Annotated in this window: 38 protein-coding genes and 3 pseudogenes (1 of these 41 running past the window's edge); 36 read left to right on the top strand and 5 right to left on the bottom strand. The window is 43.1% G+C overall.

Annotated elements, in window-relative coordinates; translation table 11 throughout:
* From EJP82_RS23585 to EJP82_RS23485, 18 genes and pseudogenes are all read left to right on the top strand, one after another.
* On the top strand, window positions 1–343 hold the final stretch of the coding sequence (locus EJP82_RS23585; RefSeq protein WP_370877712.1) for an ABC transporter permease. The gene continues 575 nt to the left of window position 1, outside the view; only the last 343 of its 918 coding nucleotides appear in the window; its start codon lies beyond the left edge, outside the window; the stop codon is at window positions 341–343.
* A 13-nt stretch (window positions 344–356) separates the two neighbouring features.
* Window positions 357–1,253 carry a carbohydrate ABC transporter permease gene (locus tag EJP82_RS23580; RefSeq protein ID WP_127194518.1) on the top strand — a complete coding sequence of 299 codons (897 nt, stop codon included), beginning with the start codon at window positions 357–359 and terminating at the stop codon, window positions 1,251–1,253.
* Window positions 1,254–1,360: 107 nt separating this feature from the next.
* Window positions 1,361–2,986: an ABC transporter substrate-binding protein gene (locus tag EJP82_RS23575; RefSeq protein ID WP_127194517.1), complete on the top strand. Its 1,626-nt coding sequence runs from the start codon at window positions 1,361–1,363 to the stop codon at window positions 2,984–2,986.
* A gap of 28 nt (window positions 2,987–3,014) precedes the next feature.
* Window positions 3,015–5,483, top strand: a complete 2,469-nt coding sequence (locus EJP82_RS23570; RefSeq protein ID WP_127194516.1) for a PfkB family carbohydrate kinase — start codon at window positions 3,015–3,017, stop codon at window positions 5,481–5,483.
* Window positions 5,480–7,759 carry a GH32 C-terminal domain-containing protein gene (locus EJP82_RS23565; RefSeq protein ID WP_127194515.1) on the top strand — a complete coding sequence of 760 codons (2,280 nt, stop codon included), beginning with the start codon at window positions 5,480–5,482 and terminating at the stop codon, window positions 7,757–7,759. The genes EJP82_RS23570 and EJP82_RS23565 overlap by 4 nt, the downstream gene beginning before the upstream one ends.
* A gap of 108 nt (window positions 7,760–7,867) precedes the next feature.
* Window positions 7,868–13,522, top strand: coding sequence for an S-layer homology domain-containing protein (locus tag EJP82_RS28530; protein WP_246054406.1), 5,655 nt, complete (start codon window positions 7,868–7,870; stop codon window positions 13,520–13,522).
* A 235-nt stretch (window positions 13,523–13,757) separates the two neighbouring features.
* A pseudogene (locus tag EJP82_RS23540) lies at window positions 13,758–13,988 on the top strand (sigma-70 family RNA polymerase sigma factor); the annotation flags it as partial.
* A gap of 286 nt (window positions 13,989–14,274) precedes the next feature.
* The gene (locus EJP82_RS23535) at window positions 14,275–15,465 is read left to right on the top strand and encodes an amino acid deaminase/aldolase (protein WP_127194514.1); all 1,191 of its coding nucleotides are present in this window, start codon (window positions 14,275–14,277) and stop codon (window positions 15,463–15,465) included.
* Complete coding sequence (locus tag EJP82_RS23530) at window positions 15,453–16,805, top strand: D-arabinono-1,4-lactone oxidase (protein WP_127194513.1); 1,353 nt, start codon at window positions 15,453–15,455, stop codon at window positions 16,803–16,805. The genes EJP82_RS23535 and EJP82_RS23530 overlap by 13 nt, the downstream gene beginning before the upstream one ends.
* Window positions 16,806–17,057: 252 nt before the next feature.
* Window positions 17,058–17,783, top strand: coding sequence for a response regulator transcription factor (locus tag EJP82_RS23525; RefSeq protein WP_127194512.1), 726 nt, complete (start codon window positions 17,058–17,060; stop codon window positions 17,781–17,783).
* Window positions 17,773–18,855, top strand: a complete 1,083-nt coding sequence (locus tag EJP82_RS23520; RefSeq protein ID WP_127194511.1) for a sensor histidine kinase — start codon at window positions 17,773–17,775, stop codon at window positions 18,853–18,855. Before EJP82_RS23525 ends, EJP82_RS23520 begins: the two co-directional genes overlap by 11 nt.
* A gap of 278 nt (window positions 18,856–19,133) precedes the next feature.
* Entirely contained in the window at window positions 19,134–20,009 is an 876-nt protein-coding gene (locus EJP82_RS23515) for an ABC transporter ATP-binding protein (protein WP_127194510.1), read from the top strand.
* A gap of 1 nt (window position 20,010) precedes the next feature.
* Window positions 20,011–21,624, top strand: coding sequence for a hypothetical protein (locus EJP82_RS23510; RefSeq protein WP_127194509.1), 1,614 nt, complete (start codon window positions 20,011–20,013; stop codon window positions 21,622–21,624).
* A 100-nt stretch (window positions 21,625–21,724) separates the two neighbouring features.
* Window positions 21,725–22,984, top strand: a complete 1,260-nt coding sequence (locus EJP82_RS23505) for an MFS transporter (RefSeq protein WP_127194508.1) — start codon at window positions 21,725–21,727, stop codon at window positions 22,982–22,984.
* Window positions 22,981–24,285 (top strand): annotated as a pseudogene (locus EJP82_RS23500) (alkaline phosphatase family protein). Before EJP82_RS23505 ends, EJP82_RS23500 begins: the two are co-directional and overlap by 4 nt.
* Before the next feature lie 235 nt (window positions 24,286–24,520).
* The gene (locus tag EJP82_RS23495; protein WP_246054405.1) at window positions 24,521–25,378 is read left to right on the top strand and encodes a metallophosphoesterase; all 858 of its coding nucleotides are present in this window, start codon (window positions 24,521–24,523) and stop codon (window positions 25,376–25,378) included.
* 99 nt (window positions 25,379–25,477) lie between these two features.
* On the top strand, window positions 25,478–28,114 hold the full coding sequence (locus tag EJP82_RS23490) for a winged helix-turn-helix domain-containing protein (RefSeq protein WP_127194507.1): 2,637 nt from the start codon (window positions 25,478–25,480) through the stop codon (window positions 28,112–28,114).
* 193 nt (window positions 28,115–28,307) lie between these two features.
* Entirely contained in the window at window positions 28,308–29,252 is a 945-nt protein-coding gene (locus EJP82_RS23485; protein WP_127194506.1) for a metallophosphoesterase family protein, read from the top strand.
* Window positions 29,253–29,410: 158 nt separating this feature from the next.
* On the opposite strand, the gene lacZ is transcribed toward EJP82_RS23485, so the two are convergent.
* A complete protein-coding gene (gene lacZ, locus EJP82_RS23480; protein WP_127194505.1) occupies window positions 29,411–32,530 on the bottom strand; it encodes a beta-galactosidase, LacZ type in 3,120 nt (1,039 codons plus the stop codon).
* A 116-nt stretch (window positions 32,531–32,646) separates the two neighbouring features.
* On the opposite strand from lacZ, the gene EJP82_RS23475 reads away from it, so the two are divergent.
* On the top strand, window positions 32,647–33,471 hold the full coding sequence (locus EJP82_RS23475) for a helix-turn-helix transcriptional regulator (RefSeq protein ID WP_127194504.1): 825 nt from the start codon (window positions 32,647–32,649) through the stop codon (window positions 33,469–33,471).
* A 506-nt stretch (window positions 33,472–33,977) separates the two neighbouring features.
* Here EJP82_RS23475 and EJP82_RS23470 read toward each other — a convergent pair.
* The 3 genes from EJP82_RS23470 to EJP82_RS23460 form a co-directional block, all read right to left on the bottom strand.
* On the bottom strand, window positions 33,978–34,610 hold the full coding sequence (locus EJP82_RS23470) for a GyrI-like domain-containing protein (RefSeq protein ID WP_211350263.1): 633 nt from the start codon (window positions 34,608–34,610) through the stop codon (window positions 33,978–33,980).
* Between the two features lie 27 nt (window positions 34,611–34,637).
* Window positions 34,638–35,096 carry a GyrI-like domain-containing protein gene (locus tag EJP82_RS23465; RefSeq protein ID WP_127194503.1) on the bottom strand — a complete coding sequence of 153 codons (459 nt, stop codon included), beginning with the start codon at window positions 35,094–35,096 and terminating at the stop codon, window positions 34,638–34,640.
* Between the two features lie 65 nt (window positions 35,097–35,161).
* Window positions 35,162–36,061 (bottom strand): helix-turn-helix transcriptional regulator, encoded by a 900-nt coding sequence (locus EJP82_RS23460; protein ID WP_211350256.1) that lies wholly within the window; start codon window positions 36,059–36,061, stop codon window positions 35,162–35,164.
* Window positions 36,062–36,238: 177 nt separating this feature from the next.
* On the opposite strand from EJP82_RS23460, the gene EJP82_RS23455 reads away from it, so the two are divergent.
* The 17 genes from EJP82_RS23455 (at window position 36,239) to EJP82_RS23375 (ending at window position 57,226) form a co-directional block, all read left to right on the top strand.
* Window positions 36,239–36,835, top strand: a complete 597-nt coding sequence (locus tag EJP82_RS23455) for a TetR/AcrR family transcriptional regulator (RefSeq protein ID WP_127194501.1) — start codon at window positions 36,239–36,241, stop codon at window positions 36,833–36,835.
* Window positions 36,836–36,847: 12 nt separating this feature from the next.
* On the top strand, window positions 36,848–37,546 hold the full coding sequence (locus EJP82_RS23450) for an ABC transporter ATP-binding protein (RefSeq protein WP_127194500.1): 699 nt from the start codon (window positions 36,848–36,850) through the stop codon (window positions 37,544–37,546).
* A gap of 29 nt (window positions 37,547–37,575) precedes the next feature.
* Window positions 37,576–39,819: an ABC transporter permease gene (locus tag EJP82_RS23445; protein ID WP_127194499.1), complete on the top strand. Its 2,244-nt coding sequence runs from the start codon at window positions 37,576–37,578 to the stop codon at window positions 39,817–39,819.
* Window positions 39,820–40,195: 376 nt separating this feature from the next.
* Window positions 40,196–41,077: an AraC family transcriptional regulator gene (locus tag EJP82_RS23440; RefSeq protein WP_127194498.1), complete on the top strand. Its 882-nt coding sequence runs from the start codon at window positions 40,196–40,198 to the stop codon at window positions 41,075–41,077.
* A 196-nt stretch (window positions 41,078–41,273) separates the two neighbouring features.
* Window positions 41,274–42,503 (top strand): glycoside hydrolase family 16 protein, encoded by a 1,230-nt coding sequence (locus EJP82_RS23435; protein ID WP_127194497.1) that lies wholly within the window; start codon window positions 41,274–41,276, stop codon window positions 42,501–42,503.
* A gap of 228 nt (window positions 42,504–42,731) precedes the next feature.
* Window positions 42,732–43,736 carry a Gfo/Idh/MocA family protein gene (locus EJP82_RS23430; protein ID WP_127194496.1) on the top strand — a complete coding sequence of 335 codons (1,005 nt, stop codon included), beginning with the start codon at window positions 42,732–42,734 and terminating at the stop codon, window positions 43,734–43,736.
* 84 nt (window positions 43,737–43,820) lie between these two features.
* Complete coding sequence (locus EJP82_RS23425; protein WP_246054404.1) at window positions 43,821–44,738, top strand: helix-turn-helix domain-containing protein; 918 nt, start codon at window positions 43,821–43,823, stop codon at window positions 44,736–44,738.
* Between the two features lie 20 nt (window positions 44,739–44,758).
* Window positions 44,759–45,841, top strand: a complete 1,083-nt coding sequence (locus EJP82_RS23420; RefSeq protein WP_127194495.1) for a Gfo/Idh/MocA family protein — start codon at window positions 44,759–44,761, stop codon at window positions 45,839–45,841.
* Between the two features lie 49 nt (window positions 45,842–45,890).
* Window positions 45,891–46,775, top strand: coding sequence for a sugar phosphate isomerase/epimerase family protein (locus EJP82_RS23415; protein WP_127194494.1), 885 nt, complete (start codon window positions 45,891–45,893; stop codon window positions 46,773–46,775).
* 182 nt (window positions 46,776–46,957) lie between these two features.
* Window positions 46,958–48,142 (top strand): acyltransferase family protein, encoded by a 1,185-nt coding sequence (locus EJP82_RS23410; RefSeq protein ID WP_127194493.1) that lies wholly within the window; start codon window positions 46,958–46,960, stop codon window positions 48,140–48,142.
* Between the two features lie 67 nt (window positions 48,143–48,209).
* Window positions 48,210–48,965, top strand: coding sequence for a response regulator transcription factor (locus tag EJP82_RS23405; RefSeq protein ID WP_246054403.1), 756 nt, complete (start codon window positions 48,210–48,212; stop codon window positions 48,963–48,965).
* The gene (locus EJP82_RS23400; protein WP_127194492.1) at window positions 48,934–50,586 is read left to right on the top strand and encodes a sensor histidine kinase; all 1,653 of its coding nucleotides are present in this window, start codon (window positions 48,934–48,936) and stop codon (window positions 50,584–50,586) included. Before EJP82_RS23405 ends, EJP82_RS23400 begins: the two co-directional genes overlap by 32 nt.
* 166 nt (window positions 50,587–50,752) lie before the next feature.
* On the top strand, window positions 50,753–52,387 hold the full coding sequence (locus EJP82_RS23395; RefSeq protein ID WP_127194491.1) for an extracellular solute-binding protein: 1,635 nt from the start codon (window positions 50,753–50,755) through the stop codon (window positions 52,385–52,387).
* Window positions 52,388–52,486: 99 nt separating this feature from the next.
* Complete coding sequence (locus tag EJP82_RS23390) at window positions 52,487–53,410, top strand: ABC transporter permease (protein ID WP_127194490.1); 924 nt, start codon at window positions 52,487–52,489, stop codon at window positions 53,408–53,410.
* Window positions 53,411–53,423: 13 nt separating this feature from the next.
* Window positions 53,424–54,311, top strand: coding sequence for a carbohydrate ABC transporter permease (locus EJP82_RS23385; protein ID WP_127194489.1), 888 nt, complete (start codon window positions 53,424–53,426; stop codon window positions 54,309–54,311).
* An 80-nt stretch (window positions 54,312–54,391) separates the two neighbouring features.
* Window positions 54,392–55,924 (top strand): alpha-amylase family protein, encoded by a 1,533-nt coding sequence (locus EJP82_RS23380; protein WP_170220284.1) that lies wholly within the window; start codon window positions 54,392–54,394, stop codon window positions 55,922–55,924.
* Between the two features lie 33 nt (window positions 55,925–55,957).
* Entirely contained in the window at window positions 55,958–57,226 is a 1,269-nt protein-coding gene (locus tag EJP82_RS23375) for a glycoside hydrolase family 125 protein (protein WP_342773693.1), read from the top strand.
* Window positions 57,227–57,274: 48 nt separating this feature from the next.
* On the opposite strand, the pseudogene EJP82_RS23370 reads toward EJP82_RS23375, so the two are convergent.
* Window positions 57,275–57,514: pseudogene (locus EJP82_RS23370) on the bottom strand (transposase); the annotation flags it as partial.
* Window positions 57,515–57,671 lie beyond the last annotated feature (157 nt).

The raw sequence follows: 57,671 nt of genomic DNA, 5'->3' as shown, positions 1-57,671 counted from the left end.
CAATCCTGAACTTCATGAAGCTGCAACGATGGATGGAGCGAGCAAATGGAAGCGTGTATGGTATGTGGATATTCCAAGTATTTTGCCGACGATCGTTATCTTGCTGATTCTCGCACTCGGCAACATTATGAGCATCGGGTTCGAAAAGGCGTTCCTTATGCAGAGTGATTTGAATTATGCGACCTCTAATATTATTCCGACCTATGTGTACGAAATGGGGATTCAGAAGGCCCAATACAGCTTTTCTACGGCAGTCGGTCTGTTTAATTCATTTATCAATGTTATCCTGATTTTCACCGTCAACCGGATCGCCAAAAAGATGACAGAAACCAGCCTGTGGTAAGGAGGAGTTCATTTTGAATCAATTATTGAAAAGAAAGAGCAGAGGAGATGCATGGTTTGACATCATCAACTATATTCTGTTGACCATAATTATGCTGCTCGTATTATTTCCGTTGTACTTTGTACTGATTGCATCATTCAGTGATCCTAATTATATCTACTCAGGTGAGGTCTGGTTGTTTCCGAAAGGCTTCACGTTGGATGGTTATGAGCGGATTTTTGGTGATTCATCGATATGGATAGGATATGCCAATTCGATTTTATACGCGACTATGGGAACATTAATTGGAGTAGCTGTGACTGTTTTTGCGGCCTACCCGTTAGCTCGTAGAAATTTGGTAGGTAAATCTGCATTTATGTGGTTTTTGCTAGTTACGATGTTTTTTAGTGGTGGGCTGATCCCAACCTATTTGCTGATTAAGGATCTCCATATGCTGAATACGATCTGGGCGCTTGTTATTCCTGGAGCAGGCGGTGTATTCAATGTAATTATCGTTAGAACATTTTTTCAATCGTCCATACCGGACGAAATGTGGGAAGCGGCATCTATTGATGGATGTTCCAACACCAGATTCTTCTGGAGCATCGTCCTGCCTTTGTCCAAGTCCATCCTGGCTGTAATGGTGCTATATCATGTTGTCGGATTCTGGAATGGTTTCTTCGACGCTTTGATCTATCTGAACGATGAAAGCAAGTATCCGCTACAATTGGTGCTTCGCAACATTCTTGTACAGAATCAGGTCAACTCCGGCATGATGATCGATGTGGAATCCTACGCAGCGAAAATGCGCGTTACAGAACTGATCAAATACGGTGTCATCATGGTATCCAGTCTGCCACTGTTGATTTTGTATCCTTTCCTTCAGAAGTATTTTGTTAAAGGCGTGATGATCGGCTCAATCAAGGGTTGATATTGACATGGAGCTTGAAAGGGGGGATGTGTAGCAATATTCAGATAATACGGGGAAAGGCAATGTATGACTTTAGCTTGCGATGAATAAAAGGGAGGTTATGTACAATGAAATCAGTATTCAAAAATGCAGGGATTCTTGTGTTAGCCGGGGCGTTTGTGCTCGGCGGATGTTCGGGTAGCGGTAATGGGTCAAAAAATCAGGCAAATAGTCCGGATCAAGAAGCAAATTTCAATAAAGTCGGTCTTCCGATTGTTAACGAAGCAGTGTCATTAACAATGGTATCTCCGAAAGCTGCATTGGCACCCGAGTATTCGGAGATGGAAATCTTCAAGCGGCTGGAAAAGGATACAAACGTGAAGATCAACTGGAAGAACATTCCTGACACTGATTATCTAGAAAAGAAAAACTTGTTACTCGCGAGCGGGGATTTGCCGGATGCATTCTACGGAGCTGGATTTACCGATTACGAGCTAATCAGTTACGGTAAAGACGGAACCATTATTCCGCTGGAGGATTTAATTGATCAATATGCGCCTAATTTGAAAGCGCTTCTTAACCGCCGGCCTGACATCAAATCATCGATCACGGCGCCGGATGGGCACATCTATGGGCTGCCATCTTGGGAAGATAATAATCTTGGAACCAACCCCTTCTTTCATGTCATAAATAAAAGTTGGCTTGATAAGCTTGGTCTGAAAATGCCACAAACACTGGATGAATACACGGGAGCACTACTTGCTTTTAAAACGCAGGATCCGAATGGCAATGGTAAGCAAGATGAAATCCCGTTAAGCTTTATGCACATGCAGTGGTGTATGGATATTGCTGGAATTTTCGGGGCATTCGGACTTCCGGATAACCTTGAGCATAGAGTCGTTCGCGATGGAAAAGTAATTTTTACCGCTACTCAGCCTGAATATAAGGAAGCTCTGAATTATTTCCATGAAAAGTGGTATAAGCAGGGTCTGATTGATCCGGAATCCTTCACGCAGGACGCAGCACAGTATCTGGCCAAAGGCAAAACGACAGATGAGACGCTGGGATCTTATATCTGGTGGGAAGTCGAGGAGGTTGTCGGGACTGAGCGCGGTAAGGATTATGCTCTGTTGTCTCCGCTGAAAGGACCAAATGGAGATCAAACGATCGGACGCGCTAATGGCGGTGGTCCGGGACGTGGGGCCTTTGTAATTACAAAAGAAAACAGTAAACCAGAAGTCACAATGCGTTGGATTGATGAGCAGTATGAACCTTACATGGCCGCTCAAATCCATTGGGGTCCACTGGATATCGTATACGAGAAAGACGAAAATGGGAAATTGGTGAACTTGCCGCTTCCTGAGGGAACTTCTGCAGGTGAGTTCCGTCAAAAGGTTGCTCCAGGTTCAGGCGGACCTGGCGTCATTACTTTTGAGGACTTCGGAAAAGTTGTAGATATGGAGCCACGGGCCCAACAGCGCGCTGAGGATTTAGAGGAATATTACAATGCATACATGGAAAAGGAAAACTATCCAAGTATCTTCTTTGAGCCAGAGGAATTAGACAAAATCAATAAGATTGAGCCTGAACTGATTAAGTATGTAAATACTCAAAGAGGTAAATTCATTGTTGATGGCGGCACGGATGAACAATGGGACAACTATGTGAAGACACTGGAAAAGATGGGTTTAAACGAAATAATGGAGATTTATCAAACTGGACTGGATCGTTATAATGCAAATCTGAAAAAATAAATAACTAGATGATAGGTGGAGAGAAACTGTGCTTGATGTTATTGCTATCGGGGAAGTATTGATAGATTTTACTCCAGCGGGTCGCACAGCTGGGGGAAACGAGCAATTTGAATGCAATCCCGGAGGAGCTCCGGCTAACGTAGCAGCTGCCTTAGCTCGATTAGGAACCAGATCAGCATTGATTAGCAAGGTTGGGGAGGACCAATTCGGTACATTACTGCATAACACGCTGCTTAGGTGTGGTGTTGATGTGTCTGACGTTTCTTTTACCAATGAAGCGAGTACAACGTTGGCATTTGTTCATCTGGATGACAAAGGAGACCGTTCCTTCAGCTTCTTCCGGAAGCCGGGAGCGGATACCTTCTTACAATCAAAGGATGTCCCGCTCGATCGGATTGAATCGTGTCGGGCTCTACACTTTGGCTCGTTGTCCATGACCCATGAACCGGCCCGTACGGCAACAAAGACGGCCGTTCTTAAGGCAAAGGAAGCAGGAACTTTGCTCTCTTTCGATCCGAATATCCGGTTTGCGTTATGGGAGAGTAAGGAGGAAGCAAGGCAGAATATTTTTTGGGGCATGCAGTATGCCGATATCTTGAAAATATCAGAAGAAGAGCTTTCTTTTATAACGGGTACCAGCGATGTTGAAAAAGGCTCACTGGAGCTGGGGCAACAATTTGATATCTCGTTGATCGTTGTCACTTTAGCGGAAAAAGGCTGCTATTACCGTTTGGCTGGTCAGGATGGATATGTGCCGGGATTCCAAGTAAAGGTCATCGACACGACCGGAGCCGGGGATGCTTTTCTGGGATGCTTGTTGTATAAGATCCTGGAAACGGGAAGTTCTTTGAATGATCTGACCAACCAGCAAATCGTTAGCATGCTGACATTTGCTAATGCTGGCGGAGCATTGGTAACAACACGGAAGGGGGCTCTTGGCGCAATGCCGACAACAGAAGAGATCAACCAGATGATAGAGTCCAATAAACAGCACAATAATGAGCGTTTCAGACCGGGCTTTCATTTTTCACCTCCATCCCACTGGTTGAATGATCCGAACGGATTAGTATTTTACGAGGGAAGCTATCATTTATTCTATCAGCACCATCCTTACGATAATAAATGGGGGCCGATGCATTGGGGCCATGCAGTAAGCAAAGACCTGGTTCATTGGGAGCATCTGCCGGTCGCTCTGTTCCCGGATGAGCACGGCGCTATCTTCTCTGGATGCTGTGTGGTGGATTGGAAGAATAGCAGTGGATTGTTCGAAGGTTCTCATGGATTGGTTGCGCTCTTTACCCATGCGAATACACATCCGGAGACCGGACAGCCGCGCCAGCGGCAAAGCTTGGCATACAGCAGCGATAAAGGCCAAACCTGGCACAAATATGAAGGGAACCCCGTCCTCACAGAGGATGAGCTTGTTGACTTTCGGGACCCGAAGGTATTCTGGCATCCGCAAAGCGAGCGTTGGATTATGGCTCTTGTTGCGGGAGACCATGTCCGGTTTTACCGGTCTGAAAATTTGCGTGAATGGTCGCTGACCGGTGAATTCGGTAAAGGAGAAGGTTCGCATGACGGAGTTTGGGAGTGCCCTGATCTGTTTGAATTGCCGATTGATGACACTGGGCGTTCCAAATGGGTACTTATCATAAGCATCGGCGATAATCCCGATTGTCAGGAAGGATCGCGTACGCAATATTTCATCGGAGAGTTCGACGGAAATAACTTCATTAATGACAATAAAGCTGATCACATCCTGTGGTTGGATTATGGTAGAGACAACTATGCGGGAGTTACCTGGTCGGATATCCCTGAGCAAGACGGACGCCGCGTGATCATCGGGTGGATGAGTAACTGGAAGTATGCCAACGAGACACCTACCGGTTCCTGGAGAGGGGCTATGACTCTACCGCGCGTTTTGTCACTGACCGACCGGGGCGAGGGTGTGACATTGACCCAAATGCCTGTCCGGGAAATGGAGCAGCTGCGCAAAGAATCCATGCGTTGGAATGACGTCACTGTTACGCCAGAGACCCCTTTTATGCATAAGGTGAACGAAGATTTGTTGGAAATTGAAGCGGATATCGATATCCAATCCAGTGAGGAGATTCGTCTCGAGTTGAAGTCCTCTGGGGAGAGCGAGATTGTGATCGGATTTGACCCTGAGCGCCAATGGTTGTTCATCGACCGTTCAAAATCGGGGGTTACGGATTTCCACTCATCGTTTGCTATCAAGCACGGTGCCGGAATGGCTGCGTTGAACGGAAAGATCAAGCTGAATATCTGGCTGGACCGCAATTCGGTTGAAGTGTATGCGGATCATGGCCTGGTTGCACTGACAGATCAAATTTTCCCTGACGCTCCGATTGAGAATGTTGAGGTAAGCACGCAATCAGGGCAGGTTGTACTGAATTCGCTTCAGATCCATACGCTTAAATCCATAACTATTCCCGGTAGCACTGCTGAGCTGACTGCAGGGAGGGATGATGCATGAGCTACCCAATGGATTATCAGGGATTAATCATGCATTGGCCTTTTAATGAAGGGGCCGGAGCAAGCGCTCTGGAGAAAGTATCTCAAGTCCGGGATGAGATTCAGTACGTATTTAATCAAGCAAAGTTTACCGAACCGACCGATCCGCAGTGGAGACAGGGAGTAACGGGAAGCGGGCTCCTGTTCGACGGTTACTCGACTTCTATTGCCCATCCGGTCAGTGAGGGAGACGCAAACAGCGGGCCGGAATCTCTATCAGCACTAAGCATCGGTGTATGGGTTGCGCCGCGCACCTATGATTGGGGCTATGAAGATAAGTTGGCTGCCATTGTGAACCGCCACAACATGGACCGCAAGCAGGGTTATCTGCTTGGCATGTTCCGACACGGCAGTTGGTCCTTTCAGGTGGGACTCGAAGAAGGGGGCTGGACGGAAATCTGGTCCCCGGACGGTAATGAGCTGCCTAAGAATGAATGGTCTTACGTAAACGCTGTATTCGATGGGAATCAGGGTGAAATCAAGCTGTATTTGAACGGCAGTGAAATTGCTTCGTCTGCCGTGCCTCGCGGTTCCCGCCTCGCCGAGGCAGCGGGCACGGATCTGCTCATTGGCAAGAATAATCACAGCAGCCTGTGGGGGGAAGTATTCAACCTCCAGATGTTTAGCGGTATCATCGATGAACTGAAAATATATAACCGGGCTTTAAGTGCTGAGGAAGTGGCCGCCTCTTACCGGCATGTGCTGGATTCCGCGCATGGAGGCGTCAAGCCGCTGGTGCAATATGAGGAGATCAAGCTGGATCGCACACCTTTATTACTTGATCGGCACAGACCGCAGTATCATGTCAGCCCACCCGCTCATTGGATGAACGAACCGCATGCGCCGATCTATTTTGATGGGCAATATCATTTATTCTATCAGCATAACCCGTTAGGGCCGTTCTTTTATCAGATCCATTGGGGACATTGGGTAAGTAAGGATCTCGTGCATTGGCGTGATCTTCCCGTGGCCCTGGCACCTGAAAAGGACCAGCTTGCACCGGACGGGATCTGGTCGGGAAGCGCAACTTATGATGCGGACGGTCTGCCGGTCCTGTTCTTTACGGCGGGCAATGACAGTGCTTCGCCGAATCAAAGCGTGGCACTTGCCCGGAGCACTTATTCACGGGATGGTGACCCTGATCTGGTTCAATGGGTCAAACATCCAGAGCCGCTCATTGTACAGAAGAAGGGAATGGGCGCATTCGGAGATTTTCGCGATCCGTTCGTGTGGAAGGACGATGAAGGCTGGTTCGCCCTGGTTGGATCGGGGATCGAAGGCGAAGGTGGAGCAGCGTTGGCATTTGCATCCAAGGATATGCTGAATTGGACATACAAAGGACCATTTTATCAAGCGGATATTCAGAAGTTCCCCTATCTTGGACCCATCTGGGAGCTCCCTGTCCTTCTTCCCCTTGGCACCGACAAGCAGGGTGAGAACAAGCATCTTCTACTGGTCAGTCCTGTGGGAAAAGGTGCCGATGTCGAGGTGTTCTATTGGATAGGGCGGCTTGATAAAGAACATCTCTCGTTCATTCCGGATCGGGAGGAGCCTGAACTGATTGACGTTGGCGATTTCCATTTTACCGGCCCGAGCGGAATGGTGGATCCGAAGACCGGCAGAAACATCGTCTTTACGATCGCCCAAGGCGACCGGACGTCCGAACTGGAGTATCAATCGGGCTGGGCTCATAACGCCGGCTTGCCATTGAGCGTGTATTTGCGGGATGATGGACGGCTGGGAATAGAGCCGATTCAAGAGTTTCAATCCCTGCGTGGTGCTAAGCGGATATCGTTCCATGACAAGTCATTGGCCGAGGCTAATGTATTGTTAAGGGATGTTCAAGGTGACATGCTTGAGATTCAAGTGGAGCTGGAACCGGCTAGTGCCACACAACTCGGAATCAAGGTTCGGCGTACACCCGATGGAGAAGAGGAAACTCTGCTATATTATGATTTGAATGAAGCAAACCTCTTGGTGGATCGGATGAAGACGACACTGCATCCGGGAGAAAAATGCAAAGGGGTTCAGGGCGGAAAGTTGGAACTTCTAGGTGAGAATTTGAAGCTTCACATCTATTTGGACCGCTCTATGGTTGAAGCCTATGCCAATGGATTGAAAAGCCTGACGACCCGGGTTTACCCGAGCCGTGAGGATGCCTTGGGGCTAGAGATCTGGGGAGATGGCGAACTCGTTGTTAAATCTATGGAAGTATGGAATATGCAGTCTATTTGGTAGAGAAGCGCCTAGGCGCTTCTTGCCTGTAGGCTTAGAGAAAAATATACATTCAGGAAGTTTACACCTGCATATTGAAAGCGCTTTATTAAATGTGAAAGGGGCTCTTGAATGAGAAAAGTTAAGGATAGAAAGTCTTGGATCTCCAAAATGGTTATATGGGTTATGGTACTCCAGCTTGTAGTTCCCGGAATTCCGGCGGCAGCCGAAGCGGGGGCTGATGTATGGAAGGAACTCCATTTAAACTCGAATATGGGGTCATCCGCTACGGATGCGGTCTATCAAATCCAAAATCCCAGTTTCGAAACTGGGGATATGACAGGTTGGAAGGTTGTTAGAGGCGATGCGTTTGGCTCGGAGAGCGTATCGAATGAAAATACGTGGTGGGCGGAAAAAATCCCGTATAACCAGGAAGGGGCCTATCATTTAAACGGTTGGAAGTCTAATGAGGCTGCAACTGGTGTACTTCATTCCAGCACCTTCGAGCTAGGCGGCAGCGGCTGGATCAGCTTCAAGCTTGGCGGTGCAAAAAATCCTAACAAGATCTATGTCAATATCGTAGAAGCTGATACGGGGCAAGTTATTGCCAGATATGGCAACAGTGTATTCGCCGACGTTAGCTTCCCGAATCCCGATCAGGGCATGCGGCTTGCTAATATGGAGCAATATAAGGCGGATATTTCAGAACATTTGGGTAAAAAACTGTATGTCGAGATCGTCGATAATGCAACCTCGGATTGGGGACTGATATTTGCGGACGCCTTCTTCATGTACCATCCATCCGAGCCGGTCGAGGGAATTGTCGCCACGGATATCAAGCCGGATTTCAAACGCTATCAAATTGACAATCCTAGCTTTGAAACCGGAGATTTATCGAGATGGACAGTAGTTGAAGGCGATGCTTTCGGTCCGAATAGCGTTTCGGATGAAACAACCTGGTGGGAGGAACAAATTCCGTACAACCAGGAAGGCAGTTATCATTTAAACGGCTGGAAGTATGCCGAATCTGCGACCGGAGTACTTCGCTCCAGCATCTTCGAGCTGGGGGGAACGGGCTGGATTACCTTCAGACTGGGCGGAGGCAAGCACACGGATCAAGTGTACGTGAGCGTCATCGATGCGGATACAGGAGACTTGATTGCCAGGTACGGAAATACCAAATTTAACGATTCCGGCTTTCCGGATCCGGTCCAGGGCTTGAGATTTGCGAATATGGAGCAATATAAAGCCGATCTCTCCAAGTTTATCGGAAAGAAGCTATATATAGAGATTGTCGATAATGGGGATTCGGATTGGGGACTCATATTTGCGGACGCTTTTAACACCTTTAATGAACTCGTACCGGAAGAAGGAATCATGGCAGATAACATTATGCCGACCGAAATGCAGAATCCAGGTTTTGAAACCGGAAATTTTGATGGTTGGACCGTTGATGGCAGTGCTTTTCAAGTAACCAATGAAGCTGAGGCCGGTAAAGAGGGTAACTTTTATGCCAAATCCTCATTGGAGGGACGGGGCTCGATTACCTCGGGCATCTTCACGCTTCAGGGAACCGGAACGATTAACTTCATAATTTTAGGTGTCGACAATCCGGAGGATGCCTACGTTGCACTATATGATGCCAGCACTAACACGCTGCTCAAGAAGACCGGGGACGTCAGTGCAAATGAGAGAATTTCGTGGAAAATGCAAGAATACTACAATAAGAAGCTTTACATCAAAGTTATCGATCAATCGATTCAAGCCAGTATTTCTGTTGATGCTTTTCAGACTCATGCTGTGGGCAACATATTCTACATGAATTTTGACGAAGGGACAGGAAAGAAGGCACTTGAGGAAGTAAGCAATCTTGAGCATGATGTGAATTATGTATTTAACGATGCTAGGTATATGGCCTCTAAAGACCCTAGGTGGACTCCACGCGGAGTAAAAGGCGGGGCGTTGCTGTTTGATGGTTACTCGAATGATATCGATATTAATGCAAAAAATGTTGTTCCAGTACGTGATGCGATAACGCTTGAAGCCTGGGTTGCACCACGTAGCTATGAATGGGGAGACGGAAACAAGCTGTCTACAATCATTAGCCAATCTGATCAAGATAACGCGGAAGGCTTCGAGCTTGGCATGTACCGGCACGGCACTTGGTCGATGCAGGTCGGTATTGGCGGCCAGTGGATTCAGGTATGGGTCAAAGATCATCCATTAGAAAAATACAATTGGAATTATATGGCAGCTACTTTCGACAAGAAGGATGGAATCATTAAGTTGTACTTGAACGGTGAGGAAGTGGCTTCCCAAGCTACCCCCGTTGATATTCCGATTACACCATCTACTGAAAATCTTATGATCGGTAAAAATAATAAACCGGTAGAGTTGGCAGGTTTATTCTCCTACAATATGTTTAGCGGACTTATCGATGAAGTGAAGTTGCAGAACAAAGCCCTTACTCCTCAGGAGATCCTTACTGAATACGAGGATGTGAAAGCGCTTCATGGCGGCTCGGTTCCGGAAATCCCGAATGGCGATATTGATGAGGATCCAAGTGTGTTTGACGGAGATCAGCACCGTCCCCAGTACCACGCAATGCCGCCGCAGAACTGGATGAATGAAGCGCATGCACCAATTTATTATAACGGCAAATACCATTTATTTTATCAGCATAACCCGCAAGGTCCATACTGGCATCAAATCCATTGGGGCCATTGGGTGAGTGAAGATATGGTTCATTGGGAAAATGTGAGACCTGCTCTTGCTCCTGAAGCTGGCAGCCTTGATCCGGATGGAGCCTGGTCAGGCAGCGCGGCATATGATCGCAACGGCAATCCGGTACTATTCTATACTGCCGGAAATGACTCGTTGTCGCCGAACCAAAGAACAGGATTGGCGACTCCGGCCGATTTGTCGGATCCCAATTTAGAGCAATGGGTGAAATATCCCGAACCCGTTACAGAACAGAATGGAAATGGCATCCATAATGAGTTTCGGGACCCATTTGTATGGTACGACGAAGAGGTAGATAAATGGTATCAGTTAGTGACGTCTGGCCTTCAAGACTTCAGCAGCGGCACAGCTTTGGTGTATGTATCCGACGATATGTACAACTGGGAGTATAAGGGGCCTTTATACGTTAGTGACAGAAATCTATATCCGGAGCTCGGTACGGTATGGGAACTACCGGTATTATTGCCATTAGGCCAAGATAGTACGGGCAAGCAAAAGCACATTTTTATGGTTAATCCCCATGAAAAACCGGAGCATGTTGCTCCAGCTAATGATGTGAAAAGAGATGTTGAGGTTTTTTATTGGATTGGAACCTGGGACAGGGACAATTTTAAATTTATACCTGATCAGGAGACACCGTCCAAAATGGATGTAGGCGATGGTTATCTAACCGCAGAGAGCGGGATGGTCACACCTGACGGAAGAACGGTCGTTTACTCCATGGTACAAAACGTAAGAACGCCGCAGGCGGAATATCAAGCGGGATGGGCTCATAATCTGGCGCTGCCAGTTTCCCTAAGCCTGGATGAGCATGATGAATTGCGCATTGAGCCGATTCAAGAATTACAGAGTCTCCGGGGTACTAAATTAGTTGATTTTGCGGACAAAAATATGCAGACTGCCAATCAATTGATCCATAATGTCAAAGGAGACATGCTGGAAATTGTGATGGAAATCGATCCAGGCGATGCCCAGAAATTCGGTCTTAAGGTGCGGCGTACCGACAATGGACAGGAGGAAACGCTGATTTACTATGATAAGACGGACGGAACCTTTAATGTGGATCGTACCAAGAGCAGCATTGACCCGGATGTACGCGTGGATGGTATTCAAGGCGGATACGTCGAACTTGACGGAGAGAACCTGAAGCTTCATATTTTCCTGGACCGCTCGGTTATCGAAGCCTTTGCTAATTATAAGAAAAAGCTGACAACCCGCGTCTACGTAGGCCGATACGACTCACTAGGCTTGAAGGTCTGGGCCGACAAAGATATTACGGTCAAGTCGATGGAAGTATGGAATATGAATGCCTTGACGGGTGAACCAGCTCCTCCGGTCTATGTTCCAGATAACTGGGACAACTCGGTGTATACGGATATTACGGATCTACCTAACCATGATTTTGCTACTGGCGATTTAACAGGCTGGATACCGGAAGGAGATGCCTTCCAGAATGTCCATGTGACCCATGTCCAGTTTTTCTGGGATACGATCTATTTCAATCCGTCGCAAAAAATACCAGGCGGCTATCATTTGTGGGGTTTCAATGAGGCAGGCGGTGGTGATAGCTTAACAGGAACGCTGAAATCACAAAATTTTGTTCTTGGCGGGAATGGTGTGATTAATTTCCTTGTCAGCGGCGGGCGTGATCTGGATAAGCTGTATGTTGCGCTGGTCCGGGCATTGGACGGCAAAGAGTTGTTTAAAGAGACCGCAACCAATTATGAGGAATATCAAAGGAAGATTTGGGATGCGTCGCAGTATATCGGCGAAGAGCTTTACATTAAGGTGGTTGACCAATCCACTGGCGGGTTTGGACATTTTAACGTCGATGATTTCAACGTACCGGTTAAGGTGAAGAATCCCACCGATCCAACAGATCCGACAGAACCGATCGATCCACCTGCTCCATCCAATCCTGTCGATATGGACAGCTCTGTACGCAACGGAGTTACCCCAAGTAAACCGGACAGTCAAAATAGCCTTTCATTCGAATTGGCTAAGGGTGAACGGCAGGTGCTATTCCCGGTTAAAACGGCGGCAAACGACGGCAAGAACGCTTTGAAGATTAAACATAGTGGAGCAGAGATCGAAGTTTCCGCCGAAATATTGAAGGATTTGCAAGGGCTGGTTACAAGAGAAGAACTTGAACGTGCCCAAATCTCCTTTGAAATAGACATATTATCGGCAGATCAGATTAAAGAACTGATGGAACGGGTCCAAAGCAAGAATAAAGCGGACATTTCAGCTTTAGGAGAGATCTATACCTTCAAATTATCTATTGTGAAGGCCGATGGAACAGCGCTTAAGCTTGAGAAATTCTCCAAACCAGTCACAATCAGGCTGAGTTTAAATGAGAATTCCCGCCTGGCTCTGGCTGGAATCCATTCTATCGCCGATGACGGCAGCTTGGAGTATGCGGGCGGAACCTATGCAAGCGATAGGATGACTGCGGAAGTGAGCCATTTCAGTATGTATGCCATCCTTATCTATGACAAATCGTTTACTGATGTTCATGGATCTTATTGGGCTCATGACGTGATCAAGAAGATGGCTGCGAAGCAGATAGTTCTCGGTGTAAGCGATACGGCATTTGCACCCAAGCAAAACGTGACCCGAGCTGAGTTTGTCTCGTTTATTAGCCGGGCACTGAGAATAAAGGCCTCGAACTCAACTGCATTTCAAGATGTTGATCCGACGAAATGGTATGCTTCATCCATTGCCGCGGCATACGAAACGGGAATCATAACCGGAAAAACCAAGGATACGTTCGCACCAGAGGAAACCATAAGCCGTGAAGAAATGGCGGCCATGATTTACAAAGCTTATCTATTTCAAACTGGGCAGAATGCTGCCATTCATCAAATGAGTAATTTTAAAGATGCGGGGACGATCAGCGGCTGGGCTGTAGATGCGGTTGCTGCTGCACAGGAACTTGGCTTAATCAGCGGCCGTGGCAAGGATTTATTCATGCCTCAAGAAAAAGTAAACCGTGCAGAAAGTGCGCAAATTATCTCGCGATTGCTTGACAAGATTAATAAATAACTGATAAGGGAAGAGCCGGTCAATCAAGGTGATGTTATCGTTCGCCATGACGCCGGCTTTTTCTGTTGCACTAAAAGAACGCTTAACCACTTAGAGCAAATAGCAGAATGTATAGGGCAGAACTGAAAATTCAACTTGATGCAATGGTGGCGGCCCGACTTTAAAGAATACTCATTGAGTATCAGCATTTTCATTAAGAAATGACATCGTTTCGTGTCCACAACCTCAGGTCTTCGATCGGGTGCAACTGAAGATGGAGAAGAGTAAAATTTACCGAAATCTCGATATCTTGGACGCACGGGAGCAGGAAGTGATAAAAGGAAGATTCGGGTTGGAGCATGGGGGAGAAGAACGGACCCAACGCGAAATCGCCAAAGAGCTCGGCATTTCCCGTTCCTATGTGTCAAGGATTGAGAAGCGGGCGCTCATGAAGCTCTATCATGAGTTTTATAAGGCGAAGCGGTGAGATAAATATGTTGTACCTACTCTCCTGTGTGATTCCATTTGGAACCACTCAGGAGAGTTTTTATTTATTCCGATGAGAAATCTCTGTTCTATCAAGGAGCGAGTGATAGGACATTTGATACATCTGGGAATAGGATCGGGCGGGGTAGTGCCCTCGTAACCCAAGCCAATGGTTACTCCCGCAATTGGCTCCTGTGAGAGCCCGAAATAATGGACTATCTCTCTATTGTAAGAATATTAATAGTACAAGAAATTATGTATCTACCCTATAAGGGAGGTCGGGTTAAGTGCGTGATTATCGTTACTATAAGGAAGTTTGCACCGGGATTCCGATGCCATTTGCCTTCGTTGATCTGGATATGCTGGAGCAGAATATTCAGAGCGTTCTTCAACGGGCGAGTGGGAAGAAGATCCGTATTGCGAGTAAATCGATCCGTTCTGTTGATGTGCTCCGGCGCATTCTTCAGGAAAATGCACAGTTTCAGGGGATCATGTGCTTCACGGTGCCTGAAGCACTCTATCTCGCGGAGCAAGGATTCACCGACTTGCTGCTGGGCTATCCAGCGGTGGACGCACGCCAGCTCGCGTCCGTCGCGAGGCATCAGCGTGAAGGGTGCAGCATCACGATGATGGTCGACTGCAGGGCGCATGTCGAGCAGGCGGAAGTGGCAGCCGCCAAGTACGGCGTGGTGTTGCCGCTCTGTGTGGACATCGATTTGTCGATAGATGTCCCGGGGTTGCATTTCGGTGTATGGCGCTCACCTATACGCTCCACAGATGCAGCGCTTGACCTCATCAAGCGCATCGCGCAGTCGAAGCATGTCGTGCTCGAGGGGCTCATGGGTTACGAAGCGCAGGTTGCAGGCTTAGGCGACCGTGTGCCGAGGCAGGCTCTGAAGAATGCGTTCGTGCAGTTACTCAAGCGCCGCTCGATCCGTGAAGCCGCTATCCGGCGGGCGGAGCTAGTCGCGGCGATCGAGCGCATGGGCCTTCCTCCACTGCGGTTTGTGAATGCAGGTGGCACGGGCAGTCTTCATACAAGTAGCGTGGAGCCAGTCGTCACCGAAGTCACGGCTGGATCGGGGTTTTATTCGCCCGGTCTATTTGACCACTACCGGGACTTTACTTTGCTTCCCGCCGCAGGATATGCGATCGAGATCGTGCGTCAGCCGCGCGGTGATCTCTACACCTGCTTAGGCGGTGGGTACACGGCTTCGGGAGCTGGAGGCAGCGACAAACTGCCGCGTCCATACCTACCACAAGGTGCTTCACTCCTTGCAATGGAAGGGGCAGGCGAAGTCCAGACACCAATTCGCTACAACGGGCCAGAAGAGCTGGAACTCGGCGATCCGATCTTTATGCGTCATAGCAAAGCAGGAGAGTTATGCGAACGATTCACACATCTCTACTACATTTCGAATAACGGTATCGTTGGCGAGACGACGACATATCGTGGGGACGGGCTATGTTATCTATAAATTTGAAGGAGCGCAATAAGAAAGAATGGCGGAATTGGTCAGGACTCGTACGTGGATTGCCGAGTAGTATCGTATATCCTGCCAGCATAGAAGAGGTGGTCGAGATTGTTAAGACATGCGCCGCCGTAGGATGGAAACTGCGTGTCGTGGGATCTGGACATTCATTTACGAGGCTAGTCCAGACCGATGATGTATTGGTCTCCTTGGATCAATTGCAGGGTGTGATTGCTGTTGATTCGGAGAAGGGCATTGCTGAAGTGTGGGGCGGAACGAAACTGGACCGACTCGGGGAAGAATTGCATGCCTTTGGCGTTGCGCAAGAGAATCTTGGCGATATTAATGCGCAATCCATTGCAGGAGCGATCAGTACAGGAACACATGGGACGGGAGCGCGGCTCGGGAGCCTCGCAACTCAAGCGGTAGGCTTGACGGTGGTGATAGCGACTGGGGAAACTATCGAATGTTCAGCCGAGCAGGACAAAGAGCTTATTCGGGCGATGCAGGTGTCATTAGGGATGTTCGGGATTATCGTGAAGGTGAAGCTACGTGTTGTACCTTCGTATGCACTTCGCTATACGAGTCGCAAAATATCATTCTCCCAATGCTTTGATCACCTGGATCTATTCAAAAAGGAAAACCGTCATTTCGAATTTTATTGGTTCCCTTATACGGATGTCGCTCAAATAAAACTGACCAATAAGACGGATGAGGTCCCCGGAACGCCAAGCCGTTGGAGTTATTGGAAGGTCTTGCTGATGGAGAATGTGTTGTTCTGGGTTATGTCGGAGTGCTGCCGCATCATTCCGCGCCTTTGTAAGTCGATAAGCCGATTATCGGCAGCAGGTGTACCGGATGTACAAGAAGTGGGGTATAGTCACCGCATTTTTGCGACGCCACGGCTCGTTCGGTTTAACGAAATGGAGTACAGCGTACCGGTAGATCACATGCGAATCGTACTGGAGGAAATACGTAATGCGGTAGATCGGTATCGATTTGCTGTTCATTTTCCAATCGAATGCCGCTATGTACAGGGAGACGATGTATGGCTCAGTCCGGCGACTGGACGTGATTCTGCCTATATCGCTGTACATATGTATCGGGGGATGGAGTATGCTGATTTTTTTGCCAAAGTAGAGGATATCTTCAGACAGTATGGCGGGAGACCTCATTGGGGCAAAATGCACACGATGCGCGCGGAGCAGCTCCGATCGGTATATCCGAAGTGGGATGCATTTCTTCGTCTTCGACAAGAGCTTGATCCTTCGGGTGTATTCTTGAACCCTTACTTGGTGGAAATGCTGGAATTGAGCGACCAGACGCACGAGCTTATTGAAACGTAACGAGTTCATGATGATTGGTATTTAAAAAGCCCCGAATCCGGTATGGGTTCGAGGCTTGCTTTGAATTATCTATTTCTGTTTTATTTAGCGATGATTCCTAACTATGCTGAGTGTGCTCATGTTTTTTACATGTTACATTCACCGCCCACCAACAGAGGATTTATATGGTAAGATGCAGAATGTGAGGAAAGAGATTTATTTTATCCGAGGCTACTTCCGTTCTACATTATACATATAAAGGCAGGGGTAAGATTGCGTAGCGAGACTATCTTATTGGTTGATGATGAACAAGGTATTTTGACCATGCTAGAAACATTATTGAAAAAAGAAGGATTCGAACGAGTTGTCACAGTGACTACAGGAAGCGAGGCTTTGCGCCGAGTCGAGGCTACTTCATTTGATCTTATCGTGCTCGACGTAATGCTACCCGATACGGATGGTTTTGCCCTGTGCCAAGACATCCGCAGGCTTACGTCGGTTCCGATTCTATTCCTGACTGCACGCTCAGGTGATTTGGATAAATTAATGGGGCTCGGCATTGGTGGGGACGACTATATCACCAAGCCCTTCAACCCGCTTGAGGTTGTTGCGAGGGTCCAGACTCATCTACGTCGGCAAAGTCTGTATCAACCACGTGTCCTACATAAATCAAACATTTTTGATTACGGTGTATTTGTTGTGAATAAATCTTCTGCTCAGGTGATGGTCAATGGAACCGATATTCATTGCCCAGCCAAAGAATTCGAGTTACTCGTTTTTCTGTGCGAGAATCCAAACCAGGTGTTCACGGCCCTTCAATTGTATGAGCAAGTATGGGGGAAGGCGCTGATGGGGGATGAGAAAACAGTCGTTATCCATCTATCAAGACTTAGAAAAAAGCTGGAGGCAGATCCGGCTGATCCGAAGCTTATTGTAAATTTGCGGGGTATCGGTTACAAGTTCCTTCCACCGAAGAAAGGATCTGCTCATGAAAGTTAATTTTCGTCTCATCTTTCGTCTTGCAATTCATGTAACCCTAAGTCTGGTTCTTCTAGCCGTGCTCATAAACATAGAGCTTTTTGTTCTAATAGAATGGCTATTGCCCCAGGAGGGGGATAGGCAGGATGCTTTCGTGCTGAACGGCATGCTCCTCCTTATCGTATTCTTTGTGCTATTTCTTGGCTGGACGATAGGGAAGCCGCTATTCTACATCATAGGTTGGATTAATCGGTTGGCCAGTGGTATATACGTGGAGCCAGATCATCATCGCAAAATTTATTCCAGAAACAAAAAAAAGCTAAAGAGACCCTATCACTTGTATAAAGAGCTAATTGTTCAATTACATACCTTAGCGGATGTCTTAGAGACAAGCAAGCAGGCTAGAAGCCATAGCGATAACATGCAAAAAGAGTGGATTGCTGGTATTTCCCACGATTTAAAAACCCCGCTCACCTATATTAAAGGGTATTCCTCTATGCTGCTTACCCCTCACTATGAATGGAATACGGAAGAAAAAACGAAGTTTTTGATGGAGATTGAGCATAAAGCCGATCATATGCAAGAGCTCATTGGCGATTTGAATTTATCTTTTCGAATGGATGACCAACAGCTCCCTCTAAATTTGGAACCAACGGACCTCGTTGAATATGTGAAAAGAATAATGGTTGATGTGGCCAATGATCCGAGGGCTGTTGGTTATAACTTGTCTTTTGAAGCCGACGAACCCTATTTGGAGAAGCTGTTGGACATCAAGTTACTTGGGCGGGCGCTAAACAATCTGTTGCTTAACGCCATTTTGCATAATCCAGCCGGGACGAAGGTCCACATCCAAATCACGCGAACTACTCACCTAAACATTAGGATTACCGATGATGGAATTGGGATGGACGAGGAGTCATTGGAAGGTCTTTTCAATAAATATTACCGAGGGACGACTACCGATTCACGCTCGGAGGGGACGGGACTTGGTATGGCGATTGCCAAACAGCTGGTGTTGGCACATGGAGGAGACATTCGTGTGACTAGCACTGTTAACGTCGGCACAAGTATAACGCTCATGCTCCCGCTGTAAAGTTAGCCTAGAATTCGTCTGTCGTTTACCTGAATGTTACTTTCATCCTCTACAATTTCTCTTATAGTGCGAGTTCAAAAAGGTCGGTTTTCAGCACCAAGAAGCTTGGATGAAGATAGGGACAGAGGAGCGGAACGTACGTAGTGGGTACGTGAGCACCGGAAGGCCCGGCTGAATTCAAGATTCGATGCCGAATCAGCTTCTTGAGACACTTCGTGATCAAAAGCGGACTTTTTGAACAACCTCTTATAGTACATAGAGAATGAGGGGGAAAGGACATGCAGCTGGAGATTAAACAAGTGAGTAAACAATATAAAGGTGACGTCTGGGCGTTACGGGAAATGAATCTACATATGAAAAAAGGAATAGTGGGCTTGCTAGGTCCTAATGGCGCTGGCAAATCAACACTTATGCGTATTCTTGCGACCATATCGCAACCAACGACTGGAACAGTTACCTGGAATGGGATCGATATTAGGAAAGAACCCGATGAACTGCGGCAGATGCTTGGTTATCTGCCACAGGATTTTGGTGTGTATCCTCACTTAAACCCTATCGAATTTTTGGAATATGCAGCAGCTTTAAAAGGCTTGGGTGGACGCCAGACGAAGAAGCGAATCATGGAGCTTTTGGAGCTTCTGAACTTACATCATGCGCTGAAGCGTTCAATCGGCAGCTTTTCCGGTGGTATGCGCCAACGGATTGGCATTGCTCAGGCTCTTCTTAATGATCCGCGATTGCTGGTTATCGACGAGCCAACTGTTGGACTAGACCCGGAAGAGCGTGTAAGGTTTCGCAGCTTGCTGACAGATTTATCTGGGGATCGAATCATCGTTTTCTCCACACACATCCTATCAGATATTGAAGCGACCGCAGATCAGATTGCTATTCTATCCGAAGGAAGACTGCTGGCTCACTCCGATCCAGCTAGTCTCTTACGCAGTGTTCGAGGAAAGGTCTGGTCCGTGATCATTCCGGATGAAGAGATTCAGAATGCCCGGGCCAAATGGACAATCAGCGGTACAATAAGGCAGGATAATGGCTTGCAGCTTCGTATCGTCTCGGATGTTCCGCCACTACCTGAAGCGATAGAAGCGAATCCCACTCTTGAAGATGCCTATCTCTACATCAGGATGAAGCAGGGGGAGGTCTAGGATGAATGGCATTCGTACGATCTATCATATTGCCCGTGCTGATCTTCTCGAAAGAATCAGACAATATTCCTTTTTAGTCACACTGGGCATCACCATGCTGGTTGCTTATTTCTTCGTACCTCCCGCGGATGCTGGATTCGTAACGCTTTATTTTGACAAATATCGGGGGATCTATAATTCAGCCTGGGTAGGTGGAGCCGTCGCCCTCTCCACGACCTTATTCCTCAGTTTGTTTGGATTCTATTTGGTGAAGAACAGCATTCTAAGGGACGAACGGACCCGAGTCGGGCAAATCATCGCATCGACCTCGGTGAAAAAATTCCACTACTTACTCGGGAAGGCGCTCAGCAACTTCGCTGTTCTATCGATTATCGTATTCTTTATCTTAATCGTCGCTCTGATCATGCAGGTGGTAAGGGGAGAGGTGATGCAAGTTGAGCTGTGGCAATTGCTGTCTCCATTTGTATTCATGGCGTTGCCTGTCATGGCTGTCGTTGCTGCCTTAGCCGTGTTGTTCGAAACAAGGCCAGTTCTGCAAGGAGGGCTAGGGAATGTACTCTATTTTTTCCTGTATATAATTATCGGTACTAGCTCTAGCTTTTCGGCATTTGGAACGGAAATCATTACGTCAGATATGATGAATGAGGTTGTGTCGATTCACCCGGACTTTACGGGTTCCTATAGTATTGGGATTCTCGTTCTAGAGCAACCACTAGAGCTGTTCGAATGGCAAGGCGTAGAATGGACAGCAGCAATCATGCAACAACGAGCCTTGTATTTCATTCTGGCCTTCTTAGTCATTATGGGGGCAACCTTGTTGTTTCGTGGCTTTAAGGAGGATTCAATCAAGGTAAAGAAAGAGAGTGGAAGCAGTCAGCAAGTAGTTAGGGATCCTGCGGTCGCCGATTTGATCGATAATGATAAGGGGGAATCGTTCCAAAGCATTCAAGTTGCTGATCTTACTCCGGTGAAAGTCCGCAAGTCCTTCCTAGCTTTGGTGTTTGCAGAATGGCGCTTGATGATGAGCGGTGCTTCTATGGTTTGGTTCGGGATAACAAGCATTTTAATCATTCTCTGCATCCTTTTGCCTGCATCATCTACCTCACAGGGGATGATAGGACCGATAGCTTGGATTTGGCCGCTGATGTTATGGTCGGGCATAGGAAGTCGAGAAGCACGCCATCAGACATATGATCTAGTTGCTTCGACTCCCCGATTCGTCATAAGGCAGTTATCAGCAGTATGGGTTTCCGCTGTCATGCTGACCTGTCTAACAGGGAGCGGCATGGCCATACGGTTCATTTTGGAGGGGAATGTGGAAGCTTTGGCGTATTGGGTGGCGGGTGTTATTTTGATCCCAAGCTTAGCTCTAGCCTCTGGTGTACTGACGAAGACGAATCGAACCTTTGAAGTGCTGTACATGATCATCTGGTATCTGGGTCCATTTAACAAAATGCCTTTTCTAAATTTTATGGGCGAAGTGCGGACAACGGAAGACTCGTGGGTAGCTGGTGTCGGATTGAATGCCTGGAGTATGAGTTTTATTTATATTCTAATAGGTATTGGTGCGCTATTACTTGCCTATATGTCGAGAAAGCGGTGGCAAGCTTTATAAGGATAGTTTGAGTGTCGATATGTAGTTTAACATTAATTTAACACGCCTCTTATGCATAAGTGATATAACAGTAACAACTAGGTGAAAAGGTGGCTGTTAGATGAAACTAAGCAAAGAGGAAAAATCATGGATTTTATATGACTGCGGCAATTCGGCCTATTCCATGGCGGTTACAACTGCTTTACTGCCTATCGTATTCGGGATGTTTTCGAATGTAAACAACAGCATGGATTTGGGGTATTTTAATTCGATTGCAAGTATTCTGGTGGCTATTCTTAGTCCGATTTTAGGGACGATGGCAGATTATAAGGATAAGAAAAAGCGCTTCTTCGTATTTTTCTCTTTGATCGGCGTACTGGCTACAGCTTCACTGGCGTTCGTTGCACCTGCGAGTGGACAGTGGCAGTTATTGATTGTATTCTATATCCTGTCAGTCATAGGTTTTGCTGGAGCTAATATTTTTTATGACTCCTTTCTCGTGGATATAACCACTGATGAAAGGATGGATAAGGTATCCTCAAAAGGCTTTGCTTTTGGATATATCGCCAGCGTCATTCCATTTGGTATCAGTCTACTATTGATTCTATTTATGGGGATGGATAAATCGATCGGTTATCAGATTGGATTTATAATCACTGCCCTTTGGTGGGGATTGTTGACCATGCCTATGATCAAGGATGTGCAGCAGAGATTTTACATTGAACCTGAACCAAAACCGATTATTAATAGCTTTAAAAGACTGGGAGACACATTCAAGAATGTCAGACAGCATAAAGTGGTATTTGTTTTTTTAATTGCCTACTTTCTTTATATAGATGGGGTAGATACGATCATTAAAATGGTGGTTCCATATGCCACATCAGTTTTGGGTACGGATGCCTTGGACACCTTCAGCTTACTGGGAATTTTATTAGTCATCCAGATCGTTGCTTTTCCTTGTGCAATCCTTTACGGTAATCTCGCCAAAAAATACTCAGCTAGAACGATGATCATCGTGGGCATTTTTACATACATCATTTCCTGTATCGCTGCTTATTTTATCACTTCAGTTTGGCATATATTTATTCTGGGTGTATTAATTGGATCTGCTCAGGGCGGAATTCAGGCGCTCAGTAGATCCTATTATGCGAAGATTATTCCTAAAGAAAATTCGAATGAATTCTTTGGCTTTTACAATATCTTTGGCAAGTTCGCGGCGATTGTTGGTCCTGCTGTGATGTCTTTAACAACAACCTTAACAGGCAATGCAAAATTTAGTATTTTAGCAATTATTCCATTATTTATCGCTGGATTTTTCGTATTTATAACTTTACCTAAAGAGCAGCCTGAACTTGATGATAGACAAGGGGTAACCTTATGAAATCAATTACAGAACAAACGGCAATGGCCAAACATCTGATCGTCATCTCATACGATGCCTTTTCAGAAGACCAATGGGAAATGGCAAGCCGTCTTCCAAACTTATCGAAATTAATTAACAACGGAGCGCATAGCAATAAATTGAAAAGTGTGTATCCCACGCTCACTTATGTGGTGCACACTACAATAGCAACCGGTGTATATCCGGATAAACATGGCATACATCACAATAATCCGCTTCAGCCGTTTGTTAAGGAAGAGGAGCAAAGCTGGTTCTGGTTTAGAAATGATATAAAGGTGCCCACGATTTATGATGCTGCGCGCGAACATAACCTGAGCACAGCCGGAATCCTATGGCCGGTATCAGGTAAATCCTCAATCAAATACAATATACCTGAAATCAGAGCCTAAAATAACGAAAATCAGGCACTGAAGATATTGAAAAGTGGTAGTCCCTTATACTGTATCGAGATGGAGCTGAAATACGGACGAGTTCGAAAAGGGATTGAGCAGCCCTATCTGGATGACTTCACAACAAATTGTGCTATAGAAACGATTAAGCGCAAAAAGCCTAATCTGCTCATGATGCATATGATTGATCTGGATGATACCAAGCACGCTTATGGGACTGACAGCGACGAAGTAATGCAGGTAGTCACACGTATGGATAAAAGGCTAGGCGATATTATGCAGGCAGTCGATGAAGCAGGTATAAAAGATGATACGATTTATTTGGTTTTGGGTGATCATGGACAGTTCAATGTTAGATACAAAGTACATTTGAACAATCTTTTGCAGGAAAAAGGTCTGATCTATGAAGATAACGGCGAAATGAAGTGGAGAGCTTATTTTCAATGTGGGGGAGGATCGGCTTACCTGCATATCAAACAGGGTGATGAAGAAGCTGAACAATCAGCATTAGCTGTTATTGGGGAGTATATGAACGATGACTCTTTTGGAATAGAAAAAATATATGCTAGAGATGAACTGGATCATTTTCATGTGGGCCAAACAACAAAGTATATGCTTGAAGCTAAGCGAGGTTATTGTTTCGATGAGAGCATGGATGAACCAACGATTGTCGATTTGGACAAGCAAGGCGTTAAATATGCGACTCATGGCTATTCTCCTGATAAAGACGATTATAGATGCAACGTGGTTGTCTCCGGAGATAAGGTTAAAAATGGCTATCACATCGGGGATATTGAAATGGTAGATATAGCCCCTACGATAGCAAAAATTTTAGGGATTGATTTTAATCATTGTGACGGAACGCCTTTAGATGAGATTTTCATTTACTAAAACAAGCTGTGCGAAATCATAGTTACTAGCGCTAAACTTGGTTTACTAAATAACGCGCTGACGAGAGGAGATAACCATTCTCTCGTCAGCGCGTTATTTGTTTACCTTGAAGGAGGTGAGGGGTCTATTGTTCTCGATTAATCTACATTCTCTCGGAGCGGTCCAAGAGTTACCCAACCGTATCGAATATAAATAACACTAGGTGTACTTAATCTATTACAAAGAGGTGGTTCATGTGAAAAGGCAGGTAGTTCATGGGAGGAAGCGGGGCCTTCTAGCGAGACTTAAATCTCAACTTCAACCCAAGCGCAAACCCAAACGCAGCTTGAGTCCGAAAGTAACAGCCAAAACCATCGGATTTGCGGTTATTGGTGATAGTCATGTGGGGTATGGCAACAGTTCAAGCATCTTTAGAAACCTTCTGCCCAAAGCTGTGAGCAGCGGGAACAAAAAGTTTGTAATTTTCGGGGGGGATAACACACAAGCGGGAGCTAATCATGGGAATAACGCAGATGCCTACTATAAGGATTTTAAGGATGCAGTTACAAGCACGCTTGGGAGCATCCCTTATAAAGCATCCATAGGCAATTGGGAGGCAAGTACTCAGCCCTTATTTACAAAATATTTAGGAGCTGTTGCCGGACAAATGAATTTTCCGGGAACGCAGGCTAAGGTGAAGTATGTATGGCTTGATTGTGCACTTGGAAAGTTCACTCCAGCTAGTATAAGCTTGTTAAAAAATTTGGATGATCAGCATTATTATATTATTGATTTCCATTGGCCTTTGAAAGTGAGCGGGATTACGGTTGATCCTAGTCATGTGTTGAGTGGGGCGGAGACTAGTAAGTTTTTTACGGCCATTCCTGTAAAAGTGAGAGATAAGGTGCTGGCCATTTTCACACATCATGGGCATAAATTTTATCGGAAGCTTAGTAACATTTATCCCGGATATACCAAGACTAAATTCTTTGTATGTGGGTGTTCTGGTGATTATAAATGCAAGCCAAATGGTGTTCGGGGTTATTACAATGCCACATTGACTATCAAAGGGACTGTGCTCAATGTCGATGCTTACAAGGTGTCGGTCACTTAATGAAACATGAAAAAATAGGACGAATCAAAAAGGGGTTTGGCAATAAATGTCGAATTACTCATAAAAATGTGCCTTTTTTCATAGAGAGCAGGTTAGTTTATGGATAATAATCGACAATTAAATATGGATAAAGTTATTCATATGAGACCACTCATTTTAACTTCCAAAATCTCATTTCCATCGGTTAACAGCCATTATGTGCCAAGGCCTCGGTTGATGGAGCAGCTAAATGAGAGTGTAAGGTTCAGGTTGACACTCGTTACTGCTCCAGCGGGATCTGGCAAGACGACTCTTGTTAGCAGTTGGGTCACTCAGTGTAATCTCAAAGCATGTTGGGTTTCTTTGGAATCCGTAGATAATGATTTTAACCGATTCTGGACTTATATCGCAGCTGCGGTTGATAAGTGTTCACCTGGTTTTGCAAGAAGGGCAGATTACTTTTATCAATCCTCCCGCGGTGCATCTGTGGAAGCGATGGTTTCGTTTATGTTGCATGAATTGAATCAACTATCGTATGAACTGGTTCTAGTGCTAGACGATTATCATGTGATTGATAATTTAGATATTCATGATAGTATTTGCTTTCTTCTTGAACATCTCCCTCTTCATATTCATCTGATCTTAATGAGCAGAAATCTTCCTCCTGCTTCTTTTCCATTATCACGCTTAAGAGTTCGTTCGCAATTGATGCAACTAGATAGCTTGGATTTACGGTTCACAAGGAATGAGATTCAACTACTGGAACACAAGTCACTGGGTCACGCGCTCTCTTTGGAAGATCTTGTCTTATTGGAAGAGAAGACGGAAGGATGGGCAGCAGGTCTGATCCTTGCTTTCTTATCCATGTCTGGAAGAAGTGATCATGCCTCTTTTATCCAATCGTTCGCTGGTAATCATCGCTATGTGCTTGACTACTTGATGGATGAAGTGCTGCTAAGGCAATCGGAACAGCTTCAGTCTTTATTATTGCAAACTTCTATATTGGATCGATTTAGTGCGTTGCTTGCTGAAGCAGTTACAGGAAACCCTCATTCATCAGAATTAGTTCATACTCTTGAGAGCTCCCAAATGTTTCTTATACCCTTGGATGATACGCGGGTCTGGTTTAGGTATCATCATCTTTTTGCTGACATGCTGAGGGAAAGATTACAACATAAATGTAATGCTGAGGAAATCGCTGAGTTGCATCGTAGAGCCTATCACTGGTATGAGAGCCAAGGCATGTTTATGGAGGCGATCCAGCATGCACTAACTAGCGGTGACCATGAGATAGCCGCGCATATGATGGAACGGAATTTCTCCGCGATCATCACACAAGGAGAGGAATCGAGGCTTAAGTTATGGCTGGGGCAGACGCCACTTCTGAACATTATCCATCGCCCTGATTTATTCTATTTTCAAGCGGGAACCATGGCAAGATCAGGGCATATTGCAGATGCTAGACGTTTCCTAGAACGTGTCGAACAGATTCTTACTATAGAAGCTTCTACTTTTACTCCCGAGGTAATGAAGGAGGTTCAGATGCGGATGGGATTATATGGTGCATCACTCGATTTCTATCAGGGGGATGTAGCTTCGTTTATCCAAGCACTGGATGTCAACCGAGAGGGATTACTGCGGTTTCCTTCGATTGTACATGTTGTTAATTTAGGTGAAGCACTGCTTTATCGCGGACCAATTGGGTTTGGTGGAAGATTGAAGAAAATGGCTAATTTGATTTCGCTGGTCTCAACTTCCGAAGAACGAAGAGCTATCATCCACGCTACGTTGCAAGGACATGGTTTTGTGTTTCTTGCCGATCTGAATTATGAATGGAATCGGTTAGATGAAGCGATAATCGCACTGGACCAAGGCGTGTCTGCGAACGCTATCGAGCCTAATCTGGGTGTGATGACTCCAGGGTACATATTGCAATCCAAGATCTATCAGGCTGAAGGTCATCTATTGGAAGCAGAGCAGACGATAACAGGAGCCATAAGTGATATGGAGGCTGTACATTCACCGTATTGGCAGTTGTTGCTTGAGGCCAGGCTTGTTCGGATCAAGCTGACAAGAGGAGACGTGGATGCAGGTCTACAGTGGATTCAGTTACGTCATTTACAGGTTATGGATAAATCCAGTGTTCAGAGAGAGTACGAGCATGTGACACTCGCACGTGTTCTAATGGCCAATCATCAGCAAGAAGAAGCTATTCGGTGGTTAACCGTGTTATTAATCGAAGCCAAGCGGGCGGATCGTCTGGGCAGTCAGATCGAGATACTGCTCCTGATGGGACTGTGTCATCATGCTCTAAGGCAGCATTCACTTGCAGTTGATAGAATGGATCAGGCATTAAAGCTAGCGGAGCCAGAAGGATATGTCCGTATTTTCCTAGACGAAGGCAAACCACTGCTACGCTTGTTAAGCTGGTGGTTGAAGGAGAAGCGATTAGATGAGGAAGAGTTAAGCCTCTATGTGGAACGTCTGCTTCAAGCGTTCAGCTTGACTACCTCGAGTGTAAGACAGAAGCGAGCGGCTGGTCGCAAAGATGACAATATAGCTTTGGTTTCTTTGACCGAGCGGGAGAAGCAGATTATGCTCTTGATCACGGAAGGACGATCGAACAGTGAAATTGCCGAACAACTCTTTATTGCTCCAGGGACGGTCAAACGCTATATACATAACCTTTATCAGAAACTAGAAGTTAGTAGTCGTGTGCAAGCTGTAGCAAGAATGAAAGAGTTATTAACCGAATAATAGTGTGCGAGTTAGAGAACTGCTTTCGAGCGGTTCTCTTTTTTTGTCGCGAGAACCCTATAGCCACCGTGGCACAATGCACGTACAATAATCAGGAGTGGACCAATGAGGCATCTCATTCTAACCGTTACAAATTCGGGTGCTAGCCTTTGATCCATGAAATGTCATTCTACTATGTTGGAGCGTGAAGTAATTGAACAGATTATTAAGCTTTAATCGCAATGGTAGATTTAAAATTGTACAGTTTTCTGATACGGAGTACATGGATGAAGCAGGTAAACTTAACGAACGAACCGCAAAGATGATGTCAGACGTGATCCTTGCTGAGCAACCCGACCTTGTTGTGTTTGCAGGCGACGTTATTGGGAGCTTAGGCTGTAAGGATCCCGAAGTGTCATTCCGAAATGTAGTAGCGACTCCTGAAGAGCTTAATGTCCCATGGGTTGCTATTTTCGGTAATCATGACTCAGAAGGGGGTATAAGCAGAGAACATTTGATGGATATACAATTAAGTCATGCCTATTGTGTCGCTGAACGTACTGCAGAACATGTCAGCGGTGTAGGAAATTATATATTAAAGTTGTTGGATAGCAGTGGTGATAGATCAGCAGCAGCCCTATACTTTTTGGATAGTGGTAGCTATTCACCTCTCCCTCATATTAATGGATATGATTGGATCCATAGAGATCAAATAGATTGGTACGTATCTCAATCGATGGACCTCAAGGATGATAATGGCGGGCTACCTGTTCCTGCACTAGCGTTCTTACATATTCCTTTACCTGAGTATCAAGAAGTGTGGAACACAGCCGTTTGTTATGGGGAAAAGAGAGATGAGGTTAGCTCCCCTCGCGTGAACAGCGGTCTCTTTACCGCAATGGTTGAGATGGGTGATGTCATGGGAACCTTTGCTGGGCATGATCATGGCAATGATTACTGGGGGGAGTTACATGGAATTCGTCTTTGTTATGGAAGATCATCGAGCTATATACTATGGGATTCGGACATTCCTATCGGTGCAAGAGTGATTGAACTGCAGGAGGGATCGAGAGCGTTCGAGTCTTGGTTACATCTAATTGACGGAACGATCATACAAGAGCAACCTGCGCATTTACCTGTAGAGAGTAACCATCCGTAATCTATAAGAGTTAGGATTTGTGATCAAATTAAAAGAGTAGCCACAAGTGAACTGCATCTCCATTGTTAGAAAAGTCTAACAGATTGGCTGCAGCTCAAACTTGTGGCTATTCTTGTGGCTGTGCTTTCATCTAACCATTACGCGAGAGATTTTTTTGTTTAAATTGTGCGAAACGTAAAGTGGAATCCATAAGTTTTATCCGCTGGTAGGGTGAACTCTTCATGCGTTGGTGCATTCCAGCTATCGTCTCCACCTACACCCATTTGTTTGTAGTTCACTCTTACTACCGTTTTATTACTAGCAGGCAGTTTATATACATGATCGTGAGCTTCTAGTTCCTCTGGTGTCCATGGAAGGGCATTAAGTTCAAGTACTGGGTCACCTTCAATACGGATGCCAGATCCATTCGTCCCTTGCGTGATGCTGGCATAGCGAACATCCGTCTTGTTGCCGCATTCTTGGGGCCGGATGTAAGGAACAAATTGATCTTGGATACGCCCAGAGAAATAACCAAGACGTGCTCCTGTTTTGCGATCCCAGTAGTTTTCATGAGGACCACGCCCATACCACGATACGGTGTTGAGCGAATCTTTTAACACAAACATCATCCCGATCTCGGGGATTTCAGGCAACCCTTTACCTGGTGAAAACTCTTCAAATACGTTGATGGATCCATTACTACCGACTTTGTACTCCAATGTAAGCGAGGAAACAGGCACGGTATGCAATAAGTACTCGGCATGAACGATAACATCATCACTATCTTTATGCCATTCAAACGAGTTGAGTGTGCTTGTATCCCATACCGTTCTCCAAACAGCGCAACGTTCGTTAAGCTTGTTACCCAAATCGTTATCCGTAACAGCACGCCAGAAGTTTGGACGTACGGGTTCAAGTAGAAGCTCCTCGCCTTCGTTCTGAATCGAGGATAGATAACCGTTTGACTTATTGAATTGTAAGCAGACATCTGCAACCTGAACGATCAACTGATCTGCCTGCTCCTTCAGATGAACACTATCACTGCTTGTTGTCTGGGCAGGGAGAGCCTCATGCCTAGAATTAGGAAGGACGAATTGTTCCCAGGCCACTTCATGACCCACTTCTGCCCAAAGAGTAGGCTCTTTAAGTACCACACTGAGCGTTAGAACATACTCACCGTCTGGTGTCGATTCATTAACATGAACGAAAGGAACAGTAATTTCAGCAACATCTCCTGCTGGTACAGTAAGATCTATCCCGCCAGTTTGAACTATTTGCCCATTGCAGGCTACTTCCCACTTTAGATCATGCTCTGCTAGATCCGTGAATAGATTCCGGTTAGTTACCCGGATATGTCCACTGTCTATATCAACTGCTTCGAACTTGACGTTCTGGTAGCATTTCTTCACTTCATAAAGCTTCGGAGATACGGTGTGGTCAGCAAATATTAAGCCATTTCCGCAAAAATTCCCGTCATGAGGTGATTCACCGAAGTCTCCCCCGTAAGCCATTTGTACAGTTCCGTCGGCTTGCTCAATACGAATGGCTTGATCGATCCAGTCCCAAATAAACGCACCTTGTAAAATATCATATTTCTCAAAGAGCTCCCAATACAGATGCAGGCCACCACAAGAGTTACCCATGGCATGACTATACTCGCATATAATGTAAGGTTTTTTGGGATCATTTAGGGCATATTTCTCCACATCAACCGGTTTGACGTACATCGTACTTTCGATATCAGAGGCTGCACTACTTTCGCGATAATGGAATTGACCTTCGTAATGGACAAGCCGGGTAGGATCCTCCTGCTTAAGGAAATCATACATAGAAATAAAATTGTCGCCACCAAACGATTCGTTGCCGAGTGACCAGATGATAATCGAGGGGTGGTTTTTGTCCCGCTGAAACATTGAATTACACCGGTCTAATACATTGTCGCGCCATTCAGGTTTACTACCAGGAACTGTGTGTTCACCTAGTTCTTTCTGTCCATAACTCCATGATCCATGCGTTTCCAGGTTCGTCTCATCAATGACATAAAGTCCATATTCATCACACAGTTCATACCAGGTTGTTTGATTCGGGTAATGTGAAGTTCGAACGGCATTGATGTTGTGAGCCTTCATTAATTGTATGTCTTGTATCATGTCATCCACGCTAATCGCTCTGCCCGTATCACATGAAAATTCATGGCGATTAACGCCTTTAAAAACAATCCGTTGCCCATTGATCTTCATTAACCCGTCTTTCAGTTCAAACTTCCGGAAACCCACACGGCAGCGAACTACTTCGAGAAGATCACCATTGTCATTACGCAGTGACAGGATTAAGGTATACAGATTTGGTTGTTCGGCACTCCATTTTAACGGATCTAAGACAGATGCTGACAGACTAAACGTTTGGTTTGAGGCACCATTAAAGTTAATAATTTGTGAAAGTGGCTTATCGAACACCGGGTCCTGATTGTGATCATAGAGTTCGGCATCTACATGGATTGCTTCCGTTGTTCTTGCGAAATAATCTTTGAGCTTCACATCTAGTTGCAGTTCAGCATGTCGGTATTGATCATCTAGTTCGGTTCGAACAAAGAAATCATAGATGTGTGTCTCAGGCGCTGTATATAAATACACATCTCTAAAAATACCGCTAAGACGCCAGAAATCCTGATCCTCCAGCCAGCTTGCATCACACCATTTGTAGACTTCAACTGCTAACTTATTCTCTCCTGGGGTAAGATAAGGAGTTATATCGAATTCCGCTGGAGTAAATGTATCTTCGCTGTAACCGACTAAGTCGCCGTTGACCCAAACATAGAAAGCGGATTCGACACCTTGAAAACTAATGAATACGGGTTTTTCCGCCCATCCTTCTGGAACAGTGAAGGTCCGTACATAAGAGCCTACCGGATTGTATTTGGAAGGAGCAAATGGTGGTTTCAGCTCGGGTTCTCGCTCACTCCACGGGTAGTTCACATTTGTGTATTGTGGATAATCGTAACCATGTAATTGCCAATGGGAAGGGACGGTTAGTTCAGCCCAAGAACTGCAGTCATAGTCTTGTTCATAAAACGAACGAATGCGTTTATCTGGGGTATCTGCATAGGCGAATTTCCATAGACCATTTAATGATAAATAGTTAGATGAAGCTTTGAAGTCTCCAATGAATGCTTCCTCTTTGGTATCAAAGGAGATCCAAGTGGCGTGTGCTTCCATTCGGTTTACCTGAAATAACTCAGGGTTGTTATCCCACTCGGGATATCCATTAGCTGGGGGTATATAAACAAGCTTTTGTCGCATTGAATGCACTCCTGCTCTATAATGTAATTGTGTTATATTCACATTATAAAGAACTAATTTTGCTAAAGAAATGCAACAATTTTCAAGTGACTATCACAATATGAAACGGAGTTCTTATGGAAAGTAAATATATATTCGGTAAGGTTGATGACCAGATTACGCAGTTGCCGGTGTATGTAACTACAGTGGGGTATTGGGATCATCAGGAAGAGATGGTGAGAACCGAAGGATTCCCGGATTTTCAATATCATCAAATCATTAGTGGTGAGGGAGAGCTATTAGTTGATGGGAGGCGTATAAAGGTTGGTCCAGGATCGGCTTTTATTCTGTATCCCGGAGTTCCACATACCTATAGACCGCTGAGAGCGCCATGGGAATTAGTCTGGGTATCATTTAATGGCCGTGAGGCAGAGCGTATGCTTGCTTATGGTGGCATCCAAGCTTCGGGGGAAAGACAAGTGAATGGAGAAGTTCTACTATCAAAATTGTGGGGGATGTTGGCTATTGCTGAATCCAGACAAGAAGCACAAGGGATTGAATTCTCTAAATTGCTGTATTCCTTTTTGCTTGATCTAAGTCAGCAATTAACGAATTCAGGCACCCTTGACCGCCAACTAGATCGACTTGCGCCAGTTCTTAGCTACATCGAAGCAAACATCCATAGGCCGTTATCATTGCAAGAACTTGCAGACACCGCGATGATTACACCGCAGTATTTGTGTCTGCTATTCAAAAAGATATTAAATATGAGGCCGATGGTGTATGTGAACCAAGAACGAATAAATTTAAGCAAAGCTCTAATGTTTAGGGAAAGCGGCAAAAGGATTCAGGAGATTGGTCAAATGGTAGGATTTGACCATCCAAGTTATTTCAGCGCACAATTTAAGCGATATACTGGGATGTCTCCTGAACAGTTCAAACAATTACATGGATTGAAGTAAGGTGCTTGATAAAATAAATAACGTAGATCAATGACCGCTACGCGGACGGATTATCCTTACGATCGCTGTTGCCTCCAAATTTGTTTGATTATATCGCAATAGCGGTAAAAATTCGGAGGCAAAGGCGAACGCTACGCTTCTTCAGGACAATTCCGTCCTCTTCGCTATGATCTATATATAATTCAACTATTAACAAGCACTGATTAGCCTGTTTCGAATGTTAAAATTTAGGCAAACCTTTTAGGTGAACGCAGCATATGATTCCGCTGGATCGTTATACTGTTTGTGGTTCATCTCTGAAATCGGTGTTTGACAAGAACTAATGCATCAGTGAAGTTTTGGAGGAATGTGGACAAGTGAAGCGTTCGCCTTTAAATGAGAATTTCAACCACTACAATTGTTTATTCAGGATATTCTCATTTAACAGCGATGGTAACATCCTCCAAAAAGTAACGTTACTTCCTGCTTTATTTTGTCAATCACCGATCTTAGTTTTGATCCACTTTTTATTTCACCGAAATTCGTAATACGGTTTTCAATTTTTCAGGAGCGGTTTTTCTTGCGTCTGAAATATAGATTTCTCTATGGGTGAGTTTCGTGCGTTCGAGATTATTTTCAAGACAAAATTGGCTCATGCGTTCGAAGCTTTCAGGTTCGTTATCGTAGGGACCGTTGTGCAGGATCTGCACGGACAGGCCATCTTCAATGGCTTCAAACTTAACTGTTTCAAGTAGAGGATGTGGCTTTTTCTTGCTAACCGTTTCAATGGTATCCATGGCAAGTTCAGTGGTTACAAAGTCAGGTTGACGTATCATAATCTTATAAACTAACTCGTTTTTATCCAAACTGTGGGCATCCAAAATCTGAGTAGCTTTCCCTTCATCACTTAAATCCCAAATTCCTTCAAGCGGGTAGATACTATAATCATAATATCCACTCGGAATGATGCCTTTCTTGGGTAACATCTTTATCCCATACGATAAGGAATATAGCACACCAATTGCCTCCGCAAAGGCTTCATGATTAGGATTACCTTTACCGTCTATGGTGAAGAAGTTGAAGCTTGGGACAGTGACAAGTTCAGGTTTGTTTTTAGGCAAATACAACGACTTCTCTTGTTTCTTCCATTCATGCTTCATGATAAGCACACTTACCTTCCAGGTGAATTAGTTAATCGCAATGTATACATGTATTTCGCAGTTGTCCGCATCGCCACCACTTTGATACTCTTCAAAATCACTACTATATCTTCTATCTAGATCCATCGACCATAACTTGGTCCAAAACTCACCGACAGCGCGCTGCATATGTCCACGGACTACAAACTTTGCATATTTGCCTGGTGGTATCGTTTTTACTGCCACTTCGGCAGGTTGGCCTTCGAACTTACTCACTTCACAGCACACCGTTACATCATATAATCCATCTACATCACTTTCATAGTCAGAGTATAATCCAATACTACAGTCGTTCTGCTTATGTAATATGGATTGATAAATACCGTCGGCGAAAAAACGCTGCCAGAGTCCACCGATGATCAGGGGCATATTCTCATCATTGTTACGCGTGCGAACGGTAATTCCTACTACTGTTTTCTCAGTTAATTCCACTACTTCATAATTCATAACTACACCTCTTTTTCGTTAGTGAAGTTAGTGTAGCATTCATAAATTGACAACAGCATGTCATATTATAAATATTTTTTAAGTGCTGTTTCATACTTGCTCACGATAGTCTCTCGAATATGTGTTGGTTCTAGAACCTCGGCATATCCTCCAAATGACATGATATATCCATAGATCCAATCCCCTTCAGGAATCGCGGTTCTTACAGTAAAAGTTCCGTCTGTGTTGCTTTTAATATCTTCTGGACGAAACTCGTCAAACAAGCGATAGGCCATGTTGCCATCTATTTTTAATACCAATGGAATCAGTTTGCTCTTATAAATATCCTTTGATTCGTTCCAAATATCCTCGGGGATATTTCTGATGAAACCCTCAGTTGAAGATACTAGATTTCTGATACGTCTAACTTTGAACATTCTATAGTCATTTTTCAACCTGCAAAACCCATACAGATACCAACTTTGTCCTTTGAAAACTAACTTTAAGGGTTCTACTGATCTCCGAACTTTTTCTCCGTAGGAACTGTAATAATCAAACGCAATAACTTTCCCCTCTAAAACAGCCTCTTTTAACATCTGAAACTTTTCGCGTTCCTGATCATCACTGCTCCAATGGGAGAAATCTACATCAATCCAGCTCGTATTATTCTTGTTAAATAAAGTTGCAAGCTTAGTTAAAATAGGATCTATATCTGGGACATTTAGCGCTGTTAACCCCTGTAATGCGGATAATATCTCCGTTTGCTCGCCGTCAGAAAGCACAGATTTATTAAAGATAAATTCGGGGAGTATCCGGATCCCTCCGCCTTTACCTTTGGTTGTATAGATCGGGATTCCCGCTTGACATAGCGTTTCAATATCTCGATAAATCGTTCGCTGTGAAACCTCAAAATGCTCTGATAGTTCTCTGGCTGTAATTGCTTTTTTATTAAAAAGAATATATACAATTTCAAATAACCTGTTCATTTGCATGATAATCACCCGATTATAGTATAGCGCAATTAGATGACAATGGAATGTCATATTCAGGTTGAGATAAATCTAACTTTAAGTTGCGAAAATGACACTGGTGTCATATGATAATAAAAAAATGACATGGATGTCATTTTTGTGTTTTCAAATATGCACTAAGGAGTCGTTGTTATGACACGGAAAGCTACACAGAAGAGATCTCTCATCCTGCAGGGTGCGGTTAATGTGTTTGTGCGTAAGGGATATAATGCGGCTACGATGCAAGATATTGTGGAAGAGTGTGGTATTAGCCGCGGAGGGCTATACCTTTATTTCGACTCGACGGAGGCGATATTTCTCGCATTACTCACGGAGAACTCACAGAGTATGGAACAGGAATTTGAGCAAATGATATCGGAAGGACTTAGCTTCAAAGATATGATGGGACATTTCTTCAAAGAGCAGAAGACCGAATTACTTGAAGCGGACAATAGTATGATGACTGCAACCTATGAATTCTTCCTCGCGCACAAGAATGATCAAGATAGGAGCTTTCTACAGCAGCAATTCGAGCTATCCGTTTCTAGCTTAACCAAGGCTTTGGAGTATGGTGTAACTCGTAATGAGGTTCATATCAATAATATAGAACAAGTCGTGAGACATATTATTTTAACGATCGAAGGGATCCGTATCTATGCGCTGTCCGTGGGGATATCTCAGCACATGCTAGATGAGCAAATAGAGATGTTAAAGTCGCTGCTATTCACACCCAGTTTGGACTTAGAATAAGGGGGATTTCAGATGGAAGCTGTACTTTTAATTAATAAGGTAACCAAACAATTCAGAAAGCACGAGGTTATTTTAAAGGAAATTTCCCTAGAGATTGAAGCGGGGACCTTTACAGTGATGGTAGGGGCGAGTGGCTCAGGAAAGTCTACATTATTGAACATTATGTCAGGTCTTCTCAAACCTACGAGTGGTAGCATCCTCTATAAGGGACAGGATATAACGAAATTTGATGATAATAGATTGGCTGATTTTCACAGAAATGAAATTGGACATATATTTCAAAACTACTATCTTCTCTCCCATCTTACGGTAGAAGAAAATATTAATATTGGCATATCTGAGACCGGAGATCATTATGAACTGACTGAAATTAGTAAACTATTAGGCATCGAAGATCTGTTACACCATTTCCCAAGTGAACTATCAGGCGGGCAACAACAGCGGGTAGCTGTCGCTAGAGCTATCATAAAAAAACCGAGTATTCTATATTGTGATGAAGCAACAGGCGCGTTGGATGAAGCAAATGGCAAGAAGGTAATCTCGCTGTTACACCTCATTCGCCAGCAATATGGGATAACGATTGTTTTTATTACTCATAACCATGAGATAGCTAAGACGGCGGACCGAGTTATTACAGTAAAAGATGGATCGATCCTACATGACATGCTTTGTGCGAATCCCATATCTGTTGAGCAGATGAGTTGGGTTTAACCTGACCGTGCTAACGAAGGAGCAACGAAATGAATCTAATCAGAAAGCAAGTCTATAAGAATTTACTGCGCAATAAGGGATATATAGCGGTCTTATTCTTAGTGGTTCTTTTAACATCGTTTATGTATTATTTTGTGGAGTTTTCCGTCGATAAAAATACGACAAATCTGCAAAGTTATGTAACTGAGCAACAAAGAGAACAATTTAGATTTCAAGTTAGAAGTGATGTGGATGAAGCCAAGGTCATTGACCAGTTGGGTCAGGATTATGTACTAGAAGCACGAAGTATCAAGAAAATATCAGATGGGGATCAAAAGTACTTTTTTATAAATAAAACAGATCATTTTAACCTCCCTTACATCAAGACAGGGCGTTTGCCAATTACAGAATCAGAAATTGCCCTCTCGCCGGAGTTTATGCAAAGTAATCACATCGAGCTCGGACAGTCTTTAACGATTGAAGACACTACATACACGATAACAGGTTCTTTTTATTTACCGGATTATGAGGTATTTATCCCTTTTGGAGATATTCAGCAGGATTATGATAGCGCAACGTTCGCGATTGTTACTCCAAAGGTTTATGAGAAATATACGGGGAAAGAGGAACTATATTTTGCAGGCAGGGTTAAGGCGGATGATGATATTGAAATTGAAGCCAAGTTAGCTGCCTTGAAGGGGAATTCAGCCTTTTCATATATGGCCCAAACCAATGAAATAACTAGTCATTCGCAATTACAGACTGGACTCGATTCGAATAAAATTCTCGCACATACGTTTCTGCTAATCATAGGGTTGATTAGTTTGTTCTTATATTACATGTTTTATAAACGTTTTATGATGCTACATAAACAAGAGTTTGGTTGTTACAAAGCACTCGGATTTACTTCTCTGCAGATTAGTTCTGTACTGGTGAGATTCTCCCTCCTGATCGCAGCTGTAGGAACACTTGCCGGATTGGTATTAGGATTCTTTGGTTCTTCTATTCTTCTCCAACTCTACAGCAGCAGTTATTCATTCCCATACTTGACGAGAGGGATTGATGTGAGCTCCTTTTGTTACGGTGTGGTGTTGGTAATTGCAGCTACTGTACTGGTTACGTATATTGCGGTGATACAGTTTATGACGCAAGATGGCTACTCATTATTGAATAATGTTGATAAAACTCAGAATATGAGCGGTGCCACCGCCGTGGCTAATAAAATTGCTAATCTATTACCCCCACGTTGGAGACTTCCGGTTCGTGTGGTTCTGCGTAAGTGGAATACGTTATTACTCAGCGCACTCACGATTTTGATCGTAAGCACCTTGTTTATTACGAGTAATTCCTTATATATCTCAAGTGGCACAATCATTGATGCTCAAACGGCAGGAAGATCCTATGAATATGATGTTACGTATGACAGCTATCAACAGGATCAGGAAAGTCTACGAGTTTCAAGAATGTACTACCTGAAGGAACCTATACAGATCATACAAAATGAACGTCAGATTCCGGTAACTATAGTTGGATTAGATACGCAAGGATCATTACTAAATTTGTATAACCTGAAGAATGATCTGATCCAGCTGGATCATGTAAACGGAGTTGTAATTAGTCAAGGGATTAGTGAGTTATACGGTATAGGCAAGGGCGAAGCATTACAATTTATTTTAGATAGAAAGCATCTAAGTGCGAATGTTGCGGATATTGTCATGAACGGTGATACGAATACGATATATTTGGATAAAGAAGAATTGGCGACGAAGCTGGGAATTGCAAGTGATATGCATTCAGGGGAACTGAGTAATGAGTATAAGCATGATGCGAGCAGTAGCGTAGTTACAGCGAAAGAGAAGCGGGCAATTATAGAGAATAATTCGGTTTCCAATCGTTCTAGCGCCGTTATTAATCAAATATTAGGGGCAGTTATCGGATGCCTCCTGTTGTACATCGTTGTCATGCTCAATTTTCAAGATCGCACCCAGGATATGGTCATACTACGGTTGTTAGGGTATAAGCCTAGAGAGATTAACCGTTTGTTAGTGGATGTATACAGACCGATGTTTGTAATTTTATATGTATTCATGTCCCCGATTGCGATCTATATTTCGGCTCAAATCCATAGGCTGATTTCCATTCAAACTAGTGACTATATTCCCTTCTCAACGAATGGCTGGTTCATAATGCTAGCGATTGTCCTCATTATGTTGCTATATAGCTTGGTTGTATTCTTTTTTAAACGGAAGACTTACGTGTGGGTACGCAATGAACCTATTGATATTTCACATTAGAAAAGAGGCTCATCTCTGAAATCAGTGCTTGATAAGAACCAGCGTGCCAGTGGAGTTTTGGAGGAATGTGGACAAGTGAAGCGTTCGCCTTTAAATGAGAATTTCAACCACTACTATCGAGTATTCAAGAAATTCTCATTTAACAGCGATGGTAACATCCTCCAAAACGTAACGTTACTTCCCGTTTAATTTAGTCAAGCAAGGATTTTGGTTTTGAGCCAGAAAAGATAGTAAAAATCCTATATAGCGATCGTAAGAACATTTCGATCTCGTAGCCTATAAATGGTACAATTCATTAATGGTTGAAACAGAAATGATGACCAACTAGGCAGTTGTAGGGTTGTAGTCGCATCATTGTGGAGAAGGTGAATTTGTCATGCTCGATAAGCTTCCTGTTCTAAGTCCAGAGGAAACAATTCCATTATTACAGCATCAATTCTATTATCCGCCTTACATTACACTTGCGCATATGTACAAACCTCCAGCGGGTTGGTTTATGACAGAGCAGGAAATTATGCAATATCAGCTTCTATATGGAGTTGATGGGATGGCTGGAAATATCATTGATGGTACTACATATGAGATAAAAAAAGGGGATATTTACATTATCCCACCTCATGCCATTCGTTCACTACAGCCATCCAAAAGTGATCCTTATGTTGGTGTGACCATATCATTTCATTTCGGTCTTTCGGAGTCACCACTGAAATCAATACTTGGAGAGGACGTCTATCTAGGGAATGATGCAGATGGTTCATTGCTTGGCAAGCTAATTCAATTAATTCAGGCGGTGCAACAGCAAACGATAGCAAGCGGTATGCTTGCGCAGGGTCTATTGTTACAAATCATATATGAATCTGCTAATAACCGTCCCCTAGAAGAAACGGCTGTATTGAAGACGAAAAATAATGCAAAGATGGTTCAAATCTGCAATTATATTAAGGAAAATTATAGTTCGATGATTCGGATGGATACACTAAGTGATATGACGGGATTGAGTAGGAACTATATCATCCGTCAATTCCGCAAATGTTATGGCACTACACCGTCTGATTATCTTGCTACGATTCGGATAGAGAAGGCTAAGCAACTATCGATTTATACCGATCTTACGATAAGCGAAATTGCGAACCAGGTTGGATACGCCGATCTACATTCGTTTAGTCGAATGTTCAAAAAACGGATGGGGATTAGTCTAAGCCAGTTTAATGCTACACTCATATCTTCACTCGACATCGTCTCTCCATTAGAGGAGTAGAATAGGGGTTATTTTTGCTGTATAAGTGTTACTTTGGGCTAAATACTTCCATGAACTAGCGCAGTAAACTATGAATTAAAGCTAGTTATGTAAGCGCTTATATAAACTTTGAGCAATGTGATGGTGTGTAGAGACCTAAGAACATTTTGGTAACGCAACCTATAATCACAAAGATTCCGAATAGGAGTGAGTAGATATGACAGATAATCCATTGTATAAAGAAGGCTGGACACTAGTATTTCAAGATGAGTTTGATGGGCCCACACTTGATCCTAGTAAGTTTTCACCATATGGCTTGTCTCATTGGAAGAATAAAGAAGAGGTTAAGGCCGTCTATCAACTGCGTGATAGTTGTATTGTGTTGCAGTTGCCTGATGAGAAACAACGCGTGTCTGCCATTGTAACTGGAATGCGTGATGGACTACATCGTTATGGAGATGATTTGGGTATAGACCATCATGACCGTGCCTTCATGAACCTAGTAACAAAATACGGTTACTTCGAACTGCAAGCAAAGGTAGCGAGAGGGAGTGGCTTAAATTCCGCTTGGTGGATGATTGGCTTCGAGAATCAGAAAGAACAAAATGCTGAAATTGATATTTTTGAGATGTTGGGAAAAGATACACGATTGCTGAATACGACACTCCATTCCTTACGTGATACGAAATTGAAGTATGCGCATATTCCATATGTCACTGACGTGGACCTGTCCGAAGATTTTCATGTATTCGGTTTTGAATGGGATGAATCTGGCATGAAGTTCTATCTGGATCATGAGTTGTATTGGGAGATTGATCAGTCACCAGATTATCCAATGGTCACATTGCTGCAACTTAATGATGGTGATGGAGGATGGATTGGCGATCTGGATCACTCGATCCCATATCCGAAGGAATTCCTAGTTGATTATTTCCGAGTGTACAAACGGGATGGAATGCCGCAGGAACTGACACCTATAGAAGGAAAAGAAAGCAATCTAGCACGATATGCAATTAGTGGTGTTGGTAACGATGTTATGTGGGGAGACTTATATAACGCACAATCACATGTTTGTTATATTAACGATGGTGATCCGAATACAGCTTTGATTAGCAAACCAGCTGAGTCATTGCCACACTACGTGTATCTAGATTGGATGGAGCCGCAGGTCTTTGATTCCGTCGCATTAACGACACGGGCAGGTTTGAAACAAGGACCAACGGTATGGGACATCGAAGTATCACAAGATGGAGCTTCCGGCTGGTATAAGGTTGCTGAATCGGGCGAGGTTGATTGGCGTAATCATGAGGATGATCTAGAAACATGTGAGGTTACATTTGCGCGAGTAGAACAGGTAAAGTCACTTCGACTTGTGATTCGTCAGTTCAACGGGGATAAGGAAGCGGGAACGTATCAAATTCAAGATCTAGCGGTCTACTTGAAGTGAAAGACATACTGATTTATTAACAAGCTATGGATAAGAAGGACCAGTGATCACTCCTCCCATTACTTAAGCGGGAAGAGGTTAACTGGTTCTTTTGGTAATATTAATCAATACGAAATATATGTCGTGATATTATATAATCATTGTCGCATTTCCCTACTTAAAAACGTATTTGTTATGTGTTACTTTATACTTAGATGTCAGAATAATATATAATGGAGGTAACGGCAAATGAGCATAAGAATTGGCAAGATCAGCTTTTGGCATGTGCATGCATGGGATTACACGAAGCAAGCTCAGGAGCATGACGATACTGTAATAGCTGCGGTCTGGGATGAAAACCCGGAGCGAGGCAAAAAAGCGGCAGATAGCTTAAATGTACCTTTTTTTGATTCTCTAGATGACATGCTCGCACAAGAGGATATTGACGCTGTTATTGTAGATGCGCCGACCAACGTACACCGAGATGTCCTAGTGGCTGCAGCCAAAGCGGGCAAACATATTTTCACAGAAAAAGTAATTGCTCCAACGCTGAAGGAAGTTAATGAAATTATTACTGAAGTAAATAATAATGGGGTGAAATTTACCGTTTCTTTACCTCGTTTAAATGATGGATACACATTATCGATTCAAGATATTTTAAGCCAAGGTTTGCTGGGAGATATTACGTATGTTAGAGTTCGCTTATCCCACAACGGCACTACGGCAAATTGGCTTCCCGAACATTTCTACAACCTGGAGCAATGCGGGGGCGGAGCTTTGATTGACCTTGGATGTCACCCTATGTATTTGACTAAGCTGTTCTTAGGGCAAGAAGTGACCGGTGTGAGTGCTAACTTTGGATATGTAACAGGCAAAGAAGTTGAAGATAACGCAGTAGCAACATTGTTCACGGATTCAGGGGCTATTGGTGTGGTGGAAGCTGGTTTTGTGAATAGCCACTCGCCGTTTACAATCGAGGTCCATGGAACCGAGGGGACTTTATTATACGGAACACCAGAAGAGAAGCTTCTTCTTAAGACGAACAAAGCTGGGGATAAAGGAAATGCTTGGACGGAAAAGGCCATTCACGACAAACGTGAAAGCGCATTCCATCAATGGATTAACCATATTCAACAAGACACGGTCGCAGCCGAAAATGTTCAAACAGCAGTAGAGCTTACAAGGTTAATGGAGGCTGCGAACCTCTCGGCTAAGGAAGGCCGTGTGATTCGATTAGCAGAATTGAACTCTTAATAGCTAAGCGCAAGCTTACGATGTAAGCTTTGTTCGACACTTCATCGAGGATGCAAAGCTAACAAAGTTTTAGGAGGAGTACACTTGAGTAAATTTCCCTTCGAGATCATGTTTGAGAAACAGGATCTGCTGGAAAGGCTGGACATTTCGATTCTATGGGGGCATTATGAGATTTCTGTTCTGAGGTTTCATTTGACATCCTTCCCACCGGGGAGGGTCATTGATTTCCACAATCACTCTGAATTCGAGTTTCATTTTATTCCTAGGGGAAAAGGAGTAGTCATTCTTGGTGACCAGATGTATCCTTTATCGGAGGGAATGTTGTACTTAACTGGACCAGGGGTTATGCATTATCAGGAAGCCGATGCTGAAGAGGCCATGGATGAGCTGTGTCTGCATGTAAATATTGTGGAAAACCCCAGAGATGGAGTGGATCCGTGGGAGGTTGCTGAAGCCGAAGAATGTGTTCAGAAGCTGAGACAGCTTCCGTTGGTTCCTGCGCATGATTATCACAGTGCTATGAAGTGTTTTCTTGAAGCCTATGAAGCTTGTGAAGGTAAACTAACGGGATATTATACTTCTATTAAACATCTCGTAATCAGCATTTTATTGAAAGCAGCTAGAGCCTACGATTCAGGTGAAATAGGAGCAGAAGCTCCAGTTCGAAATATGCTAACTTACCGCTATCAATATGCCATTCTCTATATGGAAGCAAATCATTCGGCAACTGTAACCTTGGATAATGTAGCGGAAAAGCTTAATATCAGCGCAAGACAATTACAACGAATTTTTAAGCATGTAAATGCCGAAAAATCCTTCAGCCGAGTTCTTGAGGACATTCGTTTGGATGCAGTCTGTCGTAAACTTGAGGAAACCTCTATGTCTATTGAGCAAATCGCTCAAGCAGAAGGATTTACCAATGCCACATATTTGCATAATGTTTTTCGCAAGCGGTTGGGAATGACTCCGGCTACTTATCGTAACGAACAGCAATCAAATTAAAAAAGCGAGGGTGAACTCATATGAGTAAAGTGTATCGTGTAGGAGTTATCGGTTGTGGTGGAATTGCGAATGGTAAGCATCTTCCAAGTTTGAGCAAACAAAGCAGAGTAGAGGTTGTTGCCTTTTGCGACATCGTTAAAGAACGGGCTGAAGAGGCAGCAGAGAAATACGGAAGTGATGAAGCTACTGTCTATACGGATTATAAAGAATTATTGAAAGATAGCTCGCTGGATATTATTCATGTTCTTACACCTAATGACATGCATGCGGAAATTTCTATTGCTTCATTAGAAGCTGGCAAACATGTTATGTGTGAAAAGCCCATGGCGAAGACCGCAGCAGATGCCAAAAGAATGGTTGAAGCGGCGAAACGTACCGGCAAGAAACTAACCATCGGGTATGACAATCGCTTCAGACAAGATAGCTTGTTTATGAAAAAGGTCTGCGAAGCTGGAGAACTTGGACATATTTATTTTGCCAAAGCGCATGCAATCAGACGGAGAGCTGTACCCACTTGGGGAGTATTCCTTGACGAGGAGAAACAAGGTGGCGGACCGCTTATAGATATCGGGACTCACGCCCTGGATCTAACACTATGGATGATGGATAACTATAAACCTAAGGTAGTTCTAGGTACCAAATATCATGAACTATCGCAAAAAGAAGATGCTGCGAACGCTTGGGGCCCGTGGGATCCGAAGAAATTTACCGTAGAAGATTCCGCATTTGGGATGATTGTAATGGAAAATGGTGCTACGATTATGCTGGAATCTAGCTGGGCACTCAACACGCTTGATGTGCATGAAGCGAAATGTAGCTTAAGTGGAACTGAAGCAGGCGCAGATATGAAGGACGGCCTACGAATTAACGGCGAGAAGCATAGTCGTCTTTACACGAATGAAATTGATCTTGGTGCAGGAGGCGTAGCCTTCTATGAAGGTAAAGCAGAAAGCAACCCTGATATCGAGTTAAGATTGTGGATCGATGCGATCCAGCAGGATAAGGACCCTGTTGTCACTCCTGAACAAGCTTATGTAGTTTCGCAAATTTTGGAGGCTATTTATGAATCGTCTCAAACAGGTAAGGCAGTTTATTTGAACTAATAGATATTATTCAGGGTCTACGATTAGCAGATATGGAGTGGTGAACAGGATGGAACAGTTGAGAATTGGTACCCTTGTGGGGGCTAAAGACGCAGTAAGAGTTATTCCGCAAATTGCTCCTCATGGATTTGAATCTTACAGTTTGACCTTTGGGGGATCGACAGAAGGCATGGATCTCAAGGAGGCGAGTAAAGCGATAGTTGAACTCGCTGCTAAGCATGATGTCGTTATTTCTTCGATCGGCGTATATGGAAATCCGCTTACTGGGACTGGAGACAGCGAAGATACGCTCACGAGTTGGGAGCAGCTTATTGATTCTGCACATCTGTTTGGAACAGATATCGTCACCGGTTTTACGGGGCGATTGAGAGACCGTCCCATCGACGAGTCGATTCCCCGTTACAAAGAAGTCTTCGGAGAACTATCGAAACGAGCAGCAGATCGTGGGGTCCGAATTGCCTTTGAAAATTGTAGTATGGGCGGCAACTGGTGGACTGGCGATTGGAATATCGCCCACAATCCGGCTGCGTGGGAGATGATGTTCGACGCTCTCCCAAGCGACAATATCGGGTTGCAGTGGGAACCATGCCATCAGATGGTGAGTCTTATTGATCCCATTCCTCAGCTTCGCAAATGGGTAGATAAAGTATTTCATGTGCATGGTAAAGATGCGACAATCGCTTGGGATGTCATCAAAGAACAAGGTATTCATGGTCCCAAACCTTATGTTTGGCACCGTACACCAGGATTCGGCGACAGTAACTGGAGCGACATTATCACAATTTTACGACAAGCAGATTACAAAGGCACCATTGATATCGAGGGTTGGCACGATCCTGTGTACCGGGATGAGCTAGAGATGACCGGCCAAGTTCATGCGCTGAATTATTTAAAACACTGCCGTGGTGGAAATTTTATTCCTAATCCGGTTTAACCAAGACAATTTGGATGGATTTCGGCACGCAGCGGAGCAGATTAATGCTCCGTTTTTTTTATTTTCTCCCAGGCAGTTTCAGCCATTATCTCTGTGCACATTTCTCACTTGCAAAGAACTAGAAATTGTGTAAAATGGCGAAGTGAGACATTACATTCTATCTCTCATAGAAGGAGCAAAGTATGAAACAAAATGAGAGATTCGGGACCCTTGATTCGATGAGAGGGTTAGCCGCTCTTAGTGTCATGATCGGCCATTTCTTTTTGGTTTTTCCTAGTTTAGCTCAAAATACGGCAAAGCTAGGATATATGAAGTCTCCAGTCAATATGATTAAATATTCACCTCTACACATCTTCTGGGCTGGCCATGAAGCGGTTATTCTTTTCTTTCTTCTAAGTGGCTTCGTCCTATCGCTCCCTTTCTTAAACTCAACTTCCTCGTCCTACGGAATTTATTTGGTTAAACGTATATGTCGTATTTATATCCCCTATCTATGCGCTGTATTTATTGCCATCGTGGTTAAACAAATCTTTTTCAATGCACCCCTTCAGCAAGTTAGTTCCTATTTTCAAAGTCAATGGACCGCAGTGACCGAATTGAAATCGATTCTGGCTCATGTGTTCTTTCTAGGAAACTTTAATTCAACCCTCTATGACCCCATTCTCTGGTCGCTTGTTCATGAAATGCGCATATCCATTATTTTTCCTTTGCTGATGATTGTTGTAGTAAGAGGTGGATGGAAAGGTTCGCTACTCACTTGCGCTCTATTAACCCTGATGGCAGAAGTGCTACTCCGATTACTAGATCCTCCCTACATGACTAATTTTGTGGCAACGATTCAATATGCAGCCTTCTTTATCGTAGGAGCTCTGCTCGCCAAGTACCGGAACGAGATCAAGACATACTATGACAAACTTTCGAGACTAAGCAAATACATACTAGCTAGTGCAGCTATTTTGTTATACACGTTTCATTGGTTGTTTTACACGCAGTCGTACCATGTCTATTTTCAATATTTTCGCGAGGATTGGATCATTGCTCTAGGGGCGTGTCTATTTATTGTGATGGCCTTGAATTCTGTTGCCGCTAAGAAGGCTTTGCTTCATCCGGTTAGTGTATATTTGGGGAAAATATCGTATAGTTTGTATCTGTTTCATTTTGTGGTTTTGCTTAGCCTGTTGCACTTGTTAAGGGGCTATTTCTCTATTTACATTATTCTTGTAATGGCCTTTATCTTGTCCTTTGTTTGTGCCACGGCCGGCTATTATTGGATTGAGCTTCCGGCGATAAGGTTGGGGAAACGAATGGTTAGACCTAGGCACTTACATGGATCGGATGTGTCGTCAAGTAATAACAATGGCATTTGAAAGCCCTTTCTTAGATGTGTGCTATAATGAGCTTCACTATTATAATATTTTCTACGAGGGAGACAGTATGATGTATAATGTTCTGATAGTTGACGATGAGCATGTTGAAAGAGAAGGCATTAAAAGTTTGATTTCTCAGTACGAGTTTCCTTTTCATGTACTTGAAGCAGAGAATGGCTTAATTGCTGAAGAGATATTAAACAGGAATTCAATTGATATTCTGATTACAGATGTAAAGATGCCTATGATGAATGGCTTGGAATTAAGCAAAATGGCTAGAAAAACACAAGAGAATTTAAAAATTGTGATTTGCAGTGGTTACGATGAATTCGAATATGCCAAAAGTGCGATTAAATTAGGGGTCGTTAATTACTTGTTGAAACCTTTAGTTATAGAAGAGTTCTTGGAAGTTATGCAAGACATCACGCAAATAAGCCCCTGTACCGATAATCCCGAGAATGAGACACAAGAATCAAAAGTCATTAAGCAAGTGAAGAGCATATTAAAAGATAATTTTCAAAGAGATATTTCTTTAACCGATGTGGCAAATGAAGTCTACCTTTCTCCAGGATATTTAAGTATTTTGTTTAAGAAAGAAACAGGTGTGAATTTCTCTAAATATTTAACAGATTATCGATTGGGGAAGGCAAACTATTTACTTACAAATTCGAATATGAAAATAAATGATATCGCGGAGTTTGTGGGTATTGATAATCCTTCATATTTCTCCAGGATATATAAAAATAAATATGGTATAAGTCCATTACAATACAGAGAAAGCGGAATTTGTGATGATAAATTTGATCAAGAAAAAATTCAATGATATTAAGTTTCGCAACAAACTGCTGCTCTCTCATCTTCTTATTGCACTAATTCCGATCATTTTATTGGGGCTACTTTCGTTTTTCCAATCCTATAAAATACAAATGAAAGAACTGAAGAGTGAAGCCGAATCAAGCATAAACCAAGCTTCTAATATTCTTGATTATAAAATCAACAGATATAATATGTTATGTGAGTTTATGGTTCTGGATCGAGACTTTTCGGGGGTATTCATTAAAGACTACGAAAATAAATATTTCAATATGTACCTCGACTTCAGGGATATCATGGATCCTATGGTTTCACAGATAAAATTTATGGATGATGATATAGAGGAAATTACCTTTTATACGTCGGGAGATTTATTAGGTATCCGCGGGAATATTTTACCCTTAAGTGAATTAAAGAATAAACCTTGGTACGACGGATTTAGAGGAAGACACTGGGTGGTATATGACGAAAAGGTATATTTGGTTCAAGAACTGATCAGTAATTTGAAAGATAGCAATTTCATGGTGATTTCAATTAATTATGAGAGTCTTTTCTCAGAAACGGCGAAATTATCAGATTATATCTTTGTGAATATTATAAATCAAAAAGAAAACATTATTTATAGTGAAAACAGATTAGGGTTTAATGAGTCCCTTACTCAGGATGAATTTTCCGAATATCCAATAAAAATAGAGAGAAAATTAGACAACATCGGGTGGACGATCAATTATTTCATCTCAAATTCCAATGCCTATGTGAATGCAATGACAATCTTTAAAATAACGTTGTTTGTTATTTTCTTGAGTTTAATCATTACCTTCTTCCTGATCTATGTATTTTCGAACAACTTTACGAGGCGGATTATCCGTTTGAAGGATAAGGTGGACAAAGTTGAACAGAATAATTTGGATATTATGATTCAGAGTACATCCAAAGATGAGTTTGGCGAGCTCACAAATGGGATCGGAAGAATGCTGGAACGAATAAACAGCCTTATATTACAAGTTTATCAGGCGGAAATATCCAAGAAGGAAAGCGAGTATAATAAACTCATAAGTCAAATTAATCCTCATTTCTTGTATAATACACTCTCATTTATTAATTGGAGAGCGCTGAATAAGAAGGACATAGAAACCAGTTATATGGTCACAACACTAGGTAAATTTTATAGAACAACCTTAAATAAAGGTAAAAATAAGGTGACAATTGAAACTGAGATAGAGCATATTAAAGCTTATTTGGATTTGCAATATGTTATGAGTGAAGGAAGATTTGAAGTTGATTACAGTATAGATAACCATATTTTAAAGCATTATATTATTCATTTTATTTTACAACCCATCGTGGAAAATGCTATCAAGCACGGATTTGTCGGACCGGATTCTCAAGACAATCATATTATTATTTCAGCGCATATGGTAAATGACGAGATCAAAATAATGGTAAGTGATAACGGCGTTGGTATGTCAATACAACAACAGACACAGCTATTATCAACGGATCATGGCGGTTGTGGTGTGAAAAACGTGAATGATCGTATCAAGTTGTATTATGGAAATAATTATGGTTTGGAAATTGAAAGCCAGGTAAACGTTGGGACAAAAGTTGTGATAACACTTCCATTTTTTTAGTAGTGGTACTATTTGGAAACCGATGTATAGAAATACATCGGTTTTTTTGTTTTTTTGAGAACAAACTATACCATAAAAAAAGTGATACGAATAAAGAAAATGTTGCATATACGCTATTTTTGAAAACGGATACAATTTGAATATACCTAGACGAGGGGGATACAAAATGAGAAAGAAAAGAAAGTTTGCAGTGATTCTGATGGTATGTATAAGTTTGCTAGTTATGAGTGGATGTAATGGTAGTGGCAACGGAAGCAATGGGGCAGCGGAGAAAGTTAATTCAAATGATTATGAGCCTTATAGCAAATATGAAAGTCCAGTAGAATTTACGATTGGTCGACATACCAACCAAGTGAATAACTTACCAGCGGGAGATACGATCGAGAACAATCTAGCTACACGATATGTAGAAAGCCGAGTGAACGTGAAAGCAAATGTTGCCTGGGAAACAGATGACATGAACCAAAAGTTATCACTTTCAATGACTACAGGAGATCTACCTGACGTGATGTTGGTAAGCCGGGAAATATTCAACCAATTAATAGATAATGACCTGATTGCAGATTTGACAGATGTCTATGAAAAAACAGCATCTGATGGCATTAAGAAAATATACGAATCTTACGGTGATTCATTATTAGATCAAGTAAAGGTTGATGGTAAAATTATGGGCTTTCCTATGACCAATATAGGAAATCAGCATCAACTTTTGTGGGTGAGAAAAGATTGGGTTGATAAAGTTGGAGGTAAATTGCCAACTACGCTAGATGAGGTTTGGGATTTGGGAAGAAAGTTTGTGGAACAAGATGCTTCGGGAACTGGTAAAACGGTTGCTTTTGTTATGAATCAGAATGCTATGAACTTCACTCCTGTATTTGCAGCGCACGATGCATTCCCTACGGAATGGATTAAAGACGCTGATGGACAAGTCATATATGGATCGGTTCAACCTGAAATGAAAGAAGCATTAACAGATTTGAGTGAACGATATAAAGAAGGATTAATCGATAAGCAATTTGCACTCAGATCGAACGAGGAAAGAGAAGCTTTGGTGATCAACGGTCAGGCTGGCATGTTATTTAATCCTTGGTGGATCGGTTATACCAACTACAAGGATTCAATCAAACAAGATCCAAAAGCAGAGTGGGTAGCTGTTTCTGCTCCGGTCGATGAAAATGGAAAGTTTAAAACGATTCGTCAGGATCCTGTAGGCGGCGGAATTGTAGTTGTTAAAAAAGGCTTCGCTCATCCTGAAGCGATTATGAAATCGATTAATTTAACTACAGATTTCTTGTATTCAATGACGGATGATGCCATTCAGTATAAAAAGGAGCATTCTGATGAATTATTAACAGATGCTAGCAGATGGAATAATGATCCTACGCAAATTCCGATGCAAATAGATTATGACGATGTGCTGAAGCGTTACTATGAAAATCTTATACAAGCGGACGAGTCCGGAGATGAGTCTGCTGTTCAGGAAGATAGAATAGTCTCATTCCATGCTTTTCAGGAGTTTAAAGAAAAGGGAAATGCGATCGACGTAAATACTTACGGAGAATATATTTCCCGGATTGAAGGCCAAAGGGAAGCCAATAACGACAACTTGGAAGTGACTCTATCGGGATTTTATGGCATGACAGAAACGATGAAGATGAAATGGGCGAATCTGAAAAAGTTAGAAGAAGAAACGTTCCTAAAAATTATTATGGGTGAAGCAAAAGTAGATGAATTCGATAAATTTGTTGATACTTGGCATCGTACAGGTGGAGATGAAATTCTGAAAGAGATTAATAAGTAACTATATAAGTATGAAAACAGGTGGAGTAATCCTCCACCTGAAATTTTGTGGTTAGCGGATACGGATTCACAACTTTGATACATGGATGTGATGTCAATCATGGCGCAACGGGTTGCGAAATTTACACATAAAAAGCGGAACATGTTCAACGGTATTACCTATCACCTCATGCTGATGCCCGGAATGGTCATGCTGATAATCTTTTCGATTATACCCATGTTCGGAGCGATTATGGCATTTCAAAAATTTATTCCTGCAAAAGGAATTTGGGATTCTAAGTGGGTTGGGCTTGCTAATTTCACTTATATGTTTCAACTACCGGATAGTAAGCAAATATTTATCAACACGATTGTGATCGCCATAGGGAAAATTATACTGGGCTTGATAGTACCTATTATATTTGCGCTCCTGTTGAACGAAGTACGGCTTAAGGTTTTCAAAAGTACGATTCAAACCATTGTATATTTACCGCATTTTATGTCTTGGGTTGTGCTAGGTACCATGCTGACGATGATTTTTTCATACGATGGTATGGTCAATAGCTTGCTTGAATTTCTAGGCTTGGAACGGATCATGTTTATGGGAAGCAATACGTGGTTTAGACCATTGTTAATTATTACGGATACCTGGAAGGAGTTTGGATATGGGACCATTATATATCTGGCTGCTTTAACAGGAATTAATCCATCACTATATGAATCGGCTGCACTTGATGGGGCCAATCGCTGGAAACAGATCCGAAATATTACGTTGCCCGGGATCTTTCCAACCATCATCTTACTGGGTACTTTGAGTTTGGGGAATGTATTGAATGCAGGTTTTGACCAAGTATTCAATTTATATAATCCGTTAGTATATGAAACGGGCGACATCATCGATACCTTTGTATATCGCATGGGATTGATCAACATGCAGTATTCATTTGCTACAGCTATTGGATTAATGAAATCTGTCATTAGTTTTATTCTAATCATTATTTCTTATAAGCTAGCTGAAAGACATGCCGGGTATAAGATTTTCTAGGAGGTACACATAGATGGTTCAATCTAAAACCTTGGGAGCTAGGCTGGTATATATATTGATCATTTCGGTATTGATACTGATCACACTTCTATCATTAGCCCCAATTGTTAATACTATCGTGATTTCGATCAGTAGTAGTGCAGCTGTAAATGCTGGTCGTGTCTATTTCCTCCCTATAGATATCAATTTCTCTTCTTATGCGAAAATTTTAAACGACGCAAAATTTTGGAAGGCATTTATGGTATCAGTTGAGCGAGTTATTCTTGGAGGCGCTCTTAACATGTTTCTGACGATTCTCATGGCCTATCCGCTTTCCAGAAGTATCTCACAATTTAAATCGAGAAATATATACATGTGGGTTATTGTATTTACGATGTTATTTAGTGGGGGGATTGTTCCCTGGTATATGGTTATAAGTAATTTGGGACTCATCAATTCTATTTGGGCTTTGGTGTTGCCGGGGGCAGTTCCTATATTTAATGTCATATTATTAATGAATTTCTTCAAAGGAATCCCAAAAGAACTTGAAGAGGCTGCATTTATGGACGGGGCTGGGCCGTTAAAAATATTAATTAAAATTTTCATACCCGTATCGTTACCGAGCTTAGCTACTATAACCTTGTTTGTCATTGTTGGTCATTGGAACAACTTTTTTGATGGGATTGTCTTGATTAATGATAGTGCGAAAATCCCTCTACAAACCTATCTCCAACAGCTTAATCTGACTCGGGAAAAGATGGAGAATCTTTCTGTTGAACAGCTTCAACAATTTAATAAAGTATCGAATGTTACTTTGAACTCAGCGAAAATTTTGGTATCTATGATCCCTATCATGTTAATCTATCCATTCTTGCAACGTTATCTTATTCATGGGATTGTATTAGGTTCTGTAAAGGAATAGCTACAACTAGAAATTTGAATAAGAAAGTGGTGTGCATATTGAGTCTATTCCCTGATACAATGAGAGTAGAAATAGGTGATATGGAATGGATAGAACTCTATTCCGACAATCAACGGCAGTGGAAAATCAATGATCTGATCGTCGAGTTGGAAGAAGCTCATAAAGGCTTTACAGTCAGAGTAGCTTCCCCGGGCATTCCATTATCTCGTATCCAATTGACTTGGAGAAAAAAAATTTTTCCGGAAACAAAATTTTTAGGGGATGCGTTTGAACGGAGTTATGGCGATTTAGGCTTTGAGATACTACAACCGGATCGCATCATGCCTTGGTATTTTATGGCTGTGCATAATAACCAAACCGAGTGTTATGGTGTTATGACGGATCCCAATGCTCTATGTTCATGGCAAGTTAATGATACGGAAATCGATTTATGGATCGATATTCGCAATGGAACTTCTCCACTTCAATTGGGGAACAGAGTTCTAGATGCTGTAACAGTTGTGTATGATCACACGGATACACTTGAACCTTTTGAAGCTGCAACTGCATTTTGTGAAACGATGTGCCCGACTCCTAATCTGCCTAGAGAGCCTATTTATGGTGGGAATGACTGGTATTATGCCTACGGGAATAATTCAGAGGCACTTATTCTAGAGCACACTGCGTTAATTTCCAACTTATCTGGGGCCAATGCCGTTAGGCCATTTATGGTAATTGATGATGGTTGGCAAGTGGATCACTCTTCCTCATATAACGGCGGACCTTGGCATCAAAGCAATCAGAAATTCGGATTTATGAAAGAGTTGGCCCAGAAAATCAAACAAATGGACGTCCGTCCAGGCATATGGCTCAGACCTTTGTTGGTCCATACTGTAGAGAATCAAGATCATATTCTTCATGCGCAGCCGAATAATTCTGAATATATTTTGGATATCAGTCACCCAGACGTGTTGAAGAAAGTAAGTGAAGATATTGAGAGAATCGTAGACTGGGGATTTGAGCTGATCAAGCATGACTTTTCAACCGTGGATATATTTGGACAATGGGGATCGGAAATGAATCTTCAGTATACGAATAAGGTCATCAGTTTCCATGACAAGACGCTAACTACGGCTGAAATTGTTAAAAAGTTCTATAAAACGATTAAGGAAAAGTCGCAAAGTGCATATATCATCGGCTGCAACACGATCAGCCATTTAGCTGCAGGTGTATTTGAGATTCAACGTACCGGTGATGATACTAGTGGAAGAGAGTTCAGCCGTACAAGAAAAATGGGAATCAATACGTTAGCGTATCGGATGCCACAGCACAATACATTTTATTCAGCGGATGCTGATTGCGTTGGTATTACTACAGAAATACCTTGGCATCAAAATGTGCAATGGCTACAGGTACTTTCAAACAGCGGAACCCCATTGTTTATTTCCTGCAATCCGAATGAGCTGACGGAGGAAATGACAATGGATCTAAAGAAAGCTTTTGAGCTTGCATCACAATATCAGAATTCTGCTGTCCCGGTAGATTGGCTATCGAATAGCTATCCATCCGTATGGAAGAGTGATCAAGGCCTGACAAGATATGAATGGTATTCGTCACCAAGGTCATTTGAGTAAGCAGAAAATCTATAAAGAATTAGGAGAATGAAGATGCCAAATATTACAGAAGAAAAAGTTATTCAATTGGTAAGTGAGAAGATGGCGGATCGCCCCAAGATCATCGAGATGTTTAAAAACTGTTATCAAAATACGCTCGAAACCACAATTCATCGACATGAAGAGGATGATACAGTATTCATGCTAACGGGAGATATCCCGGCTATGTGGCTAAGAGACTCCGTAAATCAGCTTAGACCTTATTTGATGCTGGCAGCGCAGGATGAGGATCTGAAGCGAATTATCGAAGGTGTATTAAAAACTCAATACCAATCGATATTAAGAGATCCTTATGCTAATGCGTTCAATGAATTTGATAATCATAATGGACATCAAAGTGATAAGACAGAAATGACTGGTTGGATCTGGGAGCGGAAGTATGAAATAGATTCACTATGTTATCCGATTCAACTAGCTTATTTATATTGGAAGAATACAGGTGAAACTGTACATTTCAATGCTGAGTTTAGACAAGTAATCGAGTTGATTCTGCATACCTGGCGGACGGAACAATATCATATGGAGAAATCCCCTTATTCCTTTGTACGAGAGAATGGTCCCATAACGGATGTGGTGAATCATGAGGTAGCTTATACAGGAATGACCTGGTCCGGATTCCGGCCAAGTGATGATGCTTGTAAGTATGGTTATTTAGTTCCTTCTAATATGTTTGCTGTTGTGGTAATGAAGTACTTGGAAGAGATTAATGATCAGTTTTTCCATGACGAGGATTTGGCTAAGGAAGTCTTGTCATTGAGACACGACATAGAACAAGGTATTGAACAATTTGCCGTCATTCAAGATGAAGAATGGGGTCAGGTATATGCTTATGAGGTTGATGGTTTAGGTAACACTTATCTGATGGACGATGCAAATGTACCAAGTCTGCTTTCCCTTCCTTATCTGAATTACTGCGATAAAGATGATCCTATTTATTTGAATACAAGAAACATGATATTAAGTCCTACAAACCCATATTTCTATGAAGGCGAGTATGCTAAAGGAATTGGAAGCCCGCACACACCAGAGAATTACATTTGGCATATCGCTCTTTCTATTCAAGGAATGACGACTATGGATGATTCTGAAAAGAATGAAATTTTGGATACATTTGAACGAACAGATGCAGGCACCAATCTAGTTCATGAAGGATTTAATAAAGATAATCCGAATGAATATACGAGAGAATGGTTTTCCTGGTCCAATGCCATGTTTGTAGAATTTGTGTTAAGCGTTTGTGGACTGGAAATCAAAAAGTCTTAAATTAAGTCTTGATAAAGAAAGTTGAGAACTCGCTTGAAGCCCTAAGCCCTATCTAAGATAGGGCTTCAGCTTGTCGAGAAATNTCTTCTTCATATTCTGTACGGCTGCCGTCATCAGTGCTTGTTCTCTGACGTTTGGTAGCCCTCGCAAACGGCAATAGCGAAACCCATGGAGCTCTTTAGCATCCGCGAAGCTTCGCTCTATCGTTTCTTTTCGTTTACGGTATAACTGTTTGCCGGACTTGCTGAGCCGGTTATTCCGTACCCAGTCCTTGCTGTCTTCCCAAACATCCCCGAATCATATATCGCTGTCCGGATCCGTCTTGCTTACTTTAATTTCTTTGTCCTCAGTCACTTCCTCTCTAGGTTTTAGGGCTTTTTTCCGTGCTCTTTCCGGTCTTCTGCAACGGCGGCGTTTAGCTCGTCCACGTAATCTTTGGTATTTT

The sequence above is a fragment of the Paenibacillus anaericanus genome, assembly GCF_003994475.1.
Lineage (GTDB): Bacteria > Bacillota > Bacilli > Paenibacillales > Paenibacillaceae > Fontibacillus > Fontibacillus anaericanus.
Note: the sequence above shows the minus strand (reverse complement) of the source record. Positions and strands in the feature narration are given on the sequence as shown.

Coding starts and splice junctions, on each gene's coding strand:
- EJP82_RS23380 (WP_170220284.1), top strand. CDS start 54,392: ATGGAATGGATAGAACTCTATTCCGACAATCAACGGCAGTGGAAAATC.
- EJP82_RS23515 (WP_127194510.1), top strand. CDS start 19,134: ATGCAGCTGGAGATTAAACAAGTGAGTAAACAATATAAAGGTGACGTC.
- lacZ (WP_127194505.1), bottom strand. CDS start 32,530: ATGCGACAAAAGCTTGTTTATATACCCCCAGCTAATGGATATCCCGAG.
- EJP82_RS28530 (WP_246054406.1), top strand. CDS start 7,868: ATGAGAAAAGTTAAGGATAGAAAGTCTTGGATCTCCAAAATGGTTATA.
- EJP82_RS23450 (WP_127194500.1), top strand. CDS start 36,848: ATGGAAGCTGTACTTTTAATTAATAAGGTAACCAAACAATTCAGAAAG.
- EJP82_RS23565 (WP_127194515.1), top strand. CDS start 5,480: ATGAGCTACCCAATGGATTATCAGGGATTAATCATGCATTGGCCTTTT.
- EJP82_RS23390 (WP_127194490.1), top strand. CDS start 52,487: ATGGCGCAACGGGTTGCGAAATTTACACATAAAAAGCGGAACATGTTC.
- EJP82_RS23530 (WP_127194513.1), top strand. CDS start 15,453: ATGTTATCTATAAATTTGAAGGAGCGCAATAAGAAAGAATGGCGGAAT.
- EJP82_RS23520 (WP_127194511.1), top strand. CDS start 17,773: ATGAAAGTTAATTTTCGTCTCATCTTTCGTCTTGCAATTCATGTAACC.
- EJP82_RS23440 (WP_127194498.1), top strand. CDS start 40,196: ATGCTCGATAAGCTTCCTGTTCTAAGTCCAGAGGAAACAATTCCATTA.
- EJP82_RS23505 (WP_127194508.1), top strand. CDS start 21,725: ATGAAACTAAGCAAAGAGGAAAAATCATGGATTTTATATGACTGCGGC.
- EJP82_RS23470 (WP_211350263.1), bottom strand. CDS start 34,610: ATGAAGCATGAATGGAAGAAACAAGAGAAGTCGTTGTATTTGCCTAAA.
- EJP82_RS23510 (WP_127194509.1), top strand. CDS start 20,011: ATGAATGGCATTCGTACGATCTATCATATTGCCCGTGCTGATCTTCTC.
- EJP82_RS23405 (WP_246054403.1), top strand. CDS start 48,210: ATGATGTATAATGTTCTGATAGTTGACGATGAGCATGTTGAAAGAGAA.
- EJP82_RS23435 (WP_127194497.1), top strand. CDS start 41,274: ATGACAGATAATCCATTGTATAAAGAAGGCTGGACACTAGTATTTCAA.
- EJP82_RS23455 (WP_127194501.1), top strand. CDS start 36,239: ATGACACGGAAAGCTACACAGAAGAGATCTCTCATCCTGCAGGGTGCG.
- EJP82_RS23475 (WP_127194504.1), top strand. CDS start 32,647: ATGGAAAGTAAATATATATTCGGTAAGGTTGATGACCAGATTACGCAG.
- EJP82_RS23420 (WP_127194495.1), top strand. CDS start 44,759: ATGAGTAAAGTGTATCGTGTAGGAGTTATCGGTTGTGGTGGAATTGCG.
- EJP82_RS23575 (WP_127194517.1), top strand. CDS start 1,361: ATGAAATCAGTATTCAAAAATGCAGGGATTCTTGTGTTAGCCGGGGCG.
- EJP82_RS23445 (WP_127194499.1), top strand. CDS start 37,576: ATGAATCTAATCAGAAAGCAAGTCTATAAGAATTTACTGCGCAATAAG.
- EJP82_RS23400 (WP_127194492.1), top strand. CDS start 48,934: ATGATAAATTTGATCAAGAAAAAATTCAATGATATTAAGTTTCGCAAC.
- EJP82_RS23460 (WP_211350256.1), bottom strand. CDS start 36,061: ATGAACAGGTTATTTGAAATTGTATATATTCTTTTTAATAAAAAAGCA.
- EJP82_RS23490 (WP_127194507.1), top strand. CDS start 25,478: ATGGATAATAATCGACAATTAAATATGGATAAAGTTATTCATATGAGA.
- EJP82_RS23415 (WP_127194494.1), top strand. CDS start 45,891: ATGGAACAGTTGAGAATTGGTACCCTTGTGGGGGCTAAAGACGCAGTA.
- EJP82_RS23385 (WP_127194489.1), top strand. CDS start 53,424: ATGGTTCAATCTAAAACCTTGGGAGCTAGGCTGGTATATATATTGATC.
- EJP82_RS23410 (WP_127194493.1), top strand. CDS start 46,958: ATGAAACAAAATGAGAGATTCGGGACCCTTGATTCGATGAGAGGGTTA.
- EJP82_RS23395 (WP_127194491.1), top strand. CDS start 50,753: ATGAGAAAGAAAAGAAAGTTTGCAGTGATTCTGATGGTATGTATAAGT.
- EJP82_RS23465 (WP_127194503.1), bottom strand. CDS start 35,096: ATGAATTATGAAGTAGTGGAATTAACTGAGAAAACAGTAGTAGGAATT.
- EJP82_RS23430 (WP_127194496.1), top strand. CDS start 42,732: ATGAGCATAAGAATTGGCAAGATCAGCTTTTGGCATGTGCATGCATGG.
- EJP82_RS23375 (WP_342773693.1), top strand. CDS start 55,958: ATGCCAAATATTACAGAAGAAAAAGTTATTCAATTGGTAAGTGAGAAG.